The following is a 57,671-nucleotide window of genomic DNA, read 5'->3' as shown; positions in this document are numbered from 1 at the left end:
CCGAGGTCCCGACCTAAAAAGACTTCGGCATTCTGGGTTTCTAAGGCTAGAGGACCTAGGGCAGACATTCCGTAGCGGGTGACCATTTCTCGGGCTAAATCGGCGACAACGCGGATATCGTTACTGGCTCCAATGGTGATTTCCGTATCCCCAAACACTTCTTGTTCAGCGGCTCTCCCCCCTAGAGTAATGGTAATTCGGTCGATTAACCAAGCCCGGGTGTAGAGACCACTATCAATCATTTCTTCGTTGAAACTTTGTTGCGCGAAGCCGCCAATGCCGCCAGAACGGGGAATGATGGTGACTTTGTTTAAGGGGTCGGAATTTTCCAAAAGGGTCATTAGCAGGGCATGACCGATTTCGTGGTAGGCAATCAGGCGCTTTTTCTTACTATCCAGTAGGGGAGTTAGTTGTAGTCCGATGGTAATGCGATCGATGGCGTCGTCGATTTCTAGGGGGCCTATTTCTTCTTTCCGTCGCCTTGCGGTTAGGATGGCGGCTTCGTTGAGCAGGTTAGCTAAGTCGGCCCCAGAAAACCCCGGGGTGCGACGGGCGATCGCCTCGATAGAAACTTCTGGGGCCAGCTTCTTATTCCTTGCATGGACTTGTAAAATCCCGAGGCGGCCATTGTAACTCGGCAAATCGACCATCACCTGTCGGTCAAATCGTCCGGGACGGAGTAAGGCTTGGTCCAGGACGTCGGGTCGGTTGGTGGCCGCAATAATAATAATTCCAGAGTTGCCCTCAAATCCATCCATTTCGGTGAGGAGTTGGTTGAGGGTTTGTTCTCGCTCATCGTTGCCACCGCCAATGCCTGCGCCACGCTGACGGCCCACGGCATCAATTTCATCGATGAAGACGATGCAGGGGGAGTTTTCTTTGGCTTTTTTGAACAGGTCCCGCACGCGGGAGGCCCCGACGCCGACAAACATTTCGACGAATTCTGACCCGGAGATACTGAAGAAGGGGACGCCTGCTTCTCCGGCGATCGCCTTGGCGAGTAAGGTTTTGCCAGTTCCGGGGGGTCCAATTAATAAGACGCCTTTAGGAATTTTGGCCCCGATCGCCGTAAATCGTTCGGGTTTTTTCAGAAAGGTGACGACTTCTTGCAGTTCTTCTTTGGCTTCTTCAATCCCGGCAACATCATCAAACATGACGCCGGTTTTAGCTTCCATTTGGAATCTAGCTTTGGATTTGCCAAAACTCATGGCTTGATTTCCCGCTTGCGCCGATCGCCGCACAATCATCATCAATCCCCCCAGTAAGAGGAGAATTAACAGAAGATTGGCAGCCATGCCAACGGCAGCCGAGGGGTCTGAGGTGGGCTGAACGTCCAGTTGGATCGTCTCGGCTTCCTCGTTTTGTAATCTAATTTTTTCAAATAATTCAGGGTGGCGATCGAACAGGGGAACGGTATATTCCTGATCGCCCTGGAGTAACTTAACGCGGGCAAATCCTTGTGCCGGATCCACTGCCACCCGTTGGACTTCTCCCGCCTCAATTTTCCGCAATAATTCGCTATAACTCAGGGAACTGGCTTCGGTTTGGGCGATCGCCGGAGTCGTCAGCAGTACCCCTTGAGTGAGTATTCCCGATGCCAGCATTGCCCCTAGGGTGCTGGCTAGTTTGACGGGGAGAGATACTTTTTTAGCGACAGGCCCTGTACTGTTGGCACGGTTGCCTTCTCTTGTCATGCTTTGACGGTTGAGTGAACTCGGTTGACTGACTCCCCGTTGTCCCTCGATCCACTGTTTCAAAAAACCTTTCATATTCAATCGCTTCACCTGTGCCTGTTTGAAGTTGTCGATGCTGAGGTCCTAAATAATGAACCCTCGGCGATTTATCCCTCGAAATTAGGTCCCGCTTCTAGTTTAACGTTTGTCCGGTCGTACTGCCTTGATCCCTGTTGCGCTTTCAATTAAAACCCTCCCTCTGGGCGATCGCCTAGGGGGAGGGTTTAATGCCTGCCAAATCGAGGGATCTGGCGTCTGTTAGCCCTCATGCTCCTTCACCGACGATTAGTTTGGGGTCGGATTAGAGGCGGATGGTGCAGACTGGGGAGGGCATTTGGTCCTATTTAGCTGTGGGAAATGCTGCTCGGAATGGATGTTTTGGATGCTAGAAACGACAAGGGAATTAGGCCGGGGGGAGACCGGGAAAATGTGCGATCGCCCTTGAGTTTAAGGGGATGAAAATGCGACTAACATGAGGGCGGCAAGGCTCAGGGTGACGACTTGCAGGGCGATTGTGCCTGCTAACCACAGAAAAGGTTTCCACGTATAATCCATAAATGACTCCTCCTCAACACCGTGAGGAATACTGACGTTCATGCTCAACGAATTCTCCACCAAGTTGGGTGATCCGATCGCCTTCAGTTGTGCGATCGTTATCACTGGGAATCTCAAAGGCGATCGCCAGAGTGCCGGTTTCCCAGTTGTGGGGATCGCTAGAGCGCCTATCATACTTGTGATCCCCGCTGGCGATCGCAAGGACTAATGGGTAAAAAAATGGATGGCTTGTTATTTTCCAAATTCTCCATTTTTATTCTAGTTCTGACTTTCAATGTTTCCTGAGTCTCCCTCACCCTAACAAAATGTTAGCCCTAGACGATGGCAAGGGGCTTTCTCCCGAGAGAAAGCCCCTATAAACGACTCAATTTTAATCAATTGTGTCAGTTTTCTAATCTAACATCCACTCGATGACAGCATTTTCCTGAATGATCCCTCTACTCAAGGGATTCTCTGGTGGCTCATCCCAAGCCTCCAGTCCAGGGTGTCTCAGGATGACGCTCGGTTGTGATGAATTGTTTCATCCGGGGATGTTCGAGCAGTTTACCACAGAAATTAAAGGGGTATCTGTTTTCTAACTTCCCCGGATGAAACCTTTAGTTTTCGGGCAAATGGGTCGGTTGATTGATCTGTAATTTCCCTCTCCAGAGGGATCACCCGAAATGTGTGATCAGTTTTCTACCTTCCGATAGATTTTTAGTGATGGTGGTGATGGTGAGGGGTGTGAGGAACTGCCACTAAGGGGGTTCCGGCTACAGCAGCGCGATCGCTGAGTAAGTCTTCAATCAGCGGATTTGCCCATTCGGCCACCATTTTCAAAAACTCCGGCTGTTCGTTAACACAGGGCATTTGAATATAACTCACATCGGAGTGACGCTTCTCTAAATCATGAATAATATGATGCACATCCAGCAGGGTTTCATGATTTTCCGTTGCAAACCCGATCGGCATAAACACAACGGCTTTTGCTCCGAGTTGAATCAAGTTCTCGGCGGCGAGAGTGGCGTTGGGTTGAGTCCATTCAATCAACGGAGTTTGGTGATTCAGCCAACCCACAGAAATCAAGGGGTAGCGCTCAATCAGCTTATCCCGGACAGCATCATACAAAGCCTGACTTTCCGTAATTCCTGACGTAAAGCCTTTTGCCTTGTGAGGGCAACCATGATTCATTAGCACAATGCCAATTTGTGAGGCAAGATGTTCTCCATTGAGTTCAGCAGCAATGGTTTGTTCGACCATTTGTGCCATCAAATTGATATAGGCGGGTTGGTTATAAAAAGAAGGGATATATCGCATATCCTTAACCCAATGCTCGCCATTGCCATCCTTGAGCTTTTCGAGGGCTAAATTGACTTGTTCTACGGCAATCCCGCTGGTAAAGATAGAATCAACCACTAACAGGGGATAAATTAGTAGTTTATCAAATCCTTCGGCTTTAATTTCGGTGAGAACTTGCTCGGGAAGGTGCGGCGCACAAAAGTTAAATGCTTTGAAGACTTTAATGCGATCGCCCCACTGATGTTGCAGTTCATGCTCGATTCCCTCCCGTTGTTTCTCAAAAATGGCATTGTGAGGGGAGATGAATTTGCCATGCTGATGACTCCACTCATGGAAATCAAAGATAGCGAGTAATTTTGCCAGAGGGGGGTAGATCCAGCTTGGAACAGGTGCGAACTTCGCGGTGAGCAGATTCAGCGCTTGTTCATTATAGTTGGCAAAGTCGTCGTAACTTTCGACTTCTCCATACCCCATCAATAACACAGCGACGCGATCGCCGTGGGAATGACTGCCGTTGCTGACTTGGGTTGTTGCTTGTTGTTGTTCGGGACTTGCAACCACGTTTGACTCCTCAATATTCGAGTTAGGATTCCGCTATCGGGTTCATGTTTCCGATTCCCTCTAGGGTAACATCCCCTAGGGGGGGAATGAGGGATGGGGTAAACCCCACTCAGGGAGGGGGTTAGCAAGACGGGGTAAAGACGAAAAAGCCCTCCCCTGTGTCTTGGGGAGGGTTAAACTTGTAGTTGCCGGTTGGTTTAGGAGGCGCAATAGTAGACGGAACCGACATCAATTGACTCTAGGCGATCGCCTCTAGGAATCAGTGCCTCAAAGCTATGACCCTCCAAGCTGGAACGCCACAACACCAACAGAGGAACGGCATTATTTTGGAATTGGAATGCACCAATGGGTTGAGGAATTCCCGGTTGAAAGCGTCGAGAAAAATCAATCCGTTCCCCTATGGGTCCTGGCATCACCAAAAGTTCCACCGGGTTGGCGTAAAGATGGGTTCCGGCATTGTCAGCAACCGTTAACATTGCGGTAGTCTCGGTGGTTTGCTCTAATACAATGATGGTTCCTCCGGCTTCCCAGGCTCGGATTTGCTCGGGGTCTGGCGGATCTCTACGCAGGACGCCCTCCGGAATTCGCTCAATAGGTAGGGTTTCCACCGTTAGAGCCTTAGCAGCATCTTTTTGAGAGGGTGGTAACACCCAAACGGCTCCTTCTGGGATGGTTTGAGAGGCATTAAAGGTCGCCATCGGGGTCGGACTGTTGTTACAACCGTAGGGTTCATTTTGCCAACGCCGCAAGGTTACTTCTTCGCGAATTCCCGGCGCGATCGCCACTACTGGGGTTCCTGGATCAACTAGCGACCATTGTTCAGAAAACATGGCAATTTGTGCCTCTCCACTGGTTGGAGAAAAAGGAAACTTACTGACCCCCTCTTGTTGAACTTTAGTCCCAAATCCGAGCCATCCCGGAAATTCTAAAAATCGCTGTTCGGGTAGATCTTTTTCTGCTTCCGGGATGGTCGTAACGGTATTATTTCCCCCCATTGTACAGCTATTCAGTCCGGGAAATAGGAGTAGAAAACTTAAGAGGGTTAGAGAAATTTGGGTTTTCGGTTTGGGGATGGAAAGTTTTAAGGTTTTCATGTTTTCCTTGAGTTAATCCAAGAGGTCCAGCCTACCCAATTTTTTACCAAATCTGCTAATTCTGCATATCCGGCAGATTGAGGATGTGCTCCATCAGTAGCCGCTACTTCACGAGTCCAAATGGGAGAGTTTTGAAGGGGTGTGAAGACATCTAAATAGGGAATGGACAGATGGCAGCAAATTTGCTCAAATTGATTGGATAAAGCAGCCAGTCTTAAATTGTCTTCGGAGTTGCCAAGGGGAGGAGAACTCACCATTAGCACTGGGAACAACAATTTCGCCTGTTCAAGGATCTGCCATGCATTGTTCAGGGAGTCCGGAAAGTCTATGCGAGTTTTTCCTTTTTCCAGGGTAATATCGTTTGCACCAAAGGAAAATAGGACTTTTCCATTACAATCTGGGGGTAAGCGATGGGAAACTTCAGGCAGCCACCGCCTTAAAATATCCGCTGAGGTATCTCGTCGAACCCCCAAATTATAATAGGTAATCTCTTCTCCAGCTTGACAAGCTGCTGCAACAATTCTGCCGGTCCAGCCTAAATATTCTGGGTCTCCGGTTCCGTTTATAAAGGAGTCACCGACAAAACATATCCGGCTTGCTGTCATCATTTAAAGCCATTATTGTTGGGAGAGGCGTTTAACACTTTCCCCGGCGAGTAACTGATGAGCATCGGCTAAAAGTCCAGGAATTTTATCCGCGTGAGGACTCCGCGCCAGACATTGGCTAAAGTCTAAGGTTTGGACGGCTTCGGCTTTTTCTCCCGGGAACCAATGGTTGCCATTTCCAAGCAAATTATAGCGCATTTTAGCGTACTCGACCAGATCATAAGCGATCGCCAGGTTTCTCAGCCATAAAATTTGGTAAATGTTAATCGAATTGGGGGTTTCTTCTGGGGTAGGTAGGCCAATATGCCAGCTTCTAACCCAATCTTCTCCAAAGCGGGCGATCGCCGCTTGTTCTAACCGCTCAATAATCGGTGGTAACAGTTCCTCGGCGTCTTCTAACAAGTCTAAAGTTTTCAAATGTTCCTCAAAATCCGTGGGTCTTGATGCGCCAATACTCAAAGTATGAATTTGAGGATGAGACAAACAAAAGAGGTCATTAAAGACAATGGGAGTCAAGGGTTCACAGAGTTCCACTAATCTTTGCGGAGGACTGTAAAGGTTGCCCCCCTTATTAGAGGGACTAATAATAAATACTCCCATATCCTGTTGGGTTGCTGCTTCAATTGCAGGCCAATTTACCTGATTAATATAATACCAATGGAGGTTGACATAATCAAACCGATTGGTTTCGATGGATTTGATAATCACTTCCGTTGGTGCATGAGTGGAAAACCCAACAAACCGGACTCTGCCTTGCGCTTGAAACTCTTTGACTACATCCAAACATCCCCCGGGACGAATGGTGTAGTCTAACAATTCTGGGGTATTAATTCCATGAATTCCCAATAAATCCACATACTCTAACTTTAAATTAGACAGGGATTGTTCCAAAGTGGCTCGAAATTCCTCGGGGTTTTCTGTCGGTCCAACTTTAGTTTGAACAATCAGCTTTTCTCGGGGTAATTTGGGGAGAATTTCACCCAGTTGGATTTCTGAAGTGCCGTATCCCCTAGCTGTTTCAATATGATTAATTCCCACTTCCAGAGAACGTCGGATAATCGCTTCTACATTCTCTTGATTATTCGTAGGAATCGTCGATTGCGGCACATCCTGCCACTTATACTGATATCTCATGCCCCCGCAGGAAAATACCGGCATTTGCAATTCAGTTCGTCCAAAGCGTCGATATTGCATAGTCATAAATTTGAACTGTAATTTAATAATTTAGATTGCATTTCATCTGAATTCATCATCAAAGCCCCGATTTGGAGTGGGAGCATCTCGCTCCCTAATTCTAATTATAGCAAGGGAGCAAGACGCTCCCACTCCCGGGTTGTCAATGATTCAATGGCTGTAAAATGGCTTAACCCGAATAGGCGATCGCCCCTTTTACCGTCCCCTTTTACAGTTCCCGAATCACGGTTTTACCGTCTACCACTTCACCGACTAAAACCACATCTGTTACCCCAACAAATAACCCATTTTCCAACACGCCAGGAATATTGTTCAGCGTCTTTTCTAATTCTGCTGGATTGTCAATACTCTCAAATTTGACATCAATCACAAAATTTCCTTGGTCCGTAATTACGGGTCCGGCTTTTTTAACCCCCATCCGCAATTCTGGGACTCCTCCTAACTTTTTAATCGCTGCCATCACCGGCGTCATTGCCATCGGCAATACTTCGACAGGTAACAAAAAGGTAGAACCCAATTTATCCACTAATTTAGAACTGTCTACCACCACAATAAATACATCGGCGAGACAATCAACAATTTTCTCCCGAGTATGTGCTGCACCGCCGCCTTTAATTAGGTTTTTATGAGGATCAACTTCATCAGCACCATCAATAGCAATATCAATGCGATCGACTTCATCCAACGTCGTTAAAGGAATCCCAAACTGTTTCGCCAGCACTGATGCTTGAAACGAAGTCGGAATCCCTTTAATATCTTTTAAATCCCCATTTTTCAGCCGTTCCCCGAGGAACTCAATGGTATAAGCAGTGGTAGAACCCGTCCCTAATCCCACAATGGAACCAGATTTCACTCGTTGCGCGGCTGCCTTGCCGACTTCGCGTTTCATGGCATTTGCTGTACTCATCAGATCCACTCCTAGGTTTGCCCCTTCTGGGACAGAACGACAGTTAAAATAAACTCCATTGTCAAATTTACCCTGTTCCTGTCCCCATCGCACATTTTTTCCCATCCGGATGACTGATCCCGCCCCGGGTGATATTATCAATGGTTGTCGATGTCTAAGGGATGGTGGCTCAGATCACCCCTGGGTTCCGCGCCTGTTTCCAATCGTTTCTCCCGCTGTAAACTTGATATGAAAATTGCATTTATAGACCCTTCCGATTGGGATTACCGGGTAGAAAGTGCCTATCAGATGCCAATGGGAGGTTCCCAATCTGCCTTATGTTATTTAGCGGAACAATTGGCGCAACAGGGTCATGATGTGTTTGTATTTAATCAAACTTCTAAGCCTGGAATATCCCGAGGGGTACAGTGTTTTGCGTTGCCTTTAAATACTATTCCTGAGACAGTGTGCCGATCGCTGGATGTGGCGATTATCTTAAATGTGGCAGGCAAAGGTATCCCCCTCCGGCAATTCTTCGGGGATAAAATTCGGTTAATTTTATGGACTCAACAGCTTCCCACTCTCAACGCGATGAAGCCGTTAGAAAATCCAGAGGAACGGGATAGTTATGATGGATTTGCCTTTGTCAGTGAGTGGCAGCAACATCAATTTGAAGTAACTTTTAATATAAATTCCGATCGCAGTGCAATTCTCAGAAATGCGATCGCCCCCGCTTTTCAAAACCTCTTTTCCCCCAATACTTCTATCCTCGCCCATAAATCTCATCCCCCCATTCTCGCCTACACCAGCACTCCCTTCCGAGGATTAGATTTACTCTTATCAATTTTCCCCAAAATTCGCCAAGCTGTCCCCGGAACCCTTCTCAAAGTTTTCTCGAGCAAAAAAGTCTATCAACTGCGGGAAGATATCGATGAATCCGTCTATGGTTCCCTCTATCAACGCTGTCGGGACATGGAAGGCGTCGAATATTTGGGGTCAGTTTCTCAACCGGAACTGGCTCAACAATTGCGATCGGTTTCTCTATTAACCTATCCCAATACCTTTAAAGAAACCTCTTGTATTGCCGTCATGGAAGCAATGGCAAGTGGATGTCGGGTGGTAACCAGCAATTTAGCAGCACTCACAGAAACAGCAGCGGGTTTTTGTCCCTTAGTTTCAGTGGAGGATGTACAGGGATTTTCTTCTGTCAGAGATTGGCAATTTTCCTTAAGAAGCGATTGGCAAAATTATGGGAATCGGTTTGTTGAAACCACGGTGCAGGCGATCGCAGATTTGCAAGATATTAATGCCGAATCCCAACTGCAAAAACAGGTGGATTATATCCATCATTTCTGCACTTGGGAAGTGCGTGCCACTGCCTGGATTGACTGGTTAAATCACCTCTGTGGATTGAACAGTCCATCCGTTCCGCCAACGGCTGAAATCCTCACCCAACAAGCCGAAATTGCCTATCACCAAGGACAATTACACCGAGCGCTGACCCTCTGTCAACACTCACTAAAACTCAATCCAACGCTCACCCAAACCTATCAAATTTTAGGGGATACCTTCCAGGATGCGGGGAAACTCCTAGAAGCAAGTCGTGCCTATGCAACCGCCCTCAAACTGTTAGAAACCGGCAAGGTTGACAGTACCCAATCCCGCCTACTCCGGGAAAAATTAGGACAAATTCTGGATGAATTGGGCGAAATTGAAGCGGCGATCGCCCTGAAGTCTGGTTCTGGGGAGTCGTAAACTGGCTCTTGAGGTTTTACAAAACCTTTACAAGGACCGGGGGACTTTTGTCACTTCCTTTACAAAACTTTGTGTTAAGCCGTCTATGGTGGAAATAGGACCCATTTACAGGGGCAAGCGAATTGCGATCGCACCCCGATGAGATACTATCATGACTCAACGTTCTCTCCCTTTCCTGCAACCTCTGCGCCAATGGCTCGATCAGATTGAAATTCGCGATCCCCAGGTGGCGAAACAACTTTACAAGCTCATTCCAGCCCAATGTCCCTTTGCCAGGGACCTGAAATTTAGGGGACGCACCCTCCTCCACATTACCCCCTTATGCAAACTCAATCCCTTCTACGATGAACTGATGGGACTGCGGTTTCGGGCCCTGTGTTATCTGGTTGATGAATGTGGCATCGATATTCAAGCTTGTTCCTAAATCTCCTCAATAAACCGGAGCGATCGCCCATTGACACTGGACCCTACAGCCTAGCGCCAATCGGCGATCGCTCCGTTAACTTTTTCAGAGATTATTCAGCCGTTGCCAGTTCGGTGTTGCCACGATTGCGACGACGAGTCAAGGCATTAAACACCATTTGTCCGATCGCCTTAATCAAGCTGCCTTCGAGTTCCTTAAACATATTCATGTTCAACCCAAAGGCATGATTCGCTTCATCCACAATGCGATCGGCATCGGCATCATCAATCGGCAAATTATTCATCGCTTCACGATACTGAGTTTTGAACGCCTTCTCATCAGAAATCTGCTCAAACTCATAGAAAGCCGTGCCATCGCCCTCTAAATTCATCGCCCGTTGAGCAATTCCCTTGAGAATTTGACCCCCGGACAAATCGCCCAAATAACGGGTGTAGGAATGAGCCACCAACAATTCTGGTGACGTTTCCGACACTTCCCGGATCCGCTGAATATAGGCTTGAGCCGCCTCAGAAGGAGCCACCTGCTCCCGCCAGTTGCTGCCATAGTAGAAAGTTAAATCTTGCTCTAAACTCGCCTTGCGGTTCAGTTCAGGAAAGTAAATCTGAGACAGAATCGGGTGATTGCGATGCCGTTCCATTTCCTCTTCCATCGCCGAATAGACGAAATAGAGATTCCGCACCAGAGTCCGATAAGAGCTTTTTTCAACGGTTCCTTTTAAAAAGCACTTGACAAAACCCACATTTTCTGCCATGCTGTGAGACTTTTTCGTGCCTTCACGCAGCTTTGTTGCTAAATTGCTACTCATTCGCTTCCTTAACTTTCCAACTTTAATAAAACAGCGGGCCTATCGCCTTTGCAAGAGGCCATAAAAAATAACCTCTAAAGGGTTAGGTTAGACTGAATCGATGAGAATTTTCGTTAAGTTTTTTAAAGTTTCCTGGGGACCCCAGTGGGACTTCCAAGTGAAAACGGGGACTCTTCGATTCTACATCCCAAGGTTCAAGAGCCTTTCAGGAATTTAGGCGGTTGACGGATGGAGGGTATCACTCTCCTTTATTTATTATGGATGAGTGCCGTCAAAGGACTGCTCCCTAATCCTCATCCAGCCACTCAAAAATAGTCCTCAAATCTCGATATCCACTCACCACCCGCACTACCTCAATTCCGTCAGCAATCCCCCGATAGAAAATCAGATAATCTTCCACCGGAAAACTCCGCAGAGGCGGACTGATTTGGTCCCATCGGCGTCCCATATTCGGAAAATCGGCCAGCCTTTGACATTGTTCAATGATCTTATCAATCAAACGAACAGCCGCAGCCGGACTAAGCTGTTCCAGGTAAGTGGCAATGTCTGTGATATCTTGGAACGCTGCCTCGGATAGAATATAAACACTCATTGCTCTTGAGACCGACTGATAATCTTTTCCCGCAGCTCTCGAAGGGCGGTTTCCCCATCAATCCCTTCACCGCGATCCAGGGATTCAATGCCTACAGTAATTTTTTCCTGTAATTCCGCTAACTTTTCCTGATAGCGCTTTTCTCGGTCCTCCAGCAACTGCAATGCCGCTGCCACCACTTCACCCTCCGAAGCGTATCTGCCACGGTTGACGGTAGCGCGAATAAATTCCTGTTGTGTGGGGGTCAGGGAGATATTCATAACCCATACTCTCTGCTAGGCGATCATTTTAATTTTATCATGTTTTTGGTCATTGGTCATTGGTCATTAGTTTGGGGTTAATTGTTTGAACAGAGTTTAGTTAATTTCTGCTTAGACTTCTAATATATTCTTGCATCAAACCCCACCCCTCAAACAAAACACTCTCGGCTTCAACTGTTTTCAATAAGTTGCGTCGGCTTAAAGATTCTAACCCATTGATTAAATCCATTGAAGATAGGTCTAACTCTTCCTTTAACTGATTTTTTGACATTGGGTTCGGAGACTGACTTAACTTGACCATAATCTGTTTTTCCAGAGGAGACAATCGGTTAAAGATATCCCCGAGTTGGGATTTCATGTTGGCGGTTAAAATTATGCCTTCTTCCGCTAAAAAGTCTGAAACTTTACCAGAAAACATGGTTTTAATTAAATCGGCGACTTCTTGGAGATAAACCGGGTGCCCTTCATACCGCTGGATCAACTGGGACCAACTTGACGGATCTTTTAGACTGCGATCGCTCAAAATACTGGTCTGGGTTAATCCTGGTAATTTTAAAATCTGCACCGGATCTAATTCCCCAGTTAACCCAACCATTTCTTGACATTGCTCCTGAGTGATTAAAATTAAATGACTGTTATGTTCAATTTCACCTAGCCGCTGAAATAGGGTTTTGTACTCTTGAAAGCGGCTTTGATACTGTCCGGCTAACTTTCCGGGTTTAAATAACTCTTGGATGTCATCAAGGATGAGCAAGGTTTTACAGGTTTTCAAAGCTTTGAATAACTCCAGAAGGTTTATTTCGCTAAACCTTAAGTCAGCATGAGCAACCTTTGTTAAAAACTCGGTAATTAGGGTATTTAAACTGGGTTCAATCTTGATACTTTTCCAAATCACTGCATCAAACTGTTGCAGATTAAGGTCTACAAACCGCTTCACTAGAGTGGTTTTCCCGATTCCCGGCAATCCAACAACGGAGATAAGGCGAGTATTTTTAACCAGGATCCAATCAGATAGGGTTTGCAGTTCCAGGGTGCGATCGTAGAACTGGGTAATTTTGGGGGCCAGGGTTAAATCTGAATACCCGGTTTGGTTGTTGGGTTCTTCTTCATGGGCGATCGATGGATTGGTATTGGTTTGATTATGAGGCGTACACCAATTAATAGGACTGTTGACTAAGCCTACAAACTGAGAATTTATAACCCTCTCAATTGTCCAACAAAAATTAGACTTTTTAACATCTTCATTTAACTCATCCGATAGCTGTTTAAATATTTGACGACTCACATCCCCTATATAGTTTTCATCATAGCCAAATTCACTAGCGATTTGGCTGTAAGTTTGCCCCTTCCACAACCCTTGAACCACCGTTTTTTCTAAGTCATTCAAGTGTTTTCCTGTTTGCTTCTCCACTAACTGATCTACAAACTGTAAAACTTCTGCAATCGTCATAGAGCTTAAGGTGGGTAAGGGTTTCGCCAATTGTAGCACAAGTTTTTCCTGGAAAATCAGGTTTTTTAGCCGCTCGTCTTAATATATTGTTACAGATTAGCCTGGAAAATCAGTTTTTTTTCGGTTGCTGGTGTTATGTTCAATAATCTAGCATTAAGAAAAGTTAAACCTAATTTTCATTATCCCACAATCATGATCTCAAAAGTTGTTGGTTTGAATACAGAGCAAATGGAAGTATCAAAGAAAGCAGGAAATTTGATATTAGACAGAGTAATGAAGTACGATTTAACTGTGATTAGAGAACGGTTTCTAAATGACCATCCTGAATTATCTGAACGAGTAGACGATATTGAATTGCTTTATCGCAAATATATGTATCTTTGTAGTATCAATACTCAGAAGAATTCGTTGTTAGGTGTTCCTTCCGATGAGGTTGATGAATTTTGGCATTGCCACATTATTCATACACGATCATATCAAAATTTTTGTCAACACATATCAGGTCATTTCATACACCATAACCCCCATAGCAACTCGGTGACATATGAACAAAAAAGAACAGCAAAGCAAAATTTTTTAGATTTATTTACCCGACATTTTCAAGAGTCATATTCTCTCCTGGGAATTCCCAAGTGTGGGCCTAACTGTACAGTAGATTGTTCGGATAATTGTTCTACCTGTACAGGTAATTGTGCAGGAGGAGGAAACTGCGATAGTAATTGATTAATACCTAGTATTTGAAACAAGTTGTACGATTTGAGACTTCATAGACCAGGACATCAGCAATTGAAAATGTGCAATTAGTTTTTGATAACTAAGCAGTCATGCAAAATAAATTGCACATCCGGATTCGCTGAAAGCCTTGCCTAGACTATCCCGAAGGGTGCAATTATTTTTGCACCAGTGCTTACTTAGGTAAATATAAGCTTAGGGGGATCGCTTCTGTCTGCATAGAGAATAGGGAGCGATCACTTTTTTTAGAATCAATGCAAATAAAATAGCTACCTTAACTTGAAGCATGACCTCCTTCTGGAAGTCTACCCAATCTTTGCTCTAGCCTCACGGTGGTACAGACCCTAACCCTTGAACATTCGCTACAGAATCGCGATTCAGAAAGGGTAGTTTTGGGAGTACCACCTCGTAAGGACTCTCGCGATTTTGACTGGTTAGGGGAACATAGACCACCAATGCTCTGGGCGGATTGGGATCGGCACGAGAGACGATGAGAACAGGTCGCATTTTGGCAGCTAATCCCAAATCGACCAGCCAGACTTCACCGGGTTTCGGGTTCATCGATTAAATCTAATACCTCCTGTTCGACAAGGCGCGATCGCATGATATCCAGAAGGTCGCGATCGGCCATTTCTATAATCTCAGAAATGCTTTGACGTACTGCTTCCGCCACATCGGGTTCCCATTGGGTTAATTTGGCATTGAGGGTCTCTATCAGCGCGTCCATTGTTCCCTACCTTGGATTATGGGATTGCTTTTTGTTCTATGTTAAACCAGTTTAGGCGAGAGATTGTTCAGGCGATCGCCTCCCGAAGCTTTTGCCTGTCTAAATTGGGGACTAAAAAATTCTGAGTCCCGAGGAAGAGCAAGCATCAATGCGATCGCTCGCTTTTGTGGTTAAATCTTTACTACTGAGGTAGAGACGACGCGGGTCAGGTCTCTTTTCCTCGCCCTGCTGTTATTTCTGTTGATTGCTTCTAACCCCCATGCCCAATATTCGCCGCCGTCCTCCGAATCCTGCTGTAGGCGTCAAGTCGATGCGCTATCAAATCCAGGTTCCTGATGCTGAACCTCGACATATTCTTGAAGAAATCGTTTGGCACAAGGAAATAGAAGTGGATGCCTTGCGCGATCGCCAGCCTTTGCTAGAGTTACAAAAGCTCCTCCAGGCAGTCCCTGCACCGAAGGATTTTCTGGGGGCCTTGGTGTCGGCATCCAAACAACCGGCGGCGATCGCGGAAATTAAAAAAGCTTCTCCCAGCAAAGGGGTCATCCGCGAAGACTTTGACCCGGTGGCGATCGCTCAATCTTACCAAAAAGGGGGGGCCGCCTGTCTCTCGGTCCTGACGGATAGTAAATTCTTTCAAGGCAGTTTTGACTACCTCAAAGCCGTCCGTGAAGTGGTGGATTTACCCCTACTTTGTAAAGACTTTATCATCTATCCCTATCAGATTTATCTCGCCCGGGTTAATGGGGCAGATGCTATCTTGCTGATTGCTGCAATCCTCTCGGATAAAGACTTACAGTATTTTATTAAAATTGCCAAAACATTAGGAGTTACTCCCCTAATTGAAGTACATACCCTAGAAGAGCTAGACCGGGTTTTAGCTCTGGATGGGGTTACTTTGGTTGGCATTAATAATCGCGACCTTGAAGATTTTACCGTCGATTTAGGCACAACCTGTCAACTGCTGGAACAACGGCGCGATCGCCTGGAAAATATCATCGTGGTCAGCGAATCCGGACTACAGACCCCGGAGGACCTGAAGCGGGTGGTTGATGCCGGTGCTAAAGCGGTGTTGATTGGGGAAGCCTTTATGAAACAACCCGACCCCGGGGAAGCCCTCGCTGCTATTTTTCCCGAGTAATTGATTCCTGGGGGGCGATCGCCCTTCAGGACCCATCAGGTTCTATACTAAAACCATGCAATGTCTGATTCCCTTGGAATTGGGCATCCATTTACGGGAGACCGCTGCATTAATATATGGAACCCATTCCTCTTCCTTCCCCGATTCACTATGAACTGCTGCTGCAACTGTTGGAACGGCAAACCCTCTATGCGGTGAATCAGAATCCATCTGCTCGGGAACAGGTACAACAACTCATCGTGACCCTGAGAAAAGCCCAAAGCCAACAGAAGCAGCTAGAGTCTAAGTTTCAGCGTGAAAATATCCCCGTAGAACATCGCTGGTCCCTTAACGAAGTGGCGGCTGCTAAGACCCCTGGAAATTCGGCCAATCCTGAGTAATCAGACGCGCTTGCATCTAATACCGTAAACCAGTAGAATTAAAGATTCGGGTGAAAGCGCATTCAGCAACAGCACTCGCCGATACAGAGCCTTACGGGAGGCATTGATCGGAACTCCTCATACTTAAATTTAATTGGATTAGGACTAGATTCAATGGACGACAAGCTGATGCTAATGATTCCTGGCCCCACTCCGGTGCCAGAACAAGCATTGAGAGCCTTGGCAAAACATCCCATAGGCCACCGGAGCAAAGATTTTGAGGCAGTCATCGCCGAGGTGACGGAAAATTTGAAATGGCTGCACCAAACTCAAAGCGATGTCTTGATGCTTACGGCGTCCGGGACTGGCGCGATGGAAGCGGGAATCATTAACTTCCTGAGTCCAGGCGATCGCGTCATTGTGGGTAGCAATGGTAAATTTGGGGAACGCTGGGCGCAAGTTGCGAAAGCCTATAGCCTCACGGTAGACCCCATCACCGCTGACTGGGGACAAGCTTTGGACCCCGAGCAATTCCGGCAAAAGCTGGAAGCGGATACCAACAAAGAAATTAAAGCAGTCATCGTCACCCACAGCGAAACTTCCACTGGGGTGGTGAATGATTTAGAAGCCATCAATCGTCACGTGAAAGCGCATGGTCAGGCATTAATTATCGTTGATGCCGTCACCAGTTTAGGGGCGATGAATGTGCCGATCGACGCTTGGGGACTGGATGTGGTCGCCTCGGGGTCCCAAAAAGGCTTTATGATTCCTCCGGGACTGGGCTTTGTCGCCGTCAGTGCCAAAGCATGGGAAGCGTACAAAACGGCTAAACTGCCGAAATTTTATCTGGATTTGGGCAAATACAAGAAAGCCACGGATAAAAATAGCAGTCCGTTTACGCCCCCAGTTAACCTGATTTTTGCCTTGCAAGCTACCTTGCGGATGATGAAGCAGGAAGGTTTAGAAAATATCTTCAAGCGCCATGAACGGCAAATGCGGGCTACTCGGGCGGCAGCAACGGCAATGGGATTAAAACTCTATGCGCCGGATGATGCAGCAGCGCGATCGATTACCGCTGTGGCGACGTCTGATGCGGAACAAATTCGGTCCATTGTCAAGAAACGGTTTGATATCGTGATGGCAGGAGGACAAGACCACCTCAAGGGTGAAATCTTCCGGATTGGACATTTAGGATTTGTCAGCGATCGCGATATCCTAACTGCAATTGCTGCCTTAGAAGCCGCCTTGCAAGAACTCGGTAAGGCAACAGCCCAAGTCGGTGCCGGTGTCGCCGCTGCCGCCAAAATTCTAGGGGAATCCTAACCCTTTTTAGCCCTAAATTGCTGTATTCGTAGGGGCGCAATGCTTGCGCCCCCGGATCGCTTCCCCAAGCGACCCTCCAGCAGCGGTTTTAGGTCTTTCCGTCTGTATTCGTAGGGGCTTCGATGCTCGAAGCCTCTACAAAGGGCGCAAGCATTGCGCCCCTACAAGAAATAACGATTATAGGCTAGAAGATGATGCTACCGACATCCAAGGGATTCGCGAGTATCCACCCCAGTTTGTGAATTAACACCACTGGCATTTTTACAGAGTTTGTTGATTTGATCTCCATCTAAAATGGCATCGGTGAAGTCTGCACCTGTAATCTTCATATTTTTCACATTCGCACCGAGAAACAGCGCCTCAACTAACACCGCATCGGTAAAATCCGCATTGGTTAAGTTGGTCCATTCCAGCATGGAATTGGTCAAATTCGCCCCATGAAAATTCGCATCTTTCATCATGGAAAGGCTGAAAATGGCCCCCTCTGCCTGAACATTCGAGAAATTGGTGAATTGCAAATCCGCATTCGAGAACTCGGCGGTCCGTAAAAACTGCCCGGAAAAGTCTTTGCCGGAGAGTTGGGCATTGCTATAGGACAGCGGGGGTGGATAGTATTTATAAGCTTGCGCTAATGCCGGTAAGGGCATGAATAACAGCACGAGTGCTAAAACAGTAACAGCTAAATGTCGCCAGTTCATAACGAGGTTTGTTAAGGTTCTTGATTACACTAACCCAACTAGGTCTATAGCTCAGGGTACTGCATTTGGGGGCTAATTGCCCAAATTTGTGGTTACAATTTAAGGTGAAGTCACCCTGGAGACAGACTTATGATCGGTTTTATCATTACTTGGTTCGTTGCAGCCATTTCCCTGCTGATTACGTCCTATGTTGTCCCTGGTATCGATGTCGCTGGGTTTTCATCGGCTGCCCTCGCTGCTATTTTAATGGGATTGATTAATGCCATTGTCAAACCGATTCTGGTGCTTTTGACGTTGCCTTTAACGATTTTAACGTTGGGGTTATTTTTGTTGGTGATTAATGGCATCACCCTCTCCCTGGTGGGTTATCTTACCCCGGGGTTTGATGTCAATGGATTTTTACCGGCTATTATTGGAGCAATCGTGCTATCGTTGGTGTCGAGTGCGATCGGGCATTTGGTGAAAGAGGGAACGAATGCTTAAAATCCGACCCCATTTAATTTAAAATTCGTTAAGATAAGCCCGCTGATGCGGGCTTTGTTTTGAAACAATAGAGGAATTAGGATACAATGGAACCCGTTAAAATCGGTATTATTGGGGGAAGCGGACTCTATCAAATGGAGGCGCTGAAAGATATCGAAGAAGTGCCGATGAATACCCCTTTTGGTTCGCCTTCGGATGCTGCCATCATCGGGACTTTAGATGGCATCCGGGTGGCCTTTTTAGCCCGTCATGGTCGTCACCATAGTCTGATGCCTTCGGAAATTCCGTTTCGGGCCAATATCTATGCCTTGAAACAATTAGGGGTGGATTATATTATTTCAGCTTCGGCAGTGGGGTCTTTGAAAGAGGAGGTGAAACCGCTGGATATGGTGGTTCCCGATCAGTTTATCGATCGCACTCAACATCGTATTTCCAGTTTTTTTGGTGAGGGGATTGTTGCTCATATTGCCTTTGGAGAACCCATTTGCGATCGCCTCGCAGAAATTCTCGGGGATGCGGTGGCAAGTTTGAATTTACCGGAGGTTCATCTGCATCGCGGCGGGACTTATGTCTGTATGGAAGGTCCGGCTTTTTCGACGCAAGCAGAATCTAATTTGTATCGCAGTTGGGGGGCGAGTATCATTGGCATGACGAATTTAACCGAGGCCAAATTGGCCCGGGAAGCAGAAATTGCTTATGCAACTTTGGCCTTAGTCACAGATTATGACTGTTGGCATCCGATGCATGATAGTGTCACCGTAGAGATGATATTGGAACACCTCCATGCCAATGCTGCCCATGCCCAACAAGTAATCCGAAATGTAGTGGGACGGTTGGGTAATAATCCCCCGGAAAGTAAGGCACATTCGGCGTTAAAATATGCGATTTTAACGCCAATGAAACGAGTACCGCCTCGGATTAAGGATAAATTAAAGGTGATTTTGCAGAAATATTTATAAGGTTAATTGAGAGGGGGCTTAGACGAGAGAATTTAGGCGGAAAGGGTGTGAAGTTCTTGTTCTAAATTACGGCGGGCGATCGCCTCTCGTTCCTCAAACATCTGGGGAGTAAAATACAGGCGATCGCGCTTTAATACCCTTTTTAAAAATTGCGTTCTCCCTCGGCGATAGTCGTCGTCAGAAAAGGCCACAAATTCTCGGCGAATGGCTTGAGTATAAAACTGATATTCTGAGGGTTCTTCCCCAAAAATTGCCCAATCTGCATCGAGAAAAATTTGAATATCTAATTCATCCCTTGCCGCTTCATGGTGTTTCGTTCTGAGAATCAGCGTTTGGGTGGCGGCAATCGTTGACGCGGGAATATTTAATGTTGTCAAGACTTCTGCGGCATAGTCTGCACTTTTCTCTTCATTATCCGAAGCAGTCGGGTCATAAATCACATCATGAAACCAAGTGGCTAAATAAATAGCGGCAAAATCCTGGGCTAGAGATTTCAGGGGGTCTAGGATTTCTATTATCAACTGAATATGTCCGAGGTTATGATAATATCGTTCCGGCTGACAATAGCTACTGACTAAATTAAATAAGACTTTTTTACCGAGTTTGCGATCGGCAGAAAACTGGTCTAACAAGGCATCCCAAGTTAATTTGAGGCCCACTCCATTTACATAGCTCATGAATCTCCGCGATCGCCTAAAATAATCAGGTCAACACATACAGTCTCCTCGGTTGTAGCCTGCTACTGCTCTCACTGTCAAACTTCACCCGAGTGATTTTCTCCAGGCATCCGGGGAGAGGGAGGACCGGCGTTGGATTTCCCAGGGGAAACCTAGACAATTACTTCGGATAACTCGGCAATCCAGCTTTTCTCCTGAATATCCCGGAGGGATTCTCAACTTTCCTAGGGCCTTGCTGCGATTAACCCCGGTCAGTTGCCATGAAAATCCCGATAGAATTGTATGATATAGTATATCTCTTATTAACTATCTTCTTGTATTGTAGGCTACTATGTGGAAAAAAGAACTCTGTCTGGAAACTCAGTTCATTAATAATTTTTATCAGGGTCCTCTTCATAACTTAGTCTTTATTGATTTAGAATTTTTTCCAGTTTATATCACTCCAAACAAAGTCCAACAAAGAATTTTTGGTTATACCATTACTCGCATTTTAGAATCTACCGATTCTCAATATATTAAAATTCAACTCATTGAAAACCATCGCGAAGAAAAATATTTAGTCAAAGAAATTATTACCGATTTAAAATTATTGCAAGACAAAATTTTCGTCGGTTTCAATATTATTAACAGTGATTTATATTGTTTAACAAAGCGCATTAGGTCTCTGAAACTCAAGCCAGACATCAGTCCGCTAACTATTTTAGATTTATATGACCCCAAACAATCTCGATACCGGGGGGGATTAAATGGATTATTTGAATATCTGGATATCAACATTGATAAACAAATTAATGGGCTTTACATTCGCCGTAATGCCAAGCGAGTCCTATCTCAAAAAGAAAATTCCAGTGAAATTATTAATAGAATTTACGAATACTGTTTAGAAGATGCGAAGAATTATTTTTATATTGTCTCTAATTGGAAACAAAAATTTTCCCCTTTAGACCCGAATACTTTTCTCCAGTATGAGTTTAAAGTCAAGCGTTACTAAGCCCTGTTGAATTCTGGCAAAATACTGGTTTGATCCCCCCAACCCCCCTTGAAAAGGGGGGCTTGTTAGAAAATTTAACCTGTTGCTGAGAGGTTGTAAATAGATTAATTCATCAGAATTGAGCCTTAAAAAGCCTCTATTCCCTCAAATTTTTGAGTCTGTAGGGCATTGGCTGCTTCTCCACAGGTCCGGGGGGTGGGAAAGAGTTTATCTGGATTTGCCAATCCTTTGGGATTAAACACACTACGCACCCATTGCATGGTTTCTAAATCAATTTCATTAAACATTTCACTCATGTAGCATTTTTTATCAGCACCAATCCCATGTTCTCCCGTGAGACTTCCCCCAACTTTTACACAGAGTTTGAGAATTTCTCCCCCGAGTTCTTCCACTTGTTCTAATGCCCCAGGGATAGAATTATCATACAAAACTAACGGATGAAGATTGCCATCTCCAGCATGAAAGACATTCGCCACGCGATAGCCATATTTTTGGCTGAGTCCCTCGATTTCTTTCAACACATAAGGCAATTGAGTCCGGGGAATGACTCCATCTTGCACATAATAATCTGGGCTTAAATGTCCCGCTGCGGCAAAAGCAGCTTTCCGCCCTTTCCATAATTTTAGCCGCGTTTCCAAGTCACTGGCGGAAGTAATGTTTCTCGCCCCATTCTGCTTGCAAAGTTCAGAAATTCTCTGTTTATTTTTATCTACTTCCACCTGCAATCCATCAATTTCAACGAGTAAAATAGCCGTGGCATCGCGGGGATAGCATCCGGTGGCAACAACATCTTCTACGGCATTAATGCTGAGGTTATCCATCATTTCCATCCCAGCGGGAATAATGCCTGCGCTGGTAATGGCAGAAACTGCCGCCCCAGCATCTTCAACGCTGGTAAAATCAGCTAAGAGGACGCAAATAGCTTCCGGGGTTTTGAGAATGCGAAGGGTAATTTCTGTCGCGATTCCTAATGTGCCTTCGGACCCAACAAATAAGCCGGTTAAATCATAACCGGGCATTTCCGTAAGTTCTCCTCCTACATCCACAATGGAACCATCCGGCAGGACTAATTTTAAGCCTAAAACATGATTGGTGGTAACGCCATATTTGAGGCAGTGAACACCCCCTGAATTTTCAGCAACATTGCCACCAATAGAACAGATAATTTGACTAGACGGGTCGGGGGCATAATAAAATCCCGCCCCGCTAACGGTTTGGGTAACCCAGTTATTAATTACCCCGGGTTGGACGACAACCCGCTGATTTTCTAGGTCAACTTTGAGGATTTTTCGCATTAACGAAGTGACAATTAACACCGAGTTTTCAATGGGTAATGCACCGCCAGAAAGTCCGGTTCCTGCACCTCGGGGTAACCAGGGAATGTTATGGCGATCGCAAACTTTAATGGCTTCAGAAACCTGTTCCGTGGTTCGGGGTAATACGACTAATGCGGGACGTTGGCGGTAGCTGGTTAATCCATCACATTCGTATGTAAGGAGTTCTTCTTTTCGTCGGACTACTCCATCTTTTCCAACCACTCGTTCAAATTCTTTAATAATCGCTTTCCAGTCGCGTTCTTGTTGCGTCTTTTGGGCCAACATGGTACTATAGTTCCTACTGAGGGTTTATCAAGATGGGAGATTAAATGAGTATCGGATTTAGGATAATTTTTGGGCAAAACTGCCTGCAATTTATGATCCGACGGCTTGCCGATCGCGATTCTGTTCGGAAGCAGCAGAATAACGATTATTCGAGGAACTTGTCCACCTCAGCACTTGAATTCCATTCCCAAACGTTGCTTCCCCAACGACGCTAGAGAGTTCGGCGATCGCTTGACATTCGGGATGGGCGGCAATAAAATCTTTTTGTGCTTGTTGGACGGTTTTCCAGTGACCATTATTAACAATCACTAAAGCGCGATCGGCTAAAAAGTTTTTCATGAACAGTAACCCAATCAGTTGCGATCGATAGTCATAAGCACAATCATAAAAATAGACCCCAACTTTAGGCGTCGGTTGGCGATCGCGCAGATCCAAGAGAAACCTTTCAAAGTCTTCATTATAAAACTCCACCCGATCCAACACCTGAAATTGAGTTAAATTCTCAATCAAGGTTTCATAACTCTCGCTACTTTCATCCCATTCCGAGAAATTATCTACCCCATAAGCATGGCGATCTCCTTGATCTAGCAATGCGCCAATTAAACTCGACCCTTGATAAGTGCCAATTTCACAATAAATTTCCCCGGGTTCCAGGCAAGACACCGCCAAATTGATTAACTGCATCAAATTCGCCGTTGTTGTCCCTTGGACGCGATCGAGAACCTCTTGGAACTTGTCAGAACAGGGTTTGACTGAATCCTCACCCCAATTTTCATACTGCTTAGGAAGCATTTCAATAAATTTAAGATAATCCATCAATTCACCTCGGGTAATGTTGTGGGTTGTGCATCATGGGTCATTAGGGGTGGGTTATGGGTTGGGGAATCGGTTTTATCCTTTATCCAATCCCTTACCGTCGCGTTTCACATAATTTTCGATCGCCGCTTTCCAAATCAAGTAGGCCGTCCCATTCAAATGTAACCCATCTAGGGTATAGCGTTCATCGAGTTGTTGATTTTCATCCACCAGTTTAGAATGTAAATCAATATAGGAATAAGAATAATTTTTGCTTAACCGTTGTAGTTGAGTATTCAGATTTCTAATCATCTCATTGCTAGGGCCTTTTTCAAATAGGGTGTTGTTGACGGGTAAAACACTTTTGATATAAACTTCAGTTTGCGGAGATTGTTGTTGAATCGTGGCTAAAATCTGTTGATAATTGAATAAAATTCCTGAAAAATCCTTTTTGCGGGCTAAATCATTAATGCCAATCATCAGAAAAATTTGACGCGGTTGAGAGGCGAGAATAGGCTTTAACCGTTCCAAGACCCCATCGGTTGTATCCCCCATAATGCCGCGATTCACAATTTGGGGATGATTTAAAATCTCGTTCCATTCACAAGAATCCGTTAAACTATCCCCGAGAAAAATAATGGGACTGCTGATTTCAGTAGTAATCCCTTCAAACAAACTTTGACGATGTTGATAGTAAATATCCACCCAAGGTTGAGTAGACGTTTTAGCAGGAGTTGTCTGGAGTTGTCTTAAAATGTAAGGAATTCCTCCTTTTTTAGCAATGAAGATAACGGCTATAAGCAACCCGATGATGTTTAAAGTTACTGATAAAATACACTTTGTTTCTAACTGATTAGATTTCATAATCTTAACTTAAATTCGATTGACATAGATAGGAGGTTATACTCGTGATGAAGTAGTGGAGACCGAGGGGACTTTCGGCGGTTCTAAAAACTTCTGGATTCGATTCCAGACCCGTTCTAGCAAATCGGGCTGATCTGCAGCAAACCATTCAATCTGGCGATCGCCTCGGAACCAAGTCCGCTGGCGTTTAGCAAATTGTCGGGTATGTAAGGCCGTTAATTCTTTAGCCTCTTCTAGGGAAATTTTTCCGGCCAAATATTGCTTAATTTCAGCATATCCGAGGGTATGAAGTAGGGGTAAATTTGTTCCATATTTGTCACAAATTGATTCCACCTCCGCCACAAAACCCGCCTCAAACATTTCCTGGGTACGAATTAAAATTCGCCGATCGCCCTCTTGGACCTCCGTACAATCTAAACCAATTTGTAAAATAGGATAACTAGGGAGATTTTCTCCTTGTTGTTGAGAAATGGGGCAGCCTGTGACGTAAAATACTTCTAATGCCCGTAAAGTTCTAACCGAATCATGGGCATGAATGCGGGTGGTACTCTCAGGGTCCACCTGTTGCAGCATGGCATAACATTGACCTTGACCCAACGCCGCCAACTGCGATCGCAACTCGGAATTAGGGGCCACCCGGGGAATTTTCAACCCCTTAACCACTGCCTTCAGATATAAACCCGTCCCTCCCACCAACAAAGGGACCTGATTCCTTTGATGAACCTCAGCGATCGCCTGATTTGCCCGGTCCTGATAATCCGCCACGGTCAAATTCTCTGTCGGATCACAGATATCTAGGAGATAATGAGGGACCAACCGGCGATCGGCAGCAGTGGGTTTAGCGGTCCCAATATCGAACTCGCGATACACCTGACGAGAATCCGCACTCAAAATGGGCGACCCCAGACGCTGGGCTAAATCCAATGCCAGACTGGATTTCCCCGTTGCCGTCGCCCCACAAATCACAATTAATCCAGGCATGATCCTCATTTCTCCTTCCTCATCCCCCCATCTCCCCAATCTCCCCCATCCTCCCCATCTCCCCAATCTTCCCCATCCTCCCCATCTCCCCAATCTTCCCCATCTCCCCTAACCTCCCTATCTCCCCCAACCTCCCCTCCATCCCCCCAAAAAATTTCTCTTCTAATTGGGCTATCATCGCGAACAACCGTTTAATGTTATAATTTTGACAGTTTTTGGTATTCTGACACTTTGTGGGCTGCAAAAGCCCTATTAATGGAGCTATCGTGGTATGACCAGCAACTACAGCGCTGACCAAATACAAGTTCTTGAAGGACTCGAAGCAGTACGCAAGCGACCGGGGATGTACATCGGGACCACCGGGCCCCGAGGACTCCACCATCTAGTTTACGAGGTTGTGGACAACTCGATCGATGAGGCGCTTGCTGGACACTGTACCCATATTGAAATTGAGTTCAATCCAGATGGCTCTTGTACCGTAACCGATGACGGTCGAGGCATTCCTACGGACATCCATTCTAAAACAGGAAGGTCGGCCCTGGAAACCGTGATGACCGTCCTCCACGCTGGAGGTAAATTTGGAGGGGGCGGGTATAAAGTCTCCGGAGGATTACACGGGGTGGGGATCTCCGTGGTTAACGCCTTGTCGGAATGGGTGGAAGTCACAGTTTGGCGGGAGAAAAAAGTCCATACCCAACGGTATGAACGGGGTGCAGCAATTGGCGAATTAGAAGCTAAACCGATTAAAGAAAATCGCACGGGAACCTCCGTTTGCTTTAAACCAGACCTGCAAATTTTCAGTACCGGCATTGAATTTGATTACAGCACTGTAGCGGGACGATTGCGCGAACTGGCCTACCTCAATGCTGGGGTTAAAATTACCTTTTCGGATAATCGCATCGAACTGCTTAAAAATAATGAGCCACGAGTTGAAACTTATTGCTATGAAGGTGGAATTCGGGAATATGTAGAATACATGAACCGGGACAAACAGCCTCTTCATGAAGAAATTATTTACGTTGAAGGCGAACGGAATAATGTTCATGTTGAAGTTTCGTTGCAATGGTGCATCGATGCTTACACCGATAATGTCCTGGGGTTTGCAAATAACATCCGCACCATTGATGGCGGTACTCACCTAGAAGGATTGAAAGCCGTTTTAACGCGGACCATGAATGCGATCGCCCGCAAACGGAATAAACTCAAAGAAGGGGATTCCAATCTCGGCGGTGAGCACATTCGGGAAGGGTTAACTGCGGTGATTTCCGTGAAAGTGCCCGACCCGGAATTTGAAGGACAAACCAAGACCAAATTAGGCAATACCGAAGTCCGGGGAATTGTCGATTCTTTAGTGGGTGAAGTGCTCACGGAGTATTTAGAATTTCGACCCAGTGTGGCGGATTCCATTTTAGAACGGGCCATTCAAGCCTATAATGCCGCAGAAGCCGCCCGCCGCGCCAGGGAATTGGTCCGACGCAAATCAGTCTTAGAATCCTCTCCCCTGCCTGGAAAACTGGCGGATTGTAGTACCAAAGACCCGAGTGAAAGTGAAATCTACATTGTAGAAGGAGATAGTGCGGGAGGCAGTGCCAAACAAGGACGCGATCGCCGCTTCCAAGCAATCCTCCCCTTGCGCGGTAAAATCCTCAACATCGAAAAAACCGATGATGCCAAGATTTACAAAAATACCGAAATCCAAGCCTTAATTGCCGCCCTCGGTTTAGGGATTAAAGGGGAAGAATTTGATTCCTCACAATTGCGCTACCATCGAATCATCATTATGACTGACGCGGACGTCGATGGGGCCCACATCCGCACACTGCTTCTCACGTTTTTCTATCGTTATCAACGGGAAATGGTGGATCAAGGGTATGTTTACATTGCTTGTCCGCCGTTATATAAAGTGGAACGGGGTCGGAATCATTTCTACTGTTACAGCGATCGCGAACTGCAAACCCTGATCCGCAATGAATTCCCCGCGAATGCAAACTACACGATTCAGCGGTTCAAAGGGTTGGGTGAAATGATGCCAACTCAACTCTGGGAAACCACGATGAATCCAGAAAGTCGCACCTTGAAGCGGGTGGAAATTGAAGATGCGGCAGAAGCCGATCGCGTGTTTACGGTGTTAATGGGCGATCGGGTTGCACCCCGTCGTGAGTTCATCGAAACCTACGGTCCTCAACTCAAACTGATGGATCTGGATATTTAAGGGTTCTGGGTTTGAGGTCCTGAGTCAAAGGTAGACTATTTTACCGGAATGAACTCAGGACGGAGGTCATTTTAGGGAGGATATCCGATAGGATAGGGGCACTATATTAACTGCCCCGCCTATAACGGATAAATAGAATAGACTGGCGCGTTTAATATCAGGAATTGTTCGTTGAAATTGTCACTGTTTGAGGATTATCAGCCGATCGCCGCGATCGCCGTTACCCCATCGGGGGTCAAACGATTACTATCTTTGTGTGATGCCACCGATGCGACCCTATGGATACCTGCATCCTGTCAAGACGCGATTGATGGGACGACTCACCCCAGAGTGCAGGTTTATACGGGCTCATTGACGGACCATCTCGCTCAGATTTGGCCGGATTGTCGCGCTTTTATCTTTTGTTTAGCAACCGGCGCAGTTGTCCGGGCGATCGCACCCTTGTTACAGCACAAATCCATCGATCCAGCAGTGGTTGTGGTGGATGAAGCGGGGAAATTTACCATTAGTTTATGTAGTGGACATCAAGGGGGTGCTGACAGACTGACTCAGGCAGTCGCCTCTCACATCGGTGCCACCCCGGTTCTCACTGGCGCATCCTCTGCGTTGCAATTGCCGGGAATTGATGTGCTAGGCGTCCCCTTTGGCTGGACAAGAGGGGAGGGTAATTGGACCGCTGTCAGTGCGGCGATCGCCCGTCAGGAACCCGTAGAAGTCATCCAGGAAGTCGGTTGTACCCTCTGGCAAGAGAATTTACCCGAAAATCATCCCTTTGTCCTAGAATCGCCGGATGATTCCAAACCCCCCAAGGCAAGAGTCTGGATTAGTGCTACCCAGCGCCAATTTGCACCGAATTCAGAATTTCCCAAGGTGCAATGGCATCCGCGAGTTTTGTGGGTGGGAGTCGGTTGCGAACGAGGAACCTCGCGGCGGGTGGTGGAAAGTGCGATCGCCCAAGTTTGTCAGTCCCATCATTTCGCACAAGCCGCGATCGCCGGAATTGCCACCATTGATATTAAAGCCGATGAAGTGGGATTATTGGAGTTGTGCGAGGCACGTCAGTGGCCGTTAAAAACCTTTTCCTCAGAGGTTTTGAAGTCGGTTTCGGTTCCCACCCCGTCAACGGTGGTGGAACAGGAAGTGGGGACTCCCAGCGTGGCAGAAGCAGCGGCGATCGTTGCTGCACAAGAGTTGACTTCCCCAGGTGAGACGTTTAATTCGCTTCTCGTGTCTAAGCAAATTTTTCGCCTAGAGGGGGAACCCGGTGCTGTGACGGTGGCGATCGCCCAATCGGAGAGAGAATATACCGGACGTGAGGGAAAACTCTGGTTAGTGGGAACGGGTCCGGGTGCGTTAAACCAGATGACCCCGGCAGCACAAACCGCCATTACCACCGCCGATCTGGTGATTGGTTATACCCTCTATATTGATTTAATTAAACCTCTCTTGCGTCCGGGTCAACTGGTGCAATCGTTGCCGATTACCCAGGAAAGACAACGCGCAGAACTCGCGATCGGGTTTGCACAGTGGGGATTAACCGTTGCCGTGATTTCCTCGGGAGATGCGGGAATTTACGGCATGGCGGGATTAGTTTTAGAACAACTCCGGGATGGGGGTTGGGATGGCAAAACCCCAGGGGTGCAAGTTTTCCCCGGAATTACCGCCTTACAAGCGGCTGCCTCTCGGGTGGGAACGCCTTTAATGCATGATTTTTGTGCGATTAGCCTGAGTGATTTGCTCACCCCTTGGACGATGATAGAAAAGCGGTTAGAAGCAGCCGCAGCCGCCGATTTTGTGGTGGCGCTTTATAATCCGCGATCGCGTACTCGAACCGAACAGATTGCGATCGCACAGGCAATTTTTCTCAAACACCGAAAACCTGAGACTCCCGTCGCGATCGTGCGATCGGCGTATCGAGAAGACGAACAAATCACCCTCACCACCCTGGAAAAACTCCTAGAAAACCCCATCGATATGCTCAGTACCATTCTGATTGGCAATCAAAGCACCAGTCTCTATGAAAATTGGATGATTACCCCCAGAGGGTATCTCGGATTCGAGACTCGCTAAACCCATTAAAGCCAGAAACCCGGTTTCTTTACCAACTTTTTGCAAATCAGCCATTCATTAAAGTAAGAAACCGGGTTTCTGTTCCTACAGCTTGTAATCCTAAAACCTAGGTTTCTTGAATTCCTTGACGCACTTGTTCGACAGTTAAACCCAAAATTTGGGCGGTTTGCTCTACTGTAAATCCCTGAGACAGCAACTGCGGCACTACTTCAAGTTTACCTTCAAGTTTGCCTTCGAGCTTAATATCTTGATACAGCTTGGATTGCTTAAATTCATTCACGCCTACCATTTCTTGGACCTCCTCGCGGCTTAACTTAGAAAACTTGTACAATACGACCGTCTCTATCAAGTCTACAACTTCTGCTCGTTCCGCGTCATCGGTCATATTCTGCCTTGCCTGAACCACAAGCTGTCTGGCTTGTTCCGCAGCAGAAGCGTCGCGCTTCTCAATGATTAACTGGACAATCCGCATTCCTAACGAGGTTTTAGGGACCGCTTCTAACTCGTCAAGATAGATGCGCTGAACTTGAGGGGAATTCAGCAGGGCTTGATAGGGGGCCAGTTCCTTCGGTTCATAACTGCGTCGGCCAAAAATGACTACTAATCGCCAGTTTTGAGCAGGATTATTTTGATGGAGGTATAGAAAGAGTTCCGCAAACAAACGGGCATAAAATTTTTTGTCGCTGTAAAATTGCACCTCCACCAAATTCAGCGGCATTTCTGGAAACTCAGCTTTGGGGATAAACAACCCATCAATGCGAAATGCAGTTTGTTTGAGTTCCACGGACGAGAAGTCATAAGCTTCTGCTTCGGAGGCGGGACGACCAATTAGTTCAAAGAAGCAACTGGGTTGTTGTTTAAACAGGCGGTAAAATATCGGGTCTGTTTCCATCTCAGAAGGAGTAGATTGCACTCCCGGGTGATCTCTTAGTTTTGGGCTATTTTATCATGTTTGCAGTTGAAAAAAACATATTTGCATCAGATTAATAAAAGTTTATAATAACAGTTTTCTGAAAATTAAGAATCTAGTTTTCCAGCATCTAAAACTTGGTCAACGGTTAAGATTAATTCGGGGAAAACTTGAGAGACTATGGACTGACTTGCGGTTAATACTGTTTCTTCATAAAATCCTTCTTCTAGGCGTAAGACGGATAGTTTATTTAGGATGGGGTCTACAATCCAATATTCGACGATTTCGGCGGCTGCATATTCCGATCGCTTATATCGATAGTCCCGGTTGACCGATTCAGGACTGACCACTTCTACTACTAATAACGGCGGCGTCTGGAAAACAGCAGACTTATCCAACAAGTCTAGGGCTTGTTCTTGTGAGACTACACAGATATCGGTTACCCGCGATTTCTGGACTCCGGTTCTGACCCCGGCTTCTTTAAAACATAGCCACGGTAAATTTTTTCGATTAATTTCTGCTTTTAAGCTATCCCGAATAAAATCAGCAATCAGCAAATGTCTGATAGTCGGTGGATTCATAAGTTCTAATCTCCCCTGGACTAATTCATATCGGTTATCGGTTCCATCATCATACTGGAGATAGTCTTCAAAACTGCATAATTTATCGCCGACTAGAGTATTCATGGCAATGGTTTAGATGGGATTGATGGATGCTATTATAGCGCATTAAATGACCCACTCACAGGTGGTTCAGGGGTATGACGGGTCCGGAGGGAGGAACTAGGGAGGGAGAAATCTAATCTAGGAATTATCTGATTAATTGATATGAAGTATAAGCGATCGCCCTTAAGCAACTTCTGGCTCTTCTGGGGAGGCAGTTGCCCACCAGCATAGGTCCCTCAGTTCGAGTAACCTTGGACTCTCCCGGAATGATGACTATTTTTTGAATTTTGTCAATGATACCGATCGCGAATTGGCTGCCCATTTTTCACAGGGTTCCTATGTTCGCGATCGCTTCTTAAATTCACTGAATCTTTAAAAATATAACTTAAGTGTTGTGCAATGGGTCTAAATTGGGTGCAATCATGCTAGGTCAAACAACTTTACCTAAACTTTCAGTGGATCAAATTGTAGAAAGAATCTTTGCTCTACGGCAAATCACCCGCGTTGATCAACAACTGTTGATGACAACGCTACTCTCGAAAAATGCCTTGAATGACCGGGAACACACCCAAATTAGTCGCGTTTTTGATGCGGTCCAACGCGGTTTAATTCGGGTAGTTGAGTAACGTTCATCGGGTGATTGTAGAGGAAAAAGGCTTGCTATAAGACGGTTACAGCAGTTTTTATTCGATCTTGAACTCTCATGACCACAGAACATTTAAGAGCAATATCTTTTAGGCTACGCAGCTTGGTTCATTTTCCCCTGAATACACTCTTTTCAATCCTATTACCGGGACTTATGAATGTCTATTACTAACAAGCAACCTGCTGGAGTAATTCATCCAGCAGGCGCTATCAATTTAAAGGGTTAAATGAAATTTAATCATCCCATTTGTAGCAATCCCGTTTTAAGTATTTTGCAATAACCAAAATCCGCTATAGGTCATCCCTGAATCGTCGGGCTGGATCAGCAAAAAATGTACTCCCTGAGTTGCTTGTTTGCGCTGTTGAAAGGTTTGACCGGCCTGGGCAACTTCTGTATCTTCAAATGTAGCAATAATCCAACGGTCTACTAATCCCGCTTCCAAAATTAATCCGTTGGGAGGTCCGGGATTATAATCGATCGCCACGGGGGATGCTTCCTGCAACCATTGGGCAATTTTCAGGGATTGCCGTCCGCCATCGAGGACTACTCCCGGAATCACCGCAGTAGAAGGGAGTCCCAAGGCGACTGGGGTCAAGTCTTCCGGGATATGACGAATCCGGATTGCTCTTTCAGCAAACACTTCCATTAAATAAGCGGCACTCACGGAAGCAAACCGCCAGCGATCGCCCCATAATGCTTCCGGCAGGGGTCCCGGTGGCGGGCGATCGCGGACTAAGGGTTCATAAGGTTCATGAGTATAATTAGGCTGAGTTTTATACTCCTGTGCCTTTTCCACCAACCATGATTTTAAAGCGGGAGTGCGTCGAGAAGCTTCTACCTTCACCCCCAGTTTTTCCCCTGCTGCTACCATCAAACTCAGGGACTGGGGACGAAACACCGCGATCTCCTCCGGTAATCTCCCTTCTCCTGCGATTTGTAGTTGTTCCGCTAACCAAGTCGAGTTTGCCTCTCGTTGGGAACAGTAACGACTCCATTGAAAATTTCCGGTTACATCACAGAGGCACAACTCCCATAACGGTTCCCCTGCGGCATTTTGTAAAGGACGACGGTAAAAATCTGCTTGCCAAATGACCACAATTACAATCCAAATTTATCAGTACCAACAGCAACACCCGGCGGGAGATTAATCTCTCGCCGGGTTGTCGCGGTGAGGGTTAAAACCCCCGCCGGTTGTCGCGATTACACCAAAACGCTGGCGAGAATCGGTTCTAAATCAAGCTGAATCCCAGGTGCATAAACCTTCGCTACATAATCCGCCACCATGCGATCGGTGTTGAATAACGGTGCATTGGTTTTAATCGAACCCTTCATCATTTTAATCCAGCCGTGAGAGAGGCCAGTTTTGGGGTCAATGTCGTAATACAGGGGAACGATTTCCTCTTCTAATAACCGATACAGGGATTCTGCATCGATTTTATCCTGCATTTCTTGGTCGCTGGTATGAGCATCTTCGCCGATCGCCCAACCATTCATCCCTTTCCCATCAGGACCCGTTTGATAGCCTTCGCACCACCATCCATCTAACACGCTGCAATTGATCCCGCCATTAAAGCAGACCTTTTGACCGCTTGTTCCCGATGCTTCTAGGGGACGACGGGGGGTATTGAGCCACACATCCACACCCTGAACCAACTTGCGTCCGGTGTACATATCGTAATCCGGTAGCACAATCACGCGGTTTTGCAATAGGGAATGTTGTTGACTCCATTCATAAATCCGTTGCAGAATCCGTTTACCTTGTTCATCTGCTGGGTGTGCTTTCCCGGCAAATACGATTTGTACCGGGCGTTCGGGGTTGCTGAACAGACGCAGCGATCGCTCTAAATCATGCATCAACAGATACCCACGCTTGTAGGTACTGAAGCGGCGCGCAAACCCAATTGTTAGCACATTTGGGTCTAAAATGCGATCGGCTGCATCGACCCACTGGGGATTTTCCCCCCGTTGTTGCCTTGCTCGTTTAATTTTAGTGCGAGTGTGAGCAATTAACCGCTCTTTTAGCAGTTGATGACGCCACCAGAGTTCCTCATCGGGAATGTCATCTACCTTGGCCCACATTTGCGGATCTGCGATGCGATTGGACCAATCCTCTCCGAGATATTGAGCATAAAGGTCACTGAGGAGAGGCGCGGTCCAAGTGCGCTGATGTACCCCATTGGTGATATGACCGATCGGGACTTCTTCCATCGGGCGATCGGGATACATAATATGCCACATCTTCCGAGAGACTTCCCCATGTAAGGCAGAAACTCCGTTGGCAGTCCGGCACATCCGCAAGGCGAGTACGGTCATGCCAAACGGTTCCCAAGGGTCTCCTAAACGCCTTGCACCAACAGCCATGAACTGTTCCTGAGTCAGTCCTAGAGTAGGCCAATAGTGCGAGAAGTAAGACTCGATTAAGTCTCCGGAAAATACATCGTGACCCGCAGGAACTGGGGTGTGAGTCGTGAAGACACAACGTTCGCGCACCGACTGTTCTACATCATAGAAACTCTTGCCGGTACGCTTCATTTCCATGCGGGCAACTTCTAGGGTGCAGAAAGCGGCGTGTCCTTCATTGAGATGGCAAATTGCAGGGTTAATTCCCAGGGCCTCTAATGCTCTGACTCCACCAATGCCAAGAACAACTTCCTGGGCGATCCGGGTGTCTTGATTGCCGCCGTAGAGATGTCCCGTTAACCAGCGATCGAGGGGGTCGTTATCATGGCGATCGGTATCGAGTAAATAGAGGGAAACTCGTCCGACTTGTGCCCGCCAAATTTGGATTTTGACTACCCGACTGCGGATTTCTAATTCCACCGTAATCGGTTTACCCTCGGCATTGGTGATTAACTCCAACGGCATCTGCTCGAAGATATTATCTACATAGTAATCTTCTTGCCAGCCGTGACCGTTAATGCGTTGGCGGAAATATCCTTGCCGATACATTAACCCAATTCCAATTAAGGGGACACCTAAATCTGAGGCGGATTTGAGGTGATCCCCAGCTAACATTCCCAAACCACCGGAGTAGATGGGAAGGGATTCATGAATGCCAAATTCGGCGCAGAAGTACACGACGGGGCGATCGCTGGTAATCTGAGGGGCCACTCGACTCGCCCAGGTATCCTCGATCGCCATGTAGCGGTGAAATTGTTCTGAAACCGCTTTCACCCGCTTCATGTAATCGGGGTCATTCGCCAACTGACTGAGGCGTTCTAGGGAAACAAATTGCAGCAAGGCAACAGGATTATGGTTCCACTGCTGCCATGCCTCGGGATCGATGTTGCGAAACAGAGAAATTCGTTCAGTGGTCCAACACCACCAATAGTTATAAGCAATTTCTGCTAAGGGTTTCAGGGGAAGAGGTAATTTCTCCCGCAACTGTTGGCTGGCTTTCGTGTAATTTTTAATCACCATACTTTATGACACCATGCTTTCGAGACGTTTTCGGTTGTCGGACATTATGACAGAAGGGCGATACCCCGAAGACTCTGGATGGACCGAGCGCTGCAAAGAGTATCCTGGGGCTGCTCCTTTGGCAACATTAGGATGAATTATAAATGTATTACCTCTAGGCGGTAAATAGGTGTTTTATTACACAATTTTAAGTTTTGCTTCAGATTGTCTTTGAACTACCCCTAGGGGCGATCGCCTCTTGACGGGTCTCTAGTAGCGTCCCTTGTACCTAATGTAGGAATCCGCCTATCTCCTACTGGGTAAGGCTTGCACCCGCTTCAATACGGGATTAAACCTAAAAAATTTCCATCGTTCTAGGGGTTGAGTTCCAGGCAGTTCCTTGAACAATTTCGGTTCGTCAGAGTCGGTTCGTCAGGGTTATTAATTGTGAGCAATTCTTGACGTCCAGTTTCTACAGGGGCGATCGCGGGGGTGGGGCGGCTGATCCCCCTCTGAGGGACCTCACCCTGTTGCAGATTAAGAATTACCCCTCCTCAAAAGGGCTAGGTCCCACCAAAGGGATCTGGAAATGAGATTTTTTGCAAAATTCTAAACAGCCAATTGCCGTTTTTAAGGACGGTTGGGGGGATCAATCCTGACTCTAAAAAGCCCCCCTTTTTAAGGGGGGTTGGGGGGATCAATCGTTTTTTTTGCAACAAGTCTATGATGAAGACTCGCTAAAAGCCGCGATCGCAACACCAAAAATCAGCTAAAATCGGTAAAAATCACGGCAAACTTATCGTTAATAGTAGAAGTCCTATGAATCCCGCTCTGACTAAATTTGGTGAACAGATGTCCCAGCTTACTGGAGTGCGGGCCATCATGAAAGATATTAGTGAAACCTTACGCGCTGGTGCAGATCGGGATTTAATTAATATGAGTGCTGGCAACCCGGTCATTTTGCCCGAGGTTGAACAGTTGTGGCGCGATTGTACCGCAGATTTACTCTCCTCCTCGGAGTATGGGGAAGTCGTCTGTCGGTACGGAGAATCCCAAGGGTATCAGCCGTTTATTGATGTCATCAAAGCCGATTTTAACAAGCGCTATGGATTAAACCTGAGCGATCGCAATATTCTGATTACTCCTGGGAGTCAATGTCTCTACTTTTTTGCTGCCAATACCTTGGGGGGATATACCACCAGTGGACAACTCAAACAAATTGTCTTACCCCTAAGCCCCGATTATACCGGGTATGGGGGAGTCAGCTTAGTGCCAGAATCTTTAATTGCGTATAAACCCACCTTAGATTTAGATGCAGCGGCACATCGGTTTAAATATCGTCCCGATTTCAGCCAATTAGAGATTAATGAAAATGCCGGTTGTGTGATTTTTTCTCGTCCCTGTAATCCCACGGGGAATGTGCTAACCGAGGACGAAGTGAAGAAAATTGCCGCAATGGCAGCGCCTTATGATGTACCAGTATTTGTCGATTCCGCCTATGCACCGCCATATCCCGCGTTAAATTTCACCGATATGACGCCGATTTTTGGCGGAAATATTATTCATTGTATGAGTTTGTCCAAGGCGGGATTACCGGGAGAACGGATTGGGATTGCGATCGGGGATGAACGCACCATTCAGATTTTGCAATCCTTCCAAACCAATTTGTGTATTCACTCCTCGCGCTATGGACAGGCGATCGCAGCAAGGGCGATTGCATCAGGCGCATTAGGCGAAATTGCCGAAACCGTCATTCGTCCTTACTATCAGCAAAAATTCACCGTCCTAGAAACCACCCTCGATCGCGCCATGCCGAAAGACCTCCCCTGGTTCTTGCATCGCGGTGAAGGCGCAATTTTTGCCTGGATGTGGTTCCAAGATTTACCGATGACGGATTGGGAACTCTATCAAGAATTGAAAAAAGTCGGAGTCATAGCTGTTCCTGGCAGCAGTTTCTTCCCCGGTTTACGCGAAGATTGGAAACACAAACATGAATGTATTCGCCTGAGTTTAACCGCCAGTGATGAAGCCATAGAAATGGGCATGAAACGTTTAGCAAAAGTGGTTGAAAAAGTCTTTCAAGGCGTCATTGCCTAACTCAATTCAATCCCCTAGGCAAAGATTCAGAAACCCGGTTTCTGAATCTTTGCCACCCCACCTAAATTGACAGCGTTTTAAATGCTAGAAATCCACAAAAGTTATGTCATCGACGAAAACCAGAAAGCGATCGCCGTTCAAACTTTGATCGCAGAGTTTGAGAAAATTGAGGAAATTCTCTAAAATTACGGCTTGGCAAAATTGATGGAAGAAGTGAAAGATGAAAAACCTCTTTCCACAGAGGAAGCACTGAAATACTATGAATCTCTAAAATGCGAATAATGTGGAACGTTGAATACAGCAAACGATAATTGATGAAATTCCCACGGTGCGATCGCCCATTTCATACTTTCCCTTCTCCCCACTCCCTGCAACTATGAAAATCTCATCAGTTCTGATTAGTTTAGGATTAGCATTGTTACTGGTTCTGACTGCGCCTGCTCTACCTTGGGGACCAACCCCAATGCCAGGTAATTATCTGGCGATCGCCTCTCCCATTCCTTCCCCCTGTGCAAACGTCACCACCATTCACAATGACACTTTGGAAATTCACTACAGTCCCGATTGTTTAGAGCAAAAACTCCATCTGAGTGGGTTACTCCAGCGGTTAGAACCCATAATCGCTGAAAAAACTCGCAACAAAATTACCGTCAGCAATATCAAATATGCCTTAATTCCCGAAGGGATTCATCTCCAGGGGGATGTCCTCGTTAATCTCAAAGCAATCCCGGGAAGCATTCCGGTTTCAGTGTCCCAAGATTTATCCCTGAGTATCAAAGATGGATATCTTTATGTTAAAGCGGGGGAGACGGATTTAGAAAGCTCGAAATTAGTGATCAAGTCTAAGCAAGGGATGATTACTCAAAAATTAGACCAAGAATTAGCTAGATTTAACGGAAAAAGATTAGATGAGTTTTTGGCAATCAACCAACTCAATACCCTGGCAGAACCGATTGGAATTGGTCCAAATGCGGTGGATTTTGTGATTCAATCCATTGAAAATAAACTGAACCTCAGTCTGGATGAAACAGGTTTAACTCTGGGGGTTCGGTTTCGATGAATCCGGGGGGATGGGTAAAGTTTGCTATAATTGACCTATCGAGTTATCAAAATATCCCATGAGTCTAGTCATCTCTAAGGAACTGGTAGAAGCCAGCGGTTTGTCTGAACCCGAGTTATTATTAGAAATTGTCATGATGCTGTTTCAGCAAAACAAAATTAGCCTCGGCAAAGCAGCGCACCTTGCCGGACTGCACCCGATCGCGTTTCAGCGGGAGATGGCAACCCGGGGAATTTGTATTCATTATGAAATAGAAGATTTTGAACAAGATTTAGAGTCTTTGCGAGAACGAGGTTGGCAATGATAATTGTCAGCAATACTTCCCCTTTAAGTAATTTAGCGGCAATCGGTCATTTGAATCTGTTATCACAAATTTATCCAAAAATTGTTATTCCCCCAGCCGTTGCGAATGAACTGACTAATGCACCTCCAGAAGATGCAGCAATCCGAGCGGTGCCCAACTTGGATTGGATTGAAATTCAACCCGTTACCCATAGGAGCCAACTGGAAACTCTCCTGCAAAAAAAACTCGATCTAGGGGAAGCAGAAGCGATCGCTCTTGCTCGGGAGCTAAATGCAGATCGACTGCTGATAGATGAACAACTGGGTAGACGAGAAGCCAGCAATTTGGGAATAGAGATTACAGGGATACTCGGCATTCTAGTTGCCGCTAAAACCAGATTGCTGATTCCTGCGGTTCAACCCATTATGGACGCGCTCATCGCTCAGGCTGGGTTTCGGATAAGTGCAGCATTATACATCCGAATTTTACAAGCGGCTGATGAATGATTACTGATACTCCCTGTGCCAATTTTACGGATATCATTCTGATGTTTAGTCGTCCCTACAGAGTTGGGTTAGGCCAAGCATTATAGCAGAAAATATAAAAATATCAAAATATTTTTGAGAGTAGAAAAAATAGTTAAAAATCTGAGCAATTTTATTTTTTACGCTATACTTACCCTATTCTGTTACCGTGTTTAGGGACGACTTATTCTCCAATGAATTCACAACAATTGATGAGCCGTACTGAGGAAGAATTAATGATTCCTCATGCGGAGTATGCGAAGAAATTGCGTCCCCTCCTGCCATTAGAGGCATTTGAACTGGATCCCAGTAAGTTAGGGATTTTATCGATTAATTTGGTGATAATGATCCTCGGTTGGGCGATCGCCTCCACATTAGATCGTTGGCCTGTCTTCTTATTATGGCTTTACCTCCCGATCGCTCTGATTATGGGCAATAGCATTGTTGTCCTCCTGTTTAGTTCTCATTACCTGATGCATGGCAGTGTCATCAAAAATAAGCGAGTGATGCACCTGATGGGGTTTCTCGGATTCGCTCTAGGGTGGATGCCACCGACAATGTGGAAAGCCGTACATAATCGGGAGCATCATAATAAAACAAATTCGATGAACGATCCAGATCGCAATTACTTGAAGGACCAGCCTAACACTTGGGGCAAATGGTTTCAAAACTTATTTGTGCCTTCTGCTGAGGTCAATCCATTTTGGTTCTTTGTGGGAATGATCAATGCTTGGGGATTCCATAATTTTAGAAACATCACCTCCGTGCTGTTTTTTAATACCAAATCCGTAGACTATGTTCCGGCAGCGTTTACCATTACGCCGAAAGAACGACGGGCGATCGCATGGGAATTAATGGCGATCGCAGCCATTCATCTCACTATCTTGTTCTCCCTGCACTTCGACCCCATCAAACTCCTTCTGAGTTACTTTCTCCCCATCGCCATTGGCTATGCCGGTGCAATGTTTTATATTTATACCAATCACATGGTCTCGCCGATGAGTAGCATTAACGACCCTACGTTCAATAGCTTATCCATCCGAGTTCCTAAATTCTTCGATTGGTTGCACTTGAACTTTTCTTACCACACCGAACATCATATTTTCCCTAACATCAACTCAGACTACTATCCCCTAGTCCGAGAATTGCTAGAACTGCATTATCCCGGTCGGTTGAAGTTAATCGATGCTACCGAAGCTTGGCGTTTATTGCTACAAACTCCTCGTCATTACAAAGATGAAAATACCTTTACCGATTGGTCTGGAGAAAAATCGGTGCCTTGTCCGGTGATTCCGAATTCAGCTAAAAACTAACAATCAACCAAAAACAACCGACACTTTTTAGGGTGTCGGTTGTTTCTTCAGCCTAGGTTAGGGTTTAAACCCCGCCCGGTGCTGCTATGTGAGAATTACATCCCAAACTTAGAAGCGGCTGGTGTTGGGTTTGTGGATAATGAAGCTGAGCACTTGGCACTGCTTGATGTTGTCAAATCCCACAACGCGGATGAAGCAGCTAGGATATTCACTCCGGCAGCCTTGGACTTCAGCCATCACTTCTTGGACAGAACGGGCGTTGAACAAAGGCAGCTTCCACATGGTCCAGTAGTAAGCCGTGGGGTCAGAGACTTCATTGAACTCAATGGCAGGAATGTAGCCTTGGTCAATGATGTACTGAATCTGCTTGGCAATCTGTGCATCAGACAGAGGGGGCAGATAGGAAAGGGTTTCGTAACGACGCTCTTTTGGCAGAGTTTTCATAATTCTTTGTCTCTTTGCTGCGGGATCTACAAGGATTGGCGGTTTAGGCCAGAAATAAATCACCACCGTCAACCGGATCCGGGTTCCGTTTCCGTCTCTGGGGCTGACTCAGGTAAGGGTAATCCCGTTACTGTTCTTTCCAGATACTGCTTCCGGTGGTCGATGTTGGCTTGCATGATGCCAGTCAGAACCATTTCAGGCAAGAACTCTGTAACTTCCTCGGCGATATGTTCGCGCACGGTCATGATCCGAATTGCCAAGTCTGGCTTTTCGTGAAGTAACGTTTCGATATACGTTTCTCCATTTTGGATATTGGCCGTGGCGGAAAAGTTTTGCAACCAATAGGCCAAGGGAGGATTAGTTTCGTTCAGTTGACTGACTACAATTCTCATGGCTTGGTAGGTCAAATAGCTGCTCATGACTTTGGCAGTATCTTTAGCAATTTGTTTTAAATCCATATTGTTGGCAAGGTTTGATATCGGCGGTTATTTATGTCTACCATCCGCGATCGCAGCGGGTGGTTGCACCTTTCTTTGGGTACAAACCATAACCCGGATCTCCTTTATCAAACAGCGTAGGGGAATACTTTCCTCCTACTGTTGCCGGATTTTGCCGTGATACTGCGCTGAAGTTAGAGCGCTTGTCTGACTGGAGAAAGGTTAACCGTTTTCCAGTTCAGGTTAACGGTTAACTTTTCTACTAAGGATCCGTCATCAGACGGTATCCATCGCCTCGAACTCAAATTTGATTTCTTTCCAGAGGTCAAGAGCGACAGCCAACTCAGGAGACCAGCGTCCAGCTTCACGAAGGATATCATTTCCTTCACGAGCCAGGTTACGGCCTTCGTTACGAGCTTGGATACAGGCTTCCAAAGCAACACGGTTGGCGGTTGCACCGGGAGCATTACCCCAGGGGTGACCCAAGGTCCCACCACCAAACTGCAGCACGGAGTCGTCACCGAAGATTTCCACGAGTGCGGGCATATGCCATACGTGGATACCACCGGAAGCAACAGCCATCACCCCAGGCATAGATGCCCAGTCTTGGGTGAAGTAAATCCCACGAGATTTATCTTGTTCGATATAGTTTTCGCGGAGCAGATCGACGAAGCCCATCGTGATACCGCGTTCGCCTTCGAGTTTACCCACAACGGTTCCGGTGTGGATGTGGTCACCACCGGACATCCGCAAGCACTTGGCAAGCAGACGGAAGTGGATACCATGATTTTTCTGACGGTCGATAACGGCGTGCATAGCACGGTGGATGTGCAACAGGATTCCGTTATCGCGGCACCAGTGAGCCAAGGTGGTGTTGGCGGTGAACCCTGCGGTTAAGAAGTCATGCATGATGATGGGCATTTTGAGTTCTTTGGCGAACTCAGCCCGTTTCAGCATTTCTTCGCAGGTGGGGGCGGTTACGTTGAGGTAGTGGCCCTTGATTTCGCCAGTTTCTGCCTGAGCTTTATGGATAGCGTCAGCAACGAACAAGAAGCGATCGCGCCACCGTTGGAACGGCTGGGAGTTGATGTTTTCGTCGTCTTTGGTGAAGTCCAAACCACCGCGCAAGCATTCATATACTGCACGACCGTAGTTCTTCGCAGATAAACCGAGTTTCGGTTTGATCGTGCAACCCAGCATGGGACGACCATATTTGTTGAGTTTGTCGCGCTCAACTTGGATGCCGTGGGGAGGACCTTGGAAGGTCTTCAGGTAGGCAACGGGAATCCGCATATCTTCCAAGCGGAGTGCGCGCAGGGCTTTGAAACCAAACACGTTCCCCACGATGGAGGTCAGCATATTGGTGACGGAGCCTTCTTCAAACAAGTCGAGGGGGTAGGCAACGTAAGCGATGTACTGGTTCTCTTCGTTGGGTACCGCTTCGATGTCGTAGCAACGGCCTTTGTACCGATCCAAGTCGGTCAAAAGGTCGGTCCAGACAGTGGTCCAGGTTCCGGTAGAAGATTCAGCAGCTACGGCAGCTCCTGCTTCTTCGGGGGGAACTCCAGGCTGAGGGGTCATCCGGAATGCCGCCAAGACATCGGTATCTTTGGGAGTGTAGTCCGGCGTGTAGTAAGTCAGTCTATAATCTTTAACGCCAGCTTGGTAGCCGGTTTTTGCTTGAGTCTGGGTTGAACTGTAAGACATAATCCCCCTTCCTAGGAATCATCGGAATCATCGAAAATCGTTGCAGTTGTTCTGGTTTTTAGTTTTCCTGACAAGCTATTCACTTATCTGGGTACTATTGCTTACCGATCCCGTATCGGGGATCGATGAAGCTAAATCAGTCGGCTGCTTCGTTTTGCTGCATAACAATAGTATCAGGAAAACAATAAGTTAAACATCATTGTTCTTTTATTCGTCGATAATATTTCTTTATTTTTCGTTATAAATATTTATTTTTTGTTATAATATAAAATTGCAATTCGCTGATATAATAAAACGCTCAGTTTTCGGAGGATTAGCAGAATTTCGCGGTGGGGAGCAGGAGGAACGATACAATTGATCGCAGTTGAGAAGGCGATGGGTTCTGCTTCCTGAGCCGCATACAGGGGGGACGAACGTTTCAGAATGCGATCGCAACCCTAGCCTTGAGACCCTTTAATCCTGATCCCCTTTGTTGAGCGATCGCCCTTGGGGGTGATTTTAAAAAACTTATGCAGCCAGCTTTCCTCCACTGCATCAACCCAAATTGTCCAAGTCCCACCGCCCAAAGTCCGAGTCATCACTTTTGTGACAGTTGTGGAACCCCTCTGATTTTAAATGGGCGTTATCTTCCTTTACAAAAATTAGGGACCGGCGGCTTTGCCGTCACTTTCACCGTTTATGATCGACAGACGGACCGGGAACGAGTCTTGAAGGTGTTAAACGAGCGATCGCCTAAAGCCTTAGAACTCTTTGAACAAGAGGCAGCAGTTTTAGCAAGTCTGACCCATCCGGGAATTCCCAAGGTCGATCGCGATGGTTATTTTCACGTTTCCCTCAAACATCCCCAACCCCAAACCCTGCCTTGTCTCATCATGGAAAAAATCGAGGGGTTTACCTTGGATGAAATGCTGCATCGCGATTATCCTCAAGGATTTCCCGAGGCATTGGTAGTGGATTGGTTGATGCAGGCGGCAGATATTTTGGAAGAATTGCACCGCCATTCAATTATTCACCGGGACCTCAAACCCACCAATTTAATGGTCCGCATGGCAGCGACTCCGACAAATACGGGTACTCCATTCTCCTTATTTAATAGAAGGATGGGGGGAAGTGCAGCGGGTCAACTGGTGGCGATCGATTTTGGCGGGGTGAAACAACTCAGCGGGAAACAGGCGAGTTCCACGAGGCTGTTCTCTCCAGGTTACAGTCCTCCAGAACAGATGATGGGGGCTTCTGTGGGACCGGCAGCGGATTTTTATGCCTTGGGACGAACGGCAATTTTTCTGCTAACCGGGCGATCGCCAGCAGACTTTGATGATGGAATGTCCGGAGAATGTCGCTGGCATCCTCACGCCAGAGTTAGCCTAAATCTGGCTAATGTCATCGATGAAATGCTGGAGTTTCAGGTTGACAAACGATTATCCAGTGCAACAGAACTCCAAGGACGACTGGGACAAGGTTCGTATTTAAAAACCTTAGTCCGCCATCGGAATCTGGGACTGAGTGGCCGTTTAGCAGAATTTGCGGCAGTGGCATCTAGGCAGAGTATCAAATTTTGCTGGGGAGTCGGAACCTTGGTGATTAAGGCGATCGCCACCCTCGGCATAGTCAGTTACAAAACCCTAGAAAGCATCCTGATCACCACCTTAGATCTAATCAGTTGGGCCTTTACCGCCTGCTTTGATACCCTATTAGGAACTATCTTAGGCGGATTAGGTGCGAGTGTCGGTGCCGGAGTTGGATTTACCTTAGCCTATTGGCTACCCGTCGGCAGCCGACTCAGCAGCCGCCTAGGTGAGTTAATCTCACAATGGTTTCCTAATCTGGAACTGATAGTTGATCCAGTGGCGATTCTATTTGGAATGGCCGGTTTAGGCACAGCCTTGGGATTAACTGAAGCGGGAAGTTTTGGACAACAAAGACGATTTATCGTCGCTGGCTTGATGGGAGTATTTGGGTATGGATTAGGATGGTTTGTATTAGCGGTGAGTTCAACCAGTGAGACCCTAGCTGCCCCTGATTTAGTCGGATTTACGGCAATTGCGATCGCCTCGATAACCCTAGGGTTAGGGTTACCCAAACCGCAACTGTTCCATGCGACGATGAGTGCGATCGGGACTGCGATCGTGATGGCCGTCTTTCTCTATAGTTCATATTTTCCCCTAATTTTAGACCTATTTTCCGCCACCTCCGGAATCGGGATGCCGCAATTTTGGGATAGCATCGCCTTTTTTGCCCTCCTCGGAATGACCGGCAGTTTTTGTCTCGGTTGTAGTTACTATTTACTGATGCCCGTGTTGAGACTGCTAGGATTTCGCTAGAATAAATTTAATGATTGAGGGAAAAACCCGGGGGTTTTCTCAAAAGTTATTCTATCTCAGGCAAACCATCAAAGTTAACGGCACTTCTAGCGGTTCGTCCGTGATAAAGGTAATTTTACCTAAGTTGATTTTTCAGGTTTTAACTAGGTTTTGTTGGCCGAGTTCCAGGGAAATGCCACTAATGCGATCGTCTCCAGGGCGATAGGATAACACTTCAATGCCAATAGGTTCATTGGTATCTCCATCTTTGAAAAGGATAATATCGTTCCCAAGTTCCGTAGCAATTTGGTTGGGGCGGGGAGATTGCCAAAAAATGGTTAAAAGTTCGGTTTCTGGTTCATAAAATACTTTTATTTGGGCCATAATTTTTCTCCTGTTTTGATTGAATCAGTTTGGTAAGCTGTAATCAAGTAACCCTCTCCATCTAAACGCCGAGCAACAGCAACCAGCCACCTTTTTCTTTAAGGGTGCGATAAAATAGCAAGACATTAATATCACGCTGACTTTGGTAAATGGCATCCGGTTGATTAAGGGTTTGCTGAATTTCTGTTTCATAATTGGTAATATCAGGATGTTTGATAAGCAATGTTTGCCAGTAGTTTTCGGTGGTGCGGACTGTGAACCCTAGGGGAGTAGAAACAATAAATTTAACAATTGATTCCCTGTTTTAGCGGAAGGCTAGGGTTTGCTGATATTGTAGCGAATTTTGGGATTTGGGGTAATGAGTTTTGGGGTGGGTTTGGTAGGGGTGGACAATCTTTCTCTGTCGAAGAGGATGGCGATTCTCCTCTTCGGTTAATTGTGGATACTGAGGTTCACAAAATGTGACTACTCAAATTTTAGCAGCTTGCCCCCAGAAGAAATTTGATTCAGAATCTCTTGCTCTTGCTCTTGGGTATGATATAAATCCCAACGCAATTGAAGATTTAACCAAAAATCTGGAGATATATCAAAGAATTTAGCCAACCGCAAAGCTGTACTGGGAGTGATGCCTCGCCGACGATTGATAATCTCATTGACTCGTTGATAGATATGGGACATGAATAGCATCGGCCAAGCCTCGTTGTGTCAGTTCCAGCGGTTTCAGAAACTCTTCTAAAAGCATTTCTCCCGGATGAGTAGGGGGGCGATGAGTGGGAATGCGAACCATTATGAATTACTCCGTGAGTGATATTAGTGATAATCGACGATTTCAACCTCTTCAGGACCCTGTTCACTCCAGACAAAGCAAATGCGATATTGCTCGTTAATCCGGATGCTGTATTGACCATTACGGCTACCGACTAGAGCTTCCAAGCGATTGCCGGGGGGTATTCTTAGCTCATCAAGGTTGATGACTGAATCAAAAGGCTTATATAGCGGGTCTCAATCAATTTGTCATAGAGAAAGCCAGCAAAAAACTCAGACTAGAAGATGATTGGGCTTGGATCCATTATCATAATGATGTAGGTTGACGCTAGTAGCTATGTATGTTATAAATTTTCCCATATAGCAGTCCTACATCCGTTCTGTGATGGATCCAAATCTGAGACCCTTGGTAGTGTGAGCATCTTGCTCGCTAGTTTGGTTGCAAATCATTTAGGATTGCTATATTACGGGGTAACTGGCAGGATTGGCTATTAAACTAAGGTACTTTCAATAATGGAATGGCTGGAAATTGAGACTCTTGAGGATTTAAAGCAATTGGGTTCCTACAGAAAGATCCGTGAGGAACTCAAGAACAGCTTAGGGGAACGGATTTACTTTAAAGCTAGAGGCTGGGCAGACTTATGGGAAGTAGTCCAAAGCATCCGTAAACTCAAAATATCTGGACGATTACTCCAAAAATTTGAAGAATCTCCGTCCAATATTTCAGATGAAAATCTGATGTACTTCAAGTCGGAAGTAGATAGAATTATTTATGCTCTCTTAAGACTAGATGGAGAGCAAAGACTTAAAGAACTTGGCGTCAATAAATCCCATACAAGAGATTTAGAAAAAGCTAAAAGCTGGCGAAATGGGTTAGCCAAGATTATTCATCCCGATGTATGTAAGCATCCAGAATCTGTAGAAGCATCTACAAAACTCACTCAAATGTATGAACAAATGACCAGGAGATAAAAATGAAAGGAGAACTTGTCCCTTTTCGATACGCGGCATCTGATTTAAACATTGAGTTTGAAGAGATATCCCAATATTCATATAATTTACATTTGCAACCTATGAAAGTCATATACAATGCTTGGTCTAAGGCGGCTAAAATTGACCGCCTTGGAATGCTTTGGATTGACGAGTTAGAACTTCATAATATATTAAGAACAACTAAAGATAATGCAAACTATATTGCGCTAGAAATTAGTGACAAATATAAAGTTATCCACGGGGGAAAAACCTACATTCAAGGCTCTGAAGTTTGTCGTTTACTGAATGATGTAATCCAAACCGGCAATACTCTTTTAAGGCGGAGATACGCGAGTTTTTCAGAGAAAATATACAAAATCATAAGAGATTCTGACCAGGCAGAGTTACTTAGATGCGAATATTGGGAAACCGTCAATACTGTTAAGAAAAAACTCAAAAAAACACGAATTAAAATGCTGAAAATTGAAAATGATGAATTAACTAATTTGCCACTTGAGGATAAAAGTGAGTTTTCGCATATCAGAAAGGCTAGTATTCATATCGTCATAGCTGATAAATATTGGAACGGTCTTATTGTAAATCATGATACGCATAAAATTATAACTCAAAGAGGAATAAACGATGAAGATCAGCTATTGGATTTATGTCAGGAATACAACTGGGATACTACCTGGTTCTCTGTATTTTGCGAATCCTTACAGTCTTTAGATTTCTGATAATATTATACCGAGGAGATTGTTATAAGATTACACACAGGAGATTCGGCATAAATCCTTAATCCGTTACTTCTCCACAGTTTGCAAATCTGACCACAAGGATTGCCCTAACTTGACATCCTTATCCCGCTTCAACTAATCCCGGAAACCAGCAATGGTTAGTTTGACGATAGTATTCCGTGTTACCTTTATGCCGATGCCCTCAACGCTGTGATTATTCTAACTGAGAAGCAATCCATCCCTAGTTACTGTATATCTTCTGGAGGTGGATGTCGTCCTAGCAATTCTTCTTCTGCCCGAATAGCCAACAGAGTTGACCGATTTAAATTAAGGGCTTTCACTGTTGCTCGACCTGTTGCTGTTAACCCAATCACTTCGATTTTATTCCAAGTAAAATGAGCATTCCATTGTTGTTGGCGAGGATTAAAAATACTGACCATTTCACGGGTTTCAGGATCCTCAATTTCCTGACGTGCGCCTTTGCGAAGCGAACAAGAAACACAAGCCAGGGCTAAATTTTTGGGGATGGTTTCACCCCCAGCCATAATAGGAATTACATGATCAATGTGAAATGTGGCAACTTGACCCAACTGAGAAAGACCACAATATTCACATCGGTTCTTAGCTCGTTGAATAACCAGTTGCCGGAGAACATTAGGAATTTTGGTCATAATGATGACTACTGGCGCACTCGCGTTGAACGCAATTGTAGTAAGGATAAAAATTCCACCAACTCAACCAATCCCTCGGCCTCCTGTCGTTCGTCGGAAGACAGGGGATAGCCATTATCTTGACGATCTAACAGAAAATGTAAGCGATTTTCAACGGCTGGCGGCAGTTGAAAGTAAGTCAGTTCTAGGGGAATTTCGACGATTTCCGGCATAACCCAGTTAGCCTCAGTTTGTGCTTACGGTTATTCTATTGTAATTGCCAGAACAGGAGCAAGCAACAACCTGCGAGGATTTTAAGGTCCCTCTGGCAGTGTCGGTTGTAAATTGATAAGCTAGGCTGATATTCTTACGGTTAAAATATTCAATAATTCAAACTTCGCCCAGTTTTTCCCCTAAATTCACCAACCGCATCCCCAACGAAGTGGCAAGGGTTTCGGGTAATTTTTGACAATCTGCCAAATTATGGTAAGGTGTATTTTCAGTGGAGCAGTTTGCCTTGTTGCTAAAGTTGCTGGATTTTGACCCAGTTTTTTGCTCTAAACCCTTACAATGCCGTTATCAGTGGGGCCAAGGCTGGCGTCCGATCTCCTCCCACCTGTCCTCCCCCGTGACTAATTTTTTTCGCCACCCAACACCGGCTATTGACTAATCAGCCAACTTGTGTATTTGGTACATCCGGTAAGTTAGGAGTTCCTAGAATCCTAGAGACAGGGGGAATCCTCGATCGCGCTTAGGGATCTGATAAGATTGGAAAGGCAATCCATCTCTATATAATGATGTGACTGCCGGTTGCTACTTTTGCCAGCGGATTGACCGACTTGAACCCACCCAGCTATGCCAATCACCCCTCAACAATTACTAGAGCGAAAACAACAAGGAATGGCGATCGTGGCGCTGACGGCTTATGATTATGTCTCGGCGAAATTGCTCGATCGCGCTGGGGTGGATTTGCTGTTAGTTGGCGATTCATTAGGAATGGTGGTGTTGGGGTATGAAACGACTCTTCCGTTAACCCTTGATGAGATGATTCATCATGCGAAAGCTGTGCGACGGGGTATTGAAAAAGCTCTGATGGTGGTGGATTTACCGTTTTTAACTTATCAAGAAAGTTTCCAACAGGCGATGCATTCGGCGGGAAGAATTCTTAAGGAAACAGGTGCTCAAGCGGTGAAGTTGGAGGGGGGATATCCGGAAATTGCTGAAACTGTCCGGCGATTGGTGTTGGCAGGAATTCCGGTGTTGGGTCATGTGGGATTAACGCCGCAATCGGTGCATCAATTAGGGTATCGGAAACAGGGGAACACTCCGGAAACGAGCGATCGCATTTTTAAGGAGGCAGTCGCTTTGCAGGAAGCCGGTGCTTTTGCGGTAGTTTTGGAGCATATTCCGAGTGAATTAGCCGCAGAAATTTCTAAAACTTTGGTGATTCCTACCATTGGCATTGGTGCCGGGTTGCACTGTGATGGACAGGTATTGGTGACTCATGATTTGTTGGGTATGACTGAGCGGGTGCCGCCTTTTGCAAAACGCTACGCCAATTTGCAAGAGACGATTACTCAGGCGGTGCAGGCTTATGGGGAAGACGTTCGCGATCGCCGTTTTCCCCCCGCCTAGAAAATATTGCAGATTAACAAACGAGGATTGCCTGGAAGGGTCGGAATTTAACTGCCGCCACTGCCGAGAACGAACAGACTAAAGAGTGTGCCGCTGTTCCAGAGACTGTGCAGGAGAATGGAGGAGAGGAGATTGCGCGATCGCGTATAGACGAATCCTAAAACCATTCCCAAGGTTGCCAATGGCAGGACTTCGGAGAGGTTGAGATGTGCCAAGGCAAACAATAAACTGCTGAGTACAATAGCGGTGGTAACGGAGAAGTAACGAGTCAGGGAGGGTAAGAGAAATCCCCGAAACATGATTTCTTCAAAAATAGGTGCTGCCACAGAAGCAGTGATGAAAAAGATAGTCAGCGCTACGGTATCTCGGTTTTCTAAGGCGATGGATAAAATGGGGTTGCTGCCACCGCGTCCCTGCCAGAATTGTTGGTTAATAATAGATACCAGAATGACTAAAGGTAAGGCAGCAAAATAACCGCCGAATCCCCAGGAAATCCAGCTTGCCTGTAGAACATTAAAGCGAAACCAGTCTTTAGCGAGGGGAAAGAAGGAACGGATGGAGAAGAAGAGGACTAATAATCCGCCAATGGCGATCGCAATATAAGTTGCCAAGATATAGAAGGCACGACTGCGAACATCTAGCATGGCAGATTGGACGCCGAAGAGTTGAACAACGATGGGAACTAAAACTTGTCCGAGGAAGAAGAATCCGACAATGAAAACCTGCCAAATGGTTTCCCAATCCCAAGGAGTTTCCCAAGTATTATCTCCATTTTGAACCAGTAGAGAATCTTTGCGTTTGAGGACCCATTGAATCCCGAGAAAGATGAGTAAACCGACTCCGACAACAAACCCGAATGCGGGAATCCCGGTAACTGTTGCTAATTTCCCTAACGATTCTGCTGCTATCTCTTGTTCTTGAAGATTGAGGCGAGTTAAGGCTTCATCTTGTCCCTGGATTTGATACAGTTTTCGGAAGGCTTGATAATGAAACCATCCCTCTAAGTTTTGGGTGAGAAGTTCTTCTGAATTAGCGGGGAGGGTTCGGGAATCTTGCCAAAGGGTTAATAATAAATTTGCGGTATTAGCGGTAGATTCCAGATGGGGACTAGAACGTTCAGCTAAGGGAGTCCAAGTCTCGATCGCTTGATCTAAATTACCTTGACTGGCTTTTAAAATACCAAGTCTTAACAGGAGTTCATCCCGAAGCGTTTCTTGATTTGATATTTGCTTTTGAATTTTTAGTTCGGCAAGTTCAGGGGGATTGATGCCTTCAATCAGAGGCGGATCCGAAGATTCATCCGGTGGGAGGATGACAGTGGAGGAGAGACGACTGCTTTGGGTGGCGATCGCTTCTTCTGTGGAGGCGACTGCCTCTTGATACTGTTTCAGTGCTGCTTCTAAAGGTTCTTCCCCCGCCAAAGCCTGCACAATTTGCACGGCTGGATCGTTTGGATACTCGCCTTGGTACTCTGCCACATGAAGCAGCAGATTCGTTTGATAAAGTTCCAGACGGCTTTGAACCTGGGGTTGATTGAAACTTTGCACCAAAGAGGTTCCCACCAGGAATACTGCCAGCAGGGTTAGTGCCGTTAAAACCACGCGCTTGATGAGCTTGATTGCATCCATTTTCTGTTTCTTCTTCCTCTGGATTCGGGAGATTGTATGATGATTCGACAGTCACTCTCTATTAGTTTACCTTGGATCGGAGTGGAAGCCTATAGCTATCTGAAAAATTGATAAAAATTGAATTAATTAAAGGATAAATTAGAGCTAATTTAATTTAAAATTATCTTTTTTTAAAATGGCAAGATTGTTACTAAAAATCATGCAATTTTTAGATAACCTAAGATTCATCATCAAAGGTTAAGGCTGAGTTAGAGAATAGACTTTTTGCAACATTCTGGATTGATCCCCCCAACCCCCCTTTTTAAGGGGGGCTTAAGACAAGTTTGCAAGAAGTCTGATAAATTTATCACCTAATTCGGAAAGAAATCCCGCCAACAGCCGTGAATCAGAGGTCTGGGTGAGAGGCAGAGAATAGGGGTCAAGGGGGGAATAAAAATGCGATCGCCCAGTTTAACTGGAGACCAAGAAGCGGTAAAATGCGATCGATTCTGCCCCTGCGCTTCACTCGCCTTGGGAGTCTGCACCATTTCTGTTGGAGGATAGAACCCTGACTACTCGCGTAATTATTGTCCGTCATGGTCAAAGCACGTTTAACAAAGAACGGCGCATCCAAGGTCGCCTTGATAAATCCGTCCTCACCGAAAAGGGTCGCGAGACGGCGAGTCAAGTTGCGGCAGCCCTGAAGGGCATTTCCTTTGATGCTGTCTACTGTAGTCCCCTGAAACGGGCGAAAGAAACAGCCGAGGCGATCGTTGCTGATTTGGCAGGAGACTCGCCACCTCCGGCACCCCAACCCAGCGATAAACTCATGGAAATAGATCTGAGGTTGTGGGAAGGAATGCTCAGAGAAGAGGTCCAGCAGAAATTGGGCGAAGATTACCTCTGTTGGCAAGAAAGACCCCATGAATTTTCGATGAATGTTCCCGGAGAAACGGGAAGTGTGGAACATTTTCCAGTTTTAGCATTGCATGAACAAGCGAAAGAATTTTGGGATGAAGTCTTACCTCTCCATCCCAATCAAACGATTTTAGTTGTTGGACATAATGGAATTAATCGCTGTTTGTTGAGTACCGCTTTGGGTATTTCCCCAGCGCGATATCATTCGATTCAACAGTCGAATTGTGGGATTAGCATCCTGAATTTTGACACACCGAGACCCCCTTTAAAAGGGAAACTCCCGGTTCAACTGGAATCGATGAATTTAACGAGTCATGTCGGCGAAAAAATGCCCAAACCCAGACCCGGACATATTGGACCCCGACTGTTATTAGTCCGGCATGGGGAAACGGAATGGAACCGGCAACAGCGTTTCCAGGGACAAATTGATGTGCCTCTGAATGATAATGGCCGATCGCAGTCTAAATGTGCCGCTGACTACTTGCAAGATGTGCAAATCGATTTTGCCGTGAGTAGTTCCATGTTGCGTCCCAAAGAAACAGCGGAAATTATCTTGCAAAATCATCCCGAGGTGGAATTAAAAGTGGATGATTTGTTGCGAGAAATCAGTCATGGACTTTGGGAAGGAAAGTTTGAATCTGAAATCGAAACCGACTTTCCTGGAATGTTAGACCAATGGAAAAATACCCCCGAATTGGTGCAAATGCCAGAAGGGGAAAATTTGGAACAGGTGTGGGAAAGGAGTATTCAGGCATGGAATGCGATCGTCAAAGCGGCTAAACCCGGGACAACGGGATTAGTTGTTGCTCATGATGCGATTAATAAAGCATTGTTATGTCATTTCTTTGGTCTAGGTCCTGAGCATTTTTGGAATTTCAAACAAGGGAATGGTGCAATTACGGTGATTGACTATACCCTAGGACCAGATCACCCCCCGGTGTTAGAAGCGATTAACATTACAACGCACTTTGGGGGGATTTTAGATAAGACAGCAGCAGGTGCATTGTAATCCTAGAATCAGGGTTTTGAAAGCCCTCCCCTTGGCAAGGGGAGGGTTGGGTGGGGTTCACCCAGGAATGATGAGAAACCGGGAATTTCAAGGATTTTAAAGCCCTCCCCTTGCGAAGGGGAGGGGACCGGAATTAAGAAATTTCCAGGGTTGATTCCAGGCATCGGGGAGGACCCCACCCAACCCTCCCCTTGCCAAGGGGAGGGGACCGGAAAGGAAAAGATTGATAGTGTTTGCTGTTGAGTGTTGACTGTGAATGAACTGCTGCAACAAGTTCGGATAATTGACCCGGTTTCGGGAGAGGATACGATCGCCGATGTTTGGATTGCCAATGGTGCGATCGCGCAAATTGCGCCAGAAATTGCTGACTGGGGAAGTGATACTCAAGTTCGGAATTGTCAGGGATTAATCTTAGGTCCTGGTTTAGTTGATTTGTACAGTCACAGTGGCGATCCTGGATTTGAGGAACGAGAAACCCTGACTTCATTGATGCAATCGGCAAGAAGTGGAGGGTTTACTCAAGTTGCAATTTTGCCAGATACTTCTCCACCTGTGGACAATCCTGGGGGATTAGCATTTTTGCATCAAAAAGTTCAAGGGATTAGAACCTTGAATGAGTTGTTGCCTCTCCCCACTCCTTCCCTGCCGAAACTGCATTTTTGGGGTGCATTAACCCGGGGAATCAAGGGAGAACAAATGACAGAATTAGCCGAATTAGAGGCATCCGGCATCGTGGGTTTTGCTGATGGTCAACCCATTGCCGATTTAGCACTGCTGAGGCGGATTTTGGAATATTTGCACCCTTGGGGTAAACCTGTGGCACTCTGGCCTTGTAGTCGTAAGTTAGCAGGAGATGGAGTCGTTCGGGAAGGGACTGCCTCTATTCGGTTGGGATTGCCAGGAAATCCGGCGATCGCAGAAACCTCGGCATTAGCAGCATTGCTGGAAATTGTTGCAGCAACGGGAACGCCGGTTCATATCATGCGCGTGTCTACCCAACGCGGAGTGCAACTGATTGAATCTGCCAAGGCGCAAGGATTACCCATCACTGCCAGTACCTCATGGATGCACCTGCTAGTGAATGCAGCAGAAATTAACAATCCAGCGATTTTTACTCCTTACTGTCCCAGTCTGCACCTAGAACCGCCAGTGGGGAATCCCCAGGACCAACAGGCATTGATTGCGGGAGTGAAATCAGGAGTCATCGATGCGATCGCCATTGATCATACCCCTTACACCTACGAAGAGAAAACCGTTGCCTTTGCTGAATCTCCTCCCGGTGCGATCGGACTCGAATTGGCATTACCCTTATTGTGGGAACATTTGGTGACAACTGAGAAGTTATCCCCGGTGGAATTATGGCGGGGTTTGAGTAGCAATCCTGCTAAATGCCTGCAACAAACCCCAGTGGCGATCGCACCCGGTACAGCAGCAGATTTCACCCTGTTTGACCCTCAACAGTCTTGGCAGGTGACGGGAGAGAGTCTGAAATCCCTTTCGAGTAACACCCCTTGGTTGGAACGAGAGATTACAGGACGGGTGGTGGAGATTTGGTTTTAGAGAGGGGGAGTTGGGGGAGATAGGGGGGATAGGGGAGATAGGGGAGATAGGGGTGGAAACGACTGAAGTCGTTACTACAAAATTAAGAAACGACTGAAGTCGTTACTACAAACTTCCCCATCCTCCCCATCTCCCCCATCCTCCCCATCTCCCCCATCCTCCCCATCTCCCCCATCTTTCCAAAATCTTGCCTCATATCCCTCCAGCATTTAACAATGGGAATAATCAACAACGCGCATCAGGAGAAATTTCGGTGAGTCAAGGATTTGATTACGATTTAGTGATTATTGGCGCAGGAGTGGGGGGACATGGTGCCGCCTTACACGCGGTGAAATGTGGCTTAAAGACGGCGATCGTGGAAGCTGGGGTTATGGGAGGTACTTGCGTCAATCGTGGCTGTATTCCCTCAAAAGCCCTGCTTGCAGCCTCGGGACGAGTGCGAGAGTTGCGGGATGCTCATCATTTGAAAACCCTCGGCATTCAACTCGGTGGCATCTCGTTCGATCGCGAAACCATTGCCAATCATGCTGACAATACCGTGTCTAAATTGCGCGGTGAATTAGTCAATAGTCTCAAACGCCTGAATGTTGATGTGATTCAAGGCTGGGGAAAACTGGCAGGAAGTCAAAAAGTAATCGTAGAAACCTCTAGCGGGGAAAAGACGATTACGGCTAAAGATATCATGTTAGCACCCGGTTCCGTGCCTTGGGTTCCTCCTGGGATTGAAGTGGATGGCAAAACGGTTTTTACCAGTGATCATGCCATTAAATTAGACTGGTTACCCCAGTGGATTGCCATTATTGGCAGTGGTTATATCGGGTTAGAATTTGCTGATATTTACACTGCTTTGGGTTCGGAAGTGACCATGATTGAAGCGTTGGATAGACTGATGCCAACCTTTGATCCGGATATTGCCAAACAAGCGCAACGGGTGTTAATTGCACCTCGGGACATTGAAACTCGGGTGGGAGTTTTAGCGGCAAAAGTCACTCCCGGTTCTCCCGTGGTGATTGAATTAATGGACCCCAAAACTAAGGAAGTGGTTGAAGTCTTAGAAGTGGATGCCTGTTTAGTGGCAACGGGACGAATTCCTGCTACTAAAAACTTAGGATTGGAATCCGTGGGTGCAGAAACCGATCGCCGAGGGTTCCTGCCGGTGAATGATGCCATGCAATTGTTAGCCGGGGGTGAACCTATTCCTCATGTATGGGCGATCGGTGATGCAATGGGTAAAATGATGTTGGCACACGCTGCCTCGGCACAAGGGGTCGCCGTGATTGAAAATATTTGTGGACGTCCTCGAACCATTGATTATCGGAGTATTCCTGCTGCTGCCTTTACCCATCCCGAAATGAGTTTTGTGGGATTAACCGAACCTGCTGCCGAAGAATTAGGGAAAGAAGAGGGATTTGAAGTTGCCGCAGTACGAACCTATTTCAAAGGCAATTCTAAGGCGATCGCCGAGGGAGAAACCGATGGAATTGCTAAAGTCATTTACCGCAAAGATACCGGAGAAATTCTCGGCGTGCATATTTTTGGCTATCATGCCGCTGACTTAATTCAAGAAGCTGCCAATGCGATCGCCAATCGTGAATCCGTCAATGAATTAGCCTTTAGCGTTCATACTCACCCGACCCTTTGTGAAGTCCTGGATGAAGCCTATAAACGCGCTGCCACCGTGTAATCTTTCATCCTAACAGGGACAAAGACTCAGGAAAAGCCCGCACAAGTGCGGGCTTTATGTTATTTTAAACATGAATAAAACTAACTGGAGTTTAGACTAAGCGAAATTTGACCCACCAGGAGGGGAGCCACTGTTAAAAGAGTGTAGGACAAAAATGAGA

General features: G+C 46.2%; 58 protein-coding genes (1 of these 58 running past the window's edge). 24 read left to right on the top strand and 34 right to left on the bottom strand.

Translation table 11 applies throughout. The features are described 5' to 3' along the window. The 7 genes from ftsH to rpiA form a co-directional block, all read right to left on the bottom strand. On the bottom strand, positions 1-1,769 hold the 5' portion of the coding sequence (ftsH, locus tag NG796_RS21490; protein WP_411268822.1) for an ATP-dependent zinc metalloprotease FtsH. It extends 235 nt beyond the left edge of the window; only the first 1,769 of its 2,004 coding nucleotides appear in the window; its start codon is at positions 1,767-1,769; its stop codon lies off the left edge, out of view. Positions 1,770-2,180: 411 nt separating this feature from the next. Continuing rightward, a complete protein-coding gene (locus NG796_RS21485; protein ID WP_261209144.1) occupies positions 2,181-2,462 on the bottom strand; it encodes a hypothetical protein in 282 nt (93 codons plus the stop codon). 522 nt (positions 2,463-2,984) lie between these two features. Beyond that, a complete protein-coding gene (locus NG796_RS21480; protein WP_261209143.1) occupies positions 2,985-4,127 on the bottom strand; it encodes a ferrochelatase in 1,143 nt (380 codons plus the stop codon). Between the two features lie 197 nt (positions 4,128-4,324). Further along, complete coding sequence (locus NG796_RS21475; RefSeq protein ID WP_261209142.1) at positions 4,325-5,221, bottom strand: hypothetical protein; 897 nt, start codon at positions 5,219-5,221, stop codon at positions 4,325-4,327. Further along, positions 5,218-5,829: a GDSL-type esterase/lipase family protein gene (locus tag NG796_RS21470; RefSeq protein ID WP_261209141.1), complete on the bottom strand. Its 612-nt coding sequence runs from the start codon at positions 5,827-5,829 to the stop codon at positions 5,218-5,220. The genes NG796_RS21475 and NG796_RS21470 overlap by 4 nt, the downstream gene beginning before the upstream one ends. 9 nt (positions 5,830-5,838) lie before the next feature. Next, complete coding sequence (locus NG796_RS21465) at positions 5,839-7,020, bottom strand: aldo/keto reductase (protein ID WP_261209158.1); 1,182 nt, start codon at positions 7,018-7,020, stop codon at positions 5,839-5,841. Positions 7,021-7,228: 208 nt separating this feature from the next. Next, positions 7,229-7,927 carry a ribose-5-phosphate isomerase RpiA gene (rpiA, locus tag NG796_RS21460; RefSeq protein ID WP_261209157.1) on the bottom strand — a complete coding sequence of 233 codons (699 nt, stop codon included), beginning with the start codon at positions 7,925-7,927 and terminating at the stop codon, positions 7,229-7,231. Positions 7,928-8,155: 228 nt separating this feature from the next. Between rpiA and NG796_RS21455 the strand changes: the two genes are divergently transcribed. Beyond that, positions 8,156-9,661 carry a glycosyltransferase family 4 protein gene (locus NG796_RS21455; RefSeq protein ID WP_261209140.1) on the top strand — a complete coding sequence of 502 codons (1,506 nt, stop codon included), beginning with the start codon at positions 8,156-8,158 and terminating at the stop codon, positions 9,659-9,661. A gap of 151 nt (positions 9,662-9,812) precedes the next feature. Beyond that, the gene (locus NG796_RS21450) at positions 9,813-10,085 is read left to right on the top strand and encodes a Mo-dependent nitrogenase C-terminal domain-containing protein (RefSeq protein ID WP_261209139.1); all 273 of its coding nucleotides are present in this window, start codon (positions 9,813-9,815) and stop codon (positions 10,083-10,085) included. Positions 10,086-10,176: 91 nt separating this feature from the next. Here NG796_RS21450 and NG796_RS21445 read toward each other — a convergent pair whose 3' ends face one another. The 6 genes from NG796_RS21445 to NG796_RS21420 all read right to left on the bottom strand — a co-directional run bounded on the left by NG796_RS21445 (position 10,177) and on the right by NG796_RS21420 (position 14,651). Then, positions 10,177-10,890 carry a heme oxygenase (biliverdin-producing) gene (locus NG796_RS21445; RefSeq protein ID WP_261209138.1) on the bottom strand — a complete coding sequence of 238 codons (714 nt, stop codon included), beginning with the start codon at positions 10,888-10,890 and terminating at the stop codon, positions 10,177-10,179. A gap of 286 nt (positions 10,891-11,176) precedes the next feature. Beyond that, the gene (locus NG796_RS21440) at positions 11,177-11,482 is read right to left on the bottom strand and encodes a type II toxin-antitoxin system RelE/ParE family toxin (RefSeq protein ID WP_261209136.1); all 306 of its coding nucleotides are present in this window, start codon (positions 11,480-11,482) and stop codon (positions 11,177-11,179) included. Beyond that, entirely contained in the window at positions 11,479-11,742 is a 264-nt protein-coding gene (locus NG796_RS21435; RefSeq protein WP_254568511.1) for a type II toxin-antitoxin system ParD family antitoxin, read from the bottom strand. Before NG796_RS21435 ends, NG796_RS21440 begins: the two co-directional genes overlap by 4 nt. A 100-nt stretch (positions 11,743-11,842) precedes the next feature. Then, positions 11,843-13,231, bottom strand: a complete 1,389-nt coding sequence (locus tag NG796_RS21430) for an NB-ARC domain-containing protein (protein WP_261209134.1) — start codon at positions 13,229-13,231, stop codon at positions 11,843-11,845. 1,020 nt (positions 13,232-14,251) lie between these two features. Continuing rightward, the gene (locus NG796_RS21425; protein ID WP_261209133.1) at positions 14,252-14,485 is read right to left on the bottom strand and encodes a type II toxin-antitoxin system PemK/MazF family toxin; all 234 of its coding nucleotides are present in this window, start codon (positions 14,483-14,485) and stop codon (positions 14,252-14,254) included. Continuing rightward, the gene (locus tag NG796_RS21420; RefSeq protein WP_261209132.1) at positions 14,466-14,651 is read right to left on the bottom strand and encodes a hypothetical protein; all 186 of its coding nucleotides are present in this window, start codon (positions 14,649-14,651) and stop codon (positions 14,466-14,468) included. The genes NG796_RS21425 and NG796_RS21420 overlap by 20 nt, the downstream gene beginning before the upstream one ends. Before the next feature lie 259 nt (positions 14,652-14,910). Here NG796_RS21420 and trpC point away from each other — a divergent pair, with 259 nt between their 5' ends. The 3 genes from trpC to NG796_RS21405 all read left to right on the top strand — a co-directional run bounded on the left by trpC (position 14,911) and on the right by NG796_RS21405 (position 17,474). Beyond that, entirely contained in the window at positions 14,911-15,792 is an 882-nt protein-coding gene (trpC, locus tag NG796_RS21415; RefSeq protein WP_261209131.1) for an indole-3-glycerol phosphate synthase TrpC, read from the top strand. A 116-nt stretch (positions 15,793-15,908) separates the two neighbouring features. Then, a complete protein-coding gene (locus NG796_RS21410) occupies positions 15,909-16,172 on the top strand; it encodes a DUF5340 domain-containing protein (RefSeq protein WP_261209129.1) in 264 nt (87 codons plus the stop codon). Positions 16,173-16,325: 153 nt separating this feature from the next. Then, on the top strand, positions 16,326-17,474 hold the full coding sequence (locus tag NG796_RS21405; protein ID WP_261209127.1) for a pyridoxal-phosphate-dependent aminotransferase family protein: 1,149 nt from the start codon (positions 16,326-16,328) through the stop codon (positions 17,472-17,474). A gap of 197 nt (positions 17,475-17,671) precedes the next feature. Here NG796_RS21405 and NG796_RS21400 read toward each other — a convergent pair whose 3' ends face one another. Continuing rightward, positions 17,672-18,172 carry a pentapeptide repeat-containing protein gene (locus NG796_RS21400; protein ID WP_261209126.1) on the bottom strand — a complete coding sequence of 167 codons (501 nt, stop codon included), beginning with the start codon at positions 18,170-18,172 and terminating at the stop codon, positions 17,672-17,674. Between the two features lie 129 nt (positions 18,173-18,301). Between NG796_RS21400 and NG796_RS21395 the strand changes: the two genes are divergently transcribed. Together NG796_RS21395 and NG796_RS21390 are read left to right on the top strand one after the other, a co-directional pair. After that, entirely contained in the window at positions 18,302-18,655 is a 354-nt protein-coding gene (locus NG796_RS21395) for a phage holin family protein (protein ID WP_261209125.1), read from the top strand. Between the two features lie 86 nt (positions 18,656-18,741). Then, complete coding sequence (locus NG796_RS21390) at positions 18,742-19,614, top strand: S-methyl-5'-thioadenosine phosphorylase (protein WP_261209124.1); 873 nt, start codon at positions 18,742-18,744, stop codon at positions 19,612-19,614. A 32-nt stretch (positions 19,615-19,646) separates the two neighbouring features. Here the strand turns inward: NG796_RS21390 and NG796_RS21385 are convergent, their stop codons facing one another. After that, positions 19,647-20,291 (bottom strand): hypothetical protein, encoded by a 645-nt coding sequence (locus NG796_RS21385; RefSeq protein ID WP_261209123.1) that lies wholly within the window; start codon positions 20,289-20,291, stop codon positions 19,647-19,649. A gap of 331 nt (positions 20,292-20,622) precedes the next feature. Here NG796_RS21385 and NG796_RS21380 point away from each other — a divergent pair, with 331 nt between their 5' ends. Beyond that, a complete protein-coding gene (locus NG796_RS21380) occupies positions 20,623-21,282 on the top strand; it encodes a ribonuclease H-like domain-containing protein (protein ID WP_261209122.1) in 660 nt (219 codons plus the stop codon). A 125-nt stretch (positions 21,283-21,407) separates the two neighbouring features. Here the strand turns inward: NG796_RS21380 and glcD are convergent, their stop codons facing one another. From glcD to miaA, 4 genes are all read right to left on the bottom strand, one after another. Further along, positions 21,408-22,883, bottom strand: coding sequence for a glycolate oxidase subunit GlcD (glcD, locus tag NG796_RS21375; RefSeq protein WP_261209121.1), 1,476 nt, complete (start codon positions 22,881-22,883; stop codon positions 21,408-21,410). Positions 22,884-22,973: 90 nt separating this feature from the next. Next, positions 22,974-23,699: a class I SAM-dependent methyltransferase gene (locus tag NG796_RS21370; protein WP_261209120.1), complete on the bottom strand. Its 726-nt coding sequence runs from the start codon at positions 23,697-23,699 to the stop codon at positions 22,974-22,976. Positions 23,700-23,774: 75 nt separating this feature from the next. Then, a complete protein-coding gene (locus tag NG796_RS21365; protein WP_261209119.1) occupies positions 23,775-24,542 on the bottom strand; it encodes a GDSL-type esterase/lipase family protein in 768 nt (255 codons plus the stop codon). Positions 24,543-24,578: 36 nt separating this feature from the next. Further along, complete coding sequence (gene miaA / locus NG796_RS21360) at positions 24,579-25,523, bottom strand: tRNA (adenosine(37)-N6)-dimethylallyltransferase MiaA (protein ID WP_261209118.1); 945 nt, start codon at positions 25,521-25,523, stop codon at positions 24,579-24,581. A gap of 271 nt (positions 25,524-25,794) precedes the next feature. Between miaA and gyrB the strand changes: the two genes are divergently transcribed. Both gyrB and cobJ read left to right on the top strand, forming a co-directional pair. Next, positions 25,795-27,735, top strand: coding sequence for a DNA topoisomerase (ATP-hydrolyzing) subunit B (gene gyrB, locus NG796_RS21355; RefSeq protein WP_261209116.1), 1,941 nt, complete (start codon positions 25,795-25,797; stop codon positions 27,733-27,735). A gap of 171 nt (positions 27,736-27,906) precedes the next feature. Beyond that, the gene (gene cobJ / locus NG796_RS21350; protein ID WP_317619339.1) at positions 27,907-29,805 is read left to right on the top strand and encodes a precorrin-3B C(17)-methyltransferase; all 1,899 of its coding nucleotides are present in this window, start codon (positions 27,907-27,909) and stop codon (positions 29,803-29,805) included. Positions 29,806-29,911: 106 nt separating this feature from the next. On the opposite strand, the gene NG796_RS21345 is transcribed toward cobJ, so the two are convergent. Both NG796_RS21345 and NG796_RS21340 read right to left on the bottom strand, forming a co-directional pair. Continuing rightward, entirely contained in the window at positions 29,912-30,718 is an 807-nt protein-coding gene (locus NG796_RS21345) for an Rpn family recombination-promoting nuclease/putative transposase (protein ID WP_261209115.1), read from the bottom strand. A gap of 104 nt (positions 30,719-30,822) precedes the next feature. Continuing rightward, positions 30,823-31,401, bottom strand: coding sequence for a Uma2 family endonuclease (locus tag NG796_RS21340; protein ID WP_261209114.1), 579 nt, complete (start codon positions 31,399-31,401; stop codon positions 30,823-30,825). A 401-nt stretch (positions 31,402-31,802) separates the two neighbouring features. Between NG796_RS21340 and NG796_RS21335 the strand changes: the two genes are divergently transcribed. Then, positions 31,803-32,006 (top strand): hypothetical protein, encoded by a 204-nt coding sequence (locus tag NG796_RS21335; protein ID WP_261209113.1) that lies wholly within the window; start codon positions 31,803-31,805, stop codon positions 32,004-32,006. 282 nt (positions 32,007-32,288) lie between these two features. On the opposite strand, the gene NG796_RS21330 is transcribed toward NG796_RS21335, so the two are convergent. Both NG796_RS21330 and glgP read right to left on the bottom strand, forming a co-directional pair. Then, entirely contained in the window at positions 32,289-33,122 is an 834-nt protein-coding gene (locus tag NG796_RS21330) for a Tab2/Atab2 family RNA-binding protein (RefSeq protein ID WP_261209111.1), read from the bottom strand. A 104-nt stretch (positions 33,123-33,226) separates the two neighbouring features. Beyond that, entirely contained in the window at positions 33,227-35,446 is a 2,220-nt protein-coding gene (glgP, locus tag NG796_RS21325; RefSeq protein WP_261209110.1) for an alpha-glucan family phosphorylase, read from the bottom strand. A gap of 798 nt (positions 35,447-36,244) precedes the next feature. Here glgP and NG796_RS21320 point away from each other — a divergent pair. The 6 genes from NG796_RS21320 to NG796_RS21295 all read left to right on the top strand — a co-directional run bounded on the left by NG796_RS21320 (position 36,245) and on the right by NG796_RS21295 (position 40,702). After that, a complete protein-coding gene (locus tag NG796_RS21320) occupies positions 36,245-37,522 on the top strand; it encodes a valine--pyruvate transaminase (RefSeq protein ID WP_261209109.1) in 1,278 nt (425 codons plus the stop codon). A 204-nt stretch (positions 37,523-37,726) separates the two neighbouring features. Next, positions 37,727-37,804: a hypothetical protein gene (locus NG796_RS26605; RefSeq protein ID WP_261209154.1), complete on the top strand. Its 78-nt coding sequence runs from the start codon at positions 37,727-37,729 to the stop codon at positions 37,802-37,804. Between the two features lie 181 nt (positions 37,805-37,985). Next, positions 37,986-38,582, top strand: coding sequence for a hypothetical protein (locus NG796_RS21310; protein WP_261209108.1), 597 nt, complete (start codon positions 37,986-37,988; stop codon positions 38,580-38,582). Between the two features lie 58 nt (positions 38,583-38,640). Beyond that, complete coding sequence (locus tag NG796_RS21305) at positions 38,641-38,886, top strand: UPF0175 family protein (RefSeq protein WP_261209107.1); 246 nt, start codon at positions 38,641-38,643, stop codon at positions 38,884-38,886. After that, complete coding sequence (locus NG796_RS21300) at positions 38,883-39,371, top strand: DUF3368 domain-containing protein (protein ID WP_261209106.1); 489 nt, start codon at positions 38,883-38,885, stop codon at positions 39,369-39,371. Before NG796_RS21305 ends, NG796_RS21300 begins: the two co-directional genes overlap by 4 nt. Before the next feature lie 212 nt (positions 39,372-39,583). Further along, a complete protein-coding gene (locus tag NG796_RS21295; RefSeq protein WP_261209105.1) occupies positions 39,584-40,702 on the top strand; it encodes a fatty acid desaturase family protein in 1,119 nt (372 codons plus the stop codon). 108 nt (positions 40,703-40,810) lie between these two features. Here NG796_RS21295 and NG796_RS21290 read toward each other — a convergent pair whose 3' ends face one another. From NG796_RS21290 to NG796_RS21280, 3 genes are all read right to left on the bottom strand, one after another. Continuing rightward, positions 40,811-41,146 carry a ribulose bisphosphate carboxylase small subunit gene (locus tag NG796_RS21290; RefSeq protein WP_261209104.1) on the bottom strand — a complete coding sequence of 112 codons (336 nt, stop codon included), beginning with the start codon at positions 41,144-41,146 and terminating at the stop codon, positions 40,811-40,813. Positions 41,147-41,214: 68 nt separating this feature from the next. Continuing rightward, positions 41,215-41,604: a RuBisCO chaperone RbcX gene (rcbX, locus tag NG796_RS21285; protein WP_261209103.1), complete on the bottom strand. Its 390-nt coding sequence runs from the start codon at positions 41,602-41,604 to the stop codon at positions 41,215-41,217. Between the two features lie 255 nt (positions 41,605-41,859). Then, entirely contained in the window at positions 41,860-43,290 is a 1,431-nt protein-coding gene (locus NG796_RS21280; RefSeq protein WP_261209102.1) for a form I ribulose bisphosphate carboxylase large subunit, read from the bottom strand. A gap of 509 nt (positions 43,291-43,799) precedes the next feature. Here NG796_RS21280 and NG796_RS21275 point away from each other — a divergent pair. After that, on the top strand, positions 43,800-45,611 hold the full coding sequence (locus NG796_RS21275) for a serine/threonine protein kinase (protein WP_261209101.1): 1,812 nt from the start codon (positions 43,800-43,802) through the stop codon (positions 45,609-45,611). 132 nt (positions 45,612-45,743) lie between these two features. Here NG796_RS21275 and NG796_RS21270 read toward each other — a convergent pair whose 3' ends face one another. The 4 genes from NG796_RS21270 to NG796_RS21255 all read right to left on the bottom strand — a co-directional run bounded on the left by NG796_RS21270 (position 45,744) and on the right by NG796_RS21255 (position 46,946). Further along, positions 45,744-45,974, bottom strand: coding sequence for a hypothetical protein (locus NG796_RS21270; RefSeq protein ID WP_006669972.1), 231 nt, complete (start codon positions 45,972-45,974; stop codon positions 45,744-45,746). A gap of 61 nt (positions 45,975-46,035) precedes the next feature. Then, positions 46,036-46,197 carry a hypothetical protein gene (locus NG796_RS21265; protein ID WP_261209097.1) on the bottom strand — a complete coding sequence of 54 codons (162 nt, stop codon included), beginning with the start codon at positions 46,195-46,197 and terminating at the stop codon, positions 46,036-46,038. Between the two features lie 242 nt (positions 46,198-46,439). Continuing rightward, complete coding sequence (locus NG796_RS21260; RefSeq protein WP_261209096.1) at positions 46,440-46,661, bottom strand: HigA family addiction module antitoxin; 222 nt, start codon at positions 46,659-46,661, stop codon at positions 46,440-46,442. 123 nt (positions 46,662-46,784) lie between these two features. Next, positions 46,785-46,946, bottom strand: coding sequence for a type II toxin-antitoxin system RelE/ParE family toxin (locus NG796_RS21255; protein ID WP_317619340.1), 162 nt, complete (start codon positions 46,944-46,946; stop codon positions 46,785-46,787). A gap of 306 nt (positions 46,947-47,252) precedes the next feature. On the opposite strand from NG796_RS21255, the gene NG796_RS21250 reads away from it, so the two are divergent. Together NG796_RS21250 and NG796_RS21245 are read left to right on the top strand one after the other, a co-directional pair. Further along, the gene (locus NG796_RS21250; protein ID WP_261209095.1) at positions 47,253-47,711 is read left to right on the top strand and encodes a hypothetical protein; all 459 of its coding nucleotides are present in this window, start codon (positions 47,253-47,255) and stop codon (positions 47,709-47,711) included. Between the two features lie 2 nt (positions 47,712-47,713). Continuing rightward, on the top strand, positions 47,714-48,448 hold the full coding sequence (locus NG796_RS21245; protein ID WP_261209094.1) for a hypothetical protein: 735 nt from the start codon (positions 47,714-47,716) through the stop codon (positions 48,446-48,448). Positions 48,449-48,693: 245 nt separating this feature from the next. Here the strand turns inward: NG796_RS21245 and NG796_RS21240 are convergent, their stop codons facing one another. Together NG796_RS21240 and NG796_RS21235 are read right to left on the bottom strand one after the other, a co-directional pair. Further along, a complete protein-coding gene (locus NG796_RS21240) occupies positions 48,694-49,119 on the bottom strand; it encodes an HNH endonuclease (protein WP_261209093.1) in 426 nt (141 codons plus the stop codon). Positions 49,120-49,127: 8 nt separating this feature from the next. Further along, positions 49,128-49,331, bottom strand: a complete 204-nt coding sequence (locus tag NG796_RS21235) for a hypothetical protein (RefSeq protein WP_261209092.1) — start codon at positions 49,329-49,331, stop codon at positions 49,128-49,130. A 622-nt stretch (positions 49,332-49,953) separates the two neighbouring features. On the opposite strand from NG796_RS21235, the gene panB reads away from it, so the two are divergent. Further along, positions 49,954-50,733 carry a 3-methyl-2-oxobutanoate hydroxymethyltransferase gene (gene panB, locus NG796_RS21230; RefSeq protein WP_261209091.1) on the top strand — a complete coding sequence of 260 codons (780 nt, stop codon included), beginning with the start codon at positions 49,954-49,956 and terminating at the stop codon, positions 50,731-50,733. Positions 50,734-50,780: 47 nt separating this feature from the next. On the opposite strand, the gene NG796_RS21225 is transcribed toward panB, so the two are convergent. Together NG796_RS21225 and NG796_RS21220 are read right to left on the bottom strand one after the other, a co-directional pair. Beyond that, on the bottom strand, positions 50,781-52,361 hold the full coding sequence (locus tag NG796_RS21225; RefSeq protein ID WP_261209090.1) for a CPBP family intramembrane glutamic endopeptidase: 1,581 nt from the start codon (positions 52,359-52,361) through the stop codon (positions 50,781-50,783). Positions 52,362-52,711: 350 nt separating this feature from the next. Beyond that, positions 52,712-52,888: a hypothetical protein gene (locus NG796_RS21220; RefSeq protein ID WP_261209089.1), complete on the bottom strand. Its 177-nt coding sequence runs from the start codon at positions 52,886-52,888 to the stop codon at positions 52,712-52,714. Positions 52,889-52,908: 20 nt separating this feature from the next. On the opposite strand from NG796_RS21220, the gene NG796_RS21215 reads away from it, so the two are divergent. The 3 genes from NG796_RS21215 (at position 52,909) to lpdA (ending at position 57,511) form a co-directional block, all read left to right on the top strand. After that, complete coding sequence (locus NG796_RS21215) at positions 52,909-54,267, top strand: histidine phosphatase family protein (RefSeq protein WP_261209152.1); 1,359 nt, start codon at positions 52,909-52,911, stop codon at positions 54,265-54,267. 252 nt (positions 54,268-54,519) lie between these two features. Then, on the top strand, positions 54,520-55,827 hold the full coding sequence (locus tag NG796_RS21210) for a dihydroorotase (protein WP_261209088.1): 1,308 nt from the start codon (positions 54,520-54,522) through the stop codon (positions 55,825-55,827). 253 nt (positions 55,828-56,080) lie between these two features. Beyond that, positions 56,081-57,511: a dihydrolipoyl dehydrogenase gene (lpdA, locus tag NG796_RS21205; protein WP_261209087.1), complete on the top strand. Its 1,431-nt coding sequence runs from the start codon at positions 56,081-56,083 to the stop codon at positions 57,509-57,511. Positions 57,512-57,671 lie beyond the last annotated feature (160 nt).

It is taken from the genome of Laspinema sp. D2d, from assembly GCF_025370755.1.
GTDB lineage: Bacteria > Cyanobacteriota > Cyanobacteriia > Cyanobacteriales > Laspinemataceae > Laspinema.
The sequence above is the reverse complement of the archived record's forward strand: the minus strand, read 5'-3'. Positions and strand labels throughout refer to the sequence as shown.

Coding starts and splice junctions, on each gene's coding strand:
- NG796_RS21485 (WP_261209144.1), bottom strand. CDS start 2,462: ATGATAGGCGCTCTAGCGATCCCCACAACTGGGAAACCGGCACTCTGG.
- NG796_RS21475 (WP_261209142.1), bottom strand. CDS start 5,221: ATGAAAACCTTAAAACTTTCCATCCCCAAACCGAAAACCCAAATTTCT.
- NG796_RS21470 (WP_261209141.1), bottom strand. CDS start 5,829: ATGATGACAGCAAGCCGGATATGTTTTGTCGGTGACTCCTTTATAAAC.
- NG796_RS21465 (WP_261209158.1), bottom strand. CDS start 7,020: ATGCAATATCGACGCTTTGGACGAACTGAATTGCAAATGCCGGTATTT.
- rpiA (WP_261209157.1), bottom strand. CDS start 7,927: ATGAGTACAGCAAATGCCATGAAACGCGAAGTCGGCAAGGCAGCCGCG.
- NG796_RS21455 (WP_261209140.1), top strand. CDS start 8,156: ATGAAAATTGCATTTATAGACCCTTCCGATTGGGATTACCGGGTAGAA.
- NG796_RS21450 (WP_261209139.1), top strand. CDS start 9,813: ATGACTCAACGTTCTCTCCCTTTCCTGCAACCTCTGCGCCAATGGCTC.
- NG796_RS21445 (WP_261209138.1), bottom strand. CDS start 10,890: ATGAGTAGCAATTTAGCAACAAAGCTGCGTGAAGGCACGAAAAAGTCT.
- NG796_RS21440 (WP_261209136.1), bottom strand. CDS start 11,482: ATGAGTGTTTATATTCTATCCGAGGCAGCGTTCCAAGATATCACAGAC.
- NG796_RS21435 (WP_254568511.1), bottom strand. CDS start 11,742: ATGAATATCTCCCTGACCCCCACACAACAGGAATTTATTCGCGCTACC.
- NG796_RS21425 (WP_261209133.1), bottom strand. CDS start 14,485: ATGAACCCGAAACCCGGTGAAGTCTGGCTGGTCGATTTGGGATTAGCT.
- NG796_RS21420 (WP_261209132.1), bottom strand. CDS start 14,651: ATGGACGCGCTGATAGAGACCCTCAATGCCAAATTAACCCAATGGGAA.
- trpC (WP_261209131.1), top strand. CDS start 14,911: ATGCCCAATATTCGCCGCCGTCCTCCGAATCCTGCTGTAGGCGTCAAG.
- NG796_RS21410 (WP_261209129.1), top strand. CDS start 15,909: ATGGAACCCATTCCTCTTCCTTCCCCGATTCACTATGAACTGCTGCTG.
- NG796_RS21405 (WP_261209127.1), top strand. CDS start 16,326: ATGGACGACAAGCTGATGCTAATGATTCCTGGCCCCACTCCGGTGCCA.
- NG796_RS21400 (WP_261209126.1), bottom strand. CDS start 18,172: ATGAACTGGCGACATTTAGCTGTTACTGTTTTAGCACTCGTGCTGTTA.
- NG796_RS21395 (WP_261209125.1), top strand. CDS start 18,302: ATGATCGGTTTTATCATTACTTGGTTCGTTGCAGCCATTTCCCTGCTG.
- NG796_RS21390 (WP_261209124.1), top strand. CDS start 18,742: ATGGAACCCGTTAAAATCGGTATTATTGGGGGAAGCGGACTCTATCAA.
- NG796_RS21385 (WP_261209123.1), bottom strand. CDS start 20,291: ATGAGCTATGTAAATGGAGTGGGCCTCAAATTAACTTGGGATGCCTTG.
- NG796_RS21380 (WP_261209122.1), top strand. CDS start 20,623: ATGTGGAAAAAAGAACTCTGTCTGGAAACTCAGTTCATTAATAATTTT.
- glcD (WP_261209121.1), bottom strand. CDS start 22,883: ATGTTGGCCCAAAAGACGCAACAAGAACGCGACTGGAAAGCGATTATT.
- NG796_RS21370 (WP_261209120.1), bottom strand. CDS start 23,699: ATGGATTATCTTAAATTTATTGAAATGCTTCCTAAGCAGTATGAAAAT.
- NG796_RS21365 (WP_261209119.1), bottom strand. CDS start 24,542: ATGAAATCTAATCAGTTAGAAACAAAGTGTATTTTATCAGTAACTTTA.
- miaA (WP_261209118.1), bottom strand. CDS start 25,523: ATGCCTGGATTAATTGTGATTTGTGGGGCGACGGCAACGGGGAAATCC.
- gyrB (WP_261209116.1), top strand. CDS start 25,795: ATGACCAGCAACTACAGCGCTGACCAAATACAAGTTCTTGAAGGACTC.
- NG796_RS21340 (WP_261209114.1), bottom strand. CDS start 31,401: ATGAATACTCTAGTCGGCGATAAATTATGCAGTTTTGAAGACTATCTC.
- NG796_RS21335 (WP_261209113.1), top strand. CDS start 31,803: ATGCTAGGTCAAACAACTTTACCTAAACTTTCAGTGGATCAAATTGTA.
- glgP (WP_261209110.1), bottom strand. CDS start 35,446: ATGGTGATTAAAAATTACACGAAAGCCAGCCAACAGTTGCGGGAGAAA.
- NG796_RS21320 (WP_261209109.1), top strand. CDS start 36,245: ATGAATCCCGCTCTGACTAAATTTGGTGAACAGATGTCCCAGCTTACT.
- NG796_RS26605 (WP_261209154.1), top strand. CDS start 37,727: ATGGAAGAAGTGAAAGATGAAAAACCTCTTTCCACAGAGGAAGCACTG.
- NG796_RS21310 (WP_261209108.1), top strand. CDS start 37,986: ATGCCAGGTAATTATCTGGCGATCGCCTCTCCCATTCCTTCCCCCTGT.
- NG796_RS21305 (WP_261209107.1), top strand. CDS start 38,641: ATGAGTCTAGTCATCTCTAAGGAACTGGTAGAAGCCAGCGGTTTGTCT.
- NG796_RS21300 (WP_261209106.1), top strand. CDS start 38,883: ATGATAATTGTCAGCAATACTTCCCCTTTAAGTAATTTAGCGGCAATC.
- NG796_RS21295 (WP_261209105.1), top strand. CDS start 39,584: ATGAATTCACAACAATTGATGAGCCGTACTGAGGAAGAATTAATGATT.
- NG796_RS21290 (WP_261209104.1), bottom strand. CDS start 41,146: ATGAAAACTCTGCCAAAAGAGCGTCGTTACGAAACCCTTTCCTATCTG.
- rcbX (WP_261209103.1), bottom strand. CDS start 41,604: ATGGATTTAAAACAAATTGCTAAAGATACTGCCAAAGTCATGAGCAGC.
- NG796_RS21280 (WP_261209102.1), bottom strand. CDS start 43,290: ATGTCTTACAGTTCAACCCAGACTCAAGCAAAAACCGGCTACCAAGCT.
- NG796_RS21275 (WP_261209101.1), top strand. CDS start 43,800: ATGCAGCCAGCTTTCCTCCACTGCATCAACCCAAATTGTCCAAGTCCC.
- NG796_RS21270 (WP_006669972.1), bottom strand. CDS start 45,974: ATGGCCCAAATAAAAGTATTTTATGAACCAGAAACCGAACTTTTAACC.
- NG796_RS21260 (WP_261209096.1), bottom strand. CDS start 46,661: ATGCTATTCATGTCCCATATCTATCAACGAGTCAATGAGATTATCAAT.
- NG796_RS21250 (WP_261209095.1), top strand. CDS start 47,253: ATGGAATGGCTGGAAATTGAGACTCTTGAGGATTTAAAGCAATTGGGT.
- NG796_RS21245 (WP_261209094.1), top strand. CDS start 47,714: ATGAAAGGAGAACTTGTCCCTTTTCGATACGCGGCATCTGATTTAAAC.
- NG796_RS21240 (WP_261209093.1), bottom strand. CDS start 49,119: ATGACCAAAATTCCTAATGTTCTCCGGCAACTGGTTATTCAACGAGCT.
- NG796_RS21235 (WP_261209092.1), bottom strand. CDS start 49,331: ATGCCGGAAATCGTCGAAATTCCCCTAGAACTGACTTACTTTCAACTG.
- panB (WP_261209091.1), top strand. CDS start 49,954: ATGCCAATCACCCCTCAACAATTACTAGAGCGAAAACAACAAGGAATG.
- NG796_RS21225 (WP_261209090.1), bottom strand. CDS start 52,361: ATGGATGCAATCAAGCTCATCAAGCGCGTGGTTTTAACGGCACTAACC.
- NG796_RS21220 (WP_261209089.1), bottom strand. CDS start 52,888: ATGGTGCAGACTCCCAAGGCGAGTGAAGCGCAGGGGCAGAATCGATCG.